Here is a 57,671-nt window from a genome sequence, read left to right as displayed (position 1 = left end):
AGAAATATTATTTCCTGCATACAGTATCTCTGGTCCGTTATCGTTTTGTAATGCTTTAATGACCGCTCTGGCAGCCTGATTGGATCCGCCCACTCCCACCAGTACAAATACATCTGCGTTACGTCGTACTCTTTCCGCTTTCTCCATAATGTTGGAAATGGCTGTTTCTCCTGCCCATTCAGATATATCTAACCATCCTAAGGAATCCTGGTATTGTATTGAATTTTCCATTATATTTTTTAAATATTTCTGGTTATCCAATAATGTTTTATCAAATTCATTCTTTTTAATATGCTCCATTTTATCTAAATAAACTAAATCTATATTTTCCATGACTATCATCCTTTCCTTAGTTTATTGCTTTTCCTGTATTTAAAGCTTAACACAGGCATAGTAAAATTTGTATACGTTTTTACGCAAACGATTGCATGACAATATGAACTATTCTCATTTATATCCTGTATAATGAAATATAGTTCACTGGATCATTAATTAATATTACCTATTGGAGGAATAGTTATGAAATATGAAGTACATACGATTGAAGAAAAATCCCAACTAAGTGATTGTCCCACTTTTTATATTGACAAATACAATTGGGGTGGAGATTATAGACCGGCAGCTTATGGAAAAATGGCCTATATCAAAGAGAAAGGATTTATCATTTACATGAAATGTGAAGAAAAAAATCCATTACGGACTTTTATTAATAATGAAGATCCTGTTTTTCAAGATAGTGCCATGGAAGCCTTCATTGACTTTGCACCTGAAGAAAAGAAAGGGACCTATGTAAATATTGAAATGAATGCTAACGGTGCCATGCTTAATCGATTTGGAGAAAAGCCACCTGGAAGAAAAGTTTATACCGAGTTTACCAATGCACGATGTGTATGTGCAGCACAAATTGATAAGGATTCCTGGAATGTTGAAGTAACCATTCCTTTGCAATATGTAAAAGATCTTTTTGGGAAAGATCTGTTTACACCCGGTGACATAATACGATGTAATTTTTATAAACTTTGTCATAATGATATCCCTATTGCTCATTATGGCAGCTATACAAAAATTGATATCCCGACCTGGAACTTTCACTTGCCGGAATGTTTTGCAGAAGCTGTAATTGTCTGATATGTGTCAAATCAATGCTAAGGGCTGCTTCATTATCAAAATGAGCAGCCCTTGTTTTAGATCTATGAATAATTTATTAAAATAATATATTTACATCTCAATAACCGGTATATTTAATAGTTTACAGACAGCTATCATAGAATCTGCAACATCTTCCCAAACAATACTGTAATGATGAGGAATTCCTTCTTCCATGATTCTCTCTACAATGTCTCTAACAGGAGCATCTACCTTTATATTAGCCATAGCTCCTTTTGTATAGCGGTCCATATCGATAGAGGTTCCTCTAAGTAAGAATAATTTATATGAATCATCAATATTACAGAATCTTGCTATCGTCACCTTACCTTCTTTTAATGCCCCATAGAAGGCAGTTCCTTGTCCAGCCAGTGGATGATTATTCATGGTAAAGTCATGTTTTGGATTTTTTAAAGAAGGAGCAGGATTTCCGCAATGCCAGAAAGTCATTATATTTTGTTCTTCATCAATATTGATCATATCCGTAATAAAGGTTGGAAGACCGGTAAGATAATGCTGGACGATCTGCGCCAGTTCCGCATCAATATCACCTTCACAGCCAATATTAATTCCCTCATCTGCCAGCCTGCCTAATACTGCGCAAGGAGTCGTATGGAGATTCCCCATTTCCGGCCAGCATTTAATCGTAGCAAAATCATAGGCTTGTTTCTTCATAAGTTCTTTTAGTGCAACATATAATTTGGAATGATTTTCAAGATGTCCTTCTGGGAGATGACTGACAGCATAATCTTCTCCTACTTTCTTCATATCTGCTTCGTATGCTTCTTCCGGTACATGATCCATTTCATCAAATACCACTTTCAGATCTGTTTCTTCCATTCTGATTCCAAAAGTCTTTCGAATCAGGCTCTCACTGAAGCTGGAATTATAAAAAGCAGTAGGTCGATAACCAAACAGCCCTAATACAGTGCCTTTTAATTTCTTTATTGTGTTATATGCTGAAATCAGATTAATTACTTTTAATGCAATAGCCTCTTCTTCCTTATCCCCATAGACAGGGTAACAAGTATGTCCAAGTTTCTTTAATGATGCTGTATTCATGGTAACAGCTACCAATGCGTTAGCATATAATCTGTCATTTTTATCAAAACTTGGTTCATGAGGTGCCCAAAGGACAATTGGTACTTCCAGATTTTCAGCAAGGCAGGTAGATGCATCATCTCCTGTAAATGCACCATAGACCATAATAATAATGTCTACGGCTTCTGCTTTAAATTGATTTGAGATTTTCTCTATTGCCTGGGGAGAATCTCCCAAAGATTTTGCCTTGATTAAATTTATTCCCTTGAGATTATTTTCAAGCCATTCCCCATATTCTTTCATCCTTTTTTCAGGAAGTTCTCTGGGCCATCTTCCTGAAAGGGTCGTAATAAACCCAACATTAAGTTGTTTTTTCATGGAGCATTCCTCTTTTCTTTTTTCTGTTCATAACTATTTTAAAACAATTGCCTGCGCTAAATGTCTTGGGTTATCTGCATCAATCCCTTTTTTCTCTGCTATATAATATCCAATAAATTGACCGATAAATCCAATGACTGGTGCATATTGGTCATCGTTATAACCATAATCTAAATCCAGGGTATAATCTGCATCAGACATAGATTTACTTACCCCTTCCCCAATGGCTGCCGTTGTTGCACCATAACTTTTCATCTCTTTTAAAATGCCTGCATCTGTTTCATTGGTTTTTGAATGACACAAAGATATGATCAGTGTATTCTCATCTACTAAGCTCATTGGCCCGTGTCTATATTCCATTCCATAATATGCTTCTGAATTCGTAAGACCCATTTCTTTCATCTTATTCATACATTCATTGGCGATTCCATAATAAACACCTTGCCCAAGAGTAACAAACAAATTAATATTATTATGTTCCTCTACGATAGATTTTGCAAGTCTATCCATCTTTTCCAATAATTCTTCCGCAACTGTCTTATAATTCATCATCATGTCAATTTTCGTTCTTTGCCCACCTGCGTACATTGCTAAGATTACAGATAAATATACCATACTGGTAAAGGAACCCGTCATAATAATACTTTTTTCATCAGCTTCGGGAGATAGCAGCATATGGTCATTATATAATCTACTGTCTCTGTCACAGGAAATTGCTAATGTTTTTACATTTTCAAAAGAACGAACCTTATCAATGGCCATGCGTACCTCTGTTGTATAGCTTTTTCTTGTAATTGGAAGAACCAATACCTTTCTATCTTCCAGAAAAGTTTCCGGGAAAAAGTACAATTCAGAACATGGAACAGCTTTTGCTGATATTTTATTATAACTTGAAAACACTTGTGCTGCAGCCTGAGCAAGGTAGAGGGAGGTTCCACATCCAGTAAAAATCAATTCATCGTACGTCTCATCGCTATGAAATACCTGGTCCAATACTTTATAAATTTCTTCTATTGAATTGTTGATTGCCTGAAAAGAATCTGGTTGTTTATATATTTCTTTGTATGTAATCTCACTATTTTTCTTCATCTTTTCCTCCCTTTTATTGATATTATTTATTCACTGGTGCTTTTCCTTCGGATCCTGCCAATCGTATAATTGCTTTCACATCTTCTGTCAGTTTATCATTGGCATATTGAGACAGTTTCCATGAATGTCCCTGATGATTTAGATTCTCCAGTCCTTCTGAGTAATGTTCTACATACTTATAACGGATTTCTGTACCAAAATTAATTTTAGCTACTCCCAGTCCAATGGCTTCCTTAATCACGCTCTCTGACATCCCTGTACAACCATGTAGTACTAGTGGAATATCTGAAAACTCTCTTACTGCTTTTAGGACTTCCAGTTTAATATCTGGTTCACCTTTATAATAACCGTGGGCATTTCCAATTCCAATGGCCAGGGAATCCGGGCTGCACAGAGCAAGGAATTTTCGAACATCTTCTGGATTTGCAATGTTTTTATTCTCTGTTGCTGCGCCATTCTCATCCAATCGCACAAGTTCTCCAATTTCTGCTTCAACCATTACATCGTATTTTTCTGCTTCAGCTAAAACTTTATTGGTTATTTCAGCATTTTCTTCAATTGGTCTTGTTGAACCATCAATCATAATTGATGTGAAGCCAAGTTCCAATGCTTCTTTGCATATTTCATAGCTGTCACCATGATCAAGATGAATGGATACGGGAACGGATACTTTATTGGCACACCATTTTGATACCTCTACGAACCAATCATTTCCTGAATATCCGCCTGTTGATACATAATGTGCCAGAATAATGGGGGACTTCATCTCTTCGGCGGCCCTGCAAATGGCCCATATGATATCATAATTGCCACCCTGTGTATTGATCGCTGGGATAGCATATCCATTACGGCTTGCATGCTCTATATTTTCTTTATTCGTTACTAACATTTTATGTCCTTCTTTCTTCATTCATATTTTAGTCAATTTTACTTATCCTTTTACTGCTCCCTGCACAAGTCCTTTCACAAGATGCTTCTGAAAGAAAAAGAATAGAAGTAACATTGGAATAACTCCAATTACTGAAATTGTATTAACAAGTGACCAATCATAAGATAATTCTCCTAAATACCTGACTGAAACACCTACCGAAAGTGTACGAAGGGAGTCTGTTTGAATTAGCGTGCTTGCATGAAGGTAATCATCCCATGTCATTAATAAAGAATAGATTCCAACTGCAACAATACCTGGTTTTACCAATGGCATAATTACAGAAAATAAAATTTTAAATCTACCTGCACCATCAATAAAGGCTGCCTCTTCCAGAACTTCTGGTATACTGTCAAAGAAGCTGGCCATGAGCATAGTGGAAAATGGAATCATTGCAGCAGTCAATGCCAAAACTAACCCTTGCTGTGTATTAATCAAATTCATCTTTCCCATAAGTCCATACAATGAAATCATACGACTTACAATTGGAAACATCTGTGCTGAAGTAAATGCTGCTACAACCCACTTATTCCACTTAAAATGAAATCTTGACAGGGCATATCCTGATATAATGGCCATAAAAGTAGTTAATATAGCACATGCTCCAGATACAATAAAATTATTTATATAATAACGAAAGAAATTCTGATCTTCTGTAAATAACTTAATATATGCTTTTGCTGTTGGTAATTGAGGAAAGAATGTAGGCGGGAATTTATATGCCTCCATATTTTCTTTAAAAGATGTTATTAAAACCCAATATAATGGGAATAAGAGAAATAATAAAATCAATGCAACCACCAGATAGCGAATGGTACCAAAAATAATCTGTTTCTTTTTCATATGTATTATCCCTCCTAATCTACATTTGTATCTTTAAAGACAAAATTGAACAGTACAACAACTACAATCATCAGCAGCATCCAGACAGTAGTCACTGCTGCTCCCGAACCAAGATTATTTGATACAAATGCTTCCCTGTAACTTAAAATTGCTAATGTACTTGTTGAATTGTTAGGGCCTCCGCCCGTCATCGTCCAAATAAGAGGGAATTGTTTAAAGTTCTCAATAATAGCCATTGATGCAGTAACTTTAATAACGCTTTTCATATATGGTATCGTAATATGAAAGAATCGATCCACTGCATTCGCACCATCTACAGTTGCAGCTTCCATGGTTTCTTCTGGCACATTTGCCAGTCCTGATACGAGTAAAAGTGCCGTAAGAGGAATCTGTTTCCAAAGGGCCGCAATTGCAATTCCTAAAAGAGCCGTAGCTGGATTATTTAACATTGCAAAATCTGATACATTACCAAAACTAAATATATTTACTACATATTTTAACAACCCATATTGTGGTTGATATATCCACATCCATATAAGACCAGATATAATTGTTGGCACAATCCAGGGAGCCATCATGACGCTTCGAATGAACCTTGCCCCTTTCAAGTTTGAGTTTAAAACTAAAGCCATTGCCATTCCAAGAATAAACTGGGATAAAACTACTCCTCCAACAAATATTAATGTCAGTTGAATTGAAGGTAAGAGTTTATTATTTGAAAATAACTTTACATAATTGTCAAAATTATTCCACTCGCCAGGTATTTTAGCGATAATATTTTTAATTTTATAATTTTGAAAACTTTTTATAACGGAATCAAATACCGGTACTAATATAAACATAACTGTAACTATGATACTTGGGGTAAGTAATGCCAGGGCAAATAATTTATCTTTCGTAGTTTTTTTGATTAATGGCCCACCTTTTGTCTTACGGGAATCCAGTGATCCTGACTTGATTTGCATTATAAGTTCCCCTTTCTATTCTCATTCTTATTCATATCTTTCTTCTCCATAAATCCTATGTGCAATCTAGATTAGTCTTTGTTTTAGTCTGGCAGAGGAATACTTCCCCTGCCAGTTTATTTTTTGTTAATTTCCCAAAATACTTCCTGCTGAAGTTTTAAAGTCATTTATTGCAGTATCTATATCTTTATTATCTACCGTAACAGCTTGAGCTAATGATGTAAGTTCAATATTAAAGTCATTTATTGCTGGAATATTAGCAATTCCTTTTGCAGTATTCAATGAACTTAATGCCCCTGAAAGTACTGGTGATTCTGTAATTGCAGGTATTTCACTTAATGCGCTCATAGAAGGATAACCTGGTGCAACATTTTGTAGATATGGAGCTAATACTTTTTCTGTAAGGATATATTTAATTAATAATTTTGTTGCTTCAACCTGAGCTTCACCATTGTTTGCCATCATAAATGTATGAGCTTGAATTAAACTTTCTCCTTTGCCTGCTCCGCCGGATAAAGGTGCAGCAGAAGCTATAAATTCTTTTGCAGTAGAATTAATAGAATTTACTCCATTAAATCCCCAGGATGTATCATAGTACATACCAAGTTGACCGAGTGCAAATAAATTTCTTAAATCTTTTAATTTACTAACCTGAGGATTATATCCTTTATCATCTAATTCTTTTATGAATTCAAATGTCTGTTTAAATCCGTCATTATCTACATCCAGATTGCCATCTGCATCAAGTACAGAGCCGCCAAAACCATATATTAAAGAAGTCAGGCAGGAACCGGATACGGATACTGAACCTGTTGTCATACCAAAAGGATAAACCGGATTTCCGTCTGCTGTTTTTAAAGCTGCAAGCTTTGGTGCAACTTCCATCATTTCTGCTACTGTTGTTGGTGGAGCATTGGGATCTAAGCCTGCTTGTTCAAATAAGTCCTTGTTATAAAACATTACAAATGGTGATGCATACATTGGTATTCCATAAGGAACTCCATCTACATTCGTAGCTTCCAACATAGAAGGATATATCTGTGATAAATAATCTTCTGAGAATGCATCTGTTACCGGAACTGCAAGACCTGCATCTGCAAGGGTTGGTATCCAGGGAATCTCACCAAGTACCAGATCAACAATTTCTCCGCCGCCGGCCCAGGTAACAACTTGTGTAAGCATTTGTCCATATTCTGCTGTCATATATTCAATTTTGATATTTGGATATTTTTCTTCAAAACCTTTTTTTACATCTTCCCAGAATTTATCATAACCTGCCTCTAAAACTGCATAATTAGCAAATTTTATAGTAACTGGTTCTGTAAATTCATATTCACCATCTGATTCTGATACTTCTTCACCTGCTGGCTCTCCATCCTCCGTTGTTACATCTGCTTTAGGTTCTTCTTTTTTAGAGCTTTTACAGGCCCCCAATGATACTGTTAATACAACGATTAACAATAATGCTAATACCTTTTTCATTTTACTCATTTTAATCCTCTCCTTTTTGTAAATTTATTAAGTTACTTATAAGGATAACAATCACATATTTATGCTTTCCCATGATGTCATATATTATCAGGCGAAACTTAATTCAGGAAATGTTACAGCTGGAAGCCATTCGATAAATATAAATAAATTGTTATTTCTTATAAGTATAACTTTCTCACTTAAATTTAAAAAATTCTCTAAAATCTTACTATATTTTGGAAGCATACACTCGTATGTACACTTCTCATTTAAAAAGATTTTATTATCTAATAAAATCTACCTTTTGAGTAACAGATTTGCCCCGATTCAGAACAAATCTGCCTCATCTAAAATAATGATTCCCATCAATTCGTTCATTAAACATTTAAATATCACAAGTACTTTCTCTACGGATTAGATTCGTTTTAAACGCGGCTTTCAGCTCACCGTCTTTTCCATCAATAATCATTTGGAGCATATCAATTGCTGCTTTACTAATTTCTTCCCGCTGCATTTCCATAGTGGTTAATTTAGGACTGCAGAACCTGCTTATGGACGAGTTATCAAATCCAATTACTGATATGTCTTCTGGTACTTTTAAATTTAACTTCTTTACAGCAGACATGGCGACACAGGCTAACATATCATTTCTTCCAAAAATGCCGTCTACTTTAAGCCCGTTTTGGATTCTTTTTATGATTTCTCTTTCTACCTGTTCTTCTGAGTAACAACCAGCAATAATCTGCTCTTTCGTAAAATCTAATTTACTCTCACCCATCTGATCTACAAATCCGCTCAATCTTAAATCATCCATTGTACTTATAGTTCCTTTAGAACTAATTCTATCTAAATACAGAATGTGCTTTCTGCCTTTCGCCACCAGATACTTAACACAATCTCTTGCCCCACTGTATAATCCTGAGTCAATAATTCCTACATTCTTGGGCAGGTTATGATATCTTCGATTCATAAAGAGCACCAATGGGATATTAGCATCCGCAAATTGCTTCACATATTCTTCTGGAAAGCTTATTGAGCTTATAATAATTCCATCATATTGACGGCTAATTACCTGTGACACAAACTCTTGGGTATTTCTATTGGCACATAAAGATATTAAATATCCTTTATTATATGCAAATTTGTCCATCTCACTAACAATACGGCTGAAATATTCGTTGGTAATTTGATCTGCTATAAATATAATCTGATTACTTTGCTTGCCTTTTAAGGCTCTGGCCACATTATTAGGTCGATAATTCAATACTCTTATTGCTTCTTCCACTCGTTCTCTTTTGTTCTTATCAACATACCGGTTGTTATTAATCACATAAGATACTATAGTTTCACTAACATCTGCATACTTCGCTACGTCGGCTCTTGTCACTCTTTTATTATTAGTCATTATGTACAATTCCCTCGCTTATAAACTCGTATGTATATAACAGTTTTTATTATATCATGCTATCCAGGTTTGTCAATACTTATATCATACAACTTAGCTTTGAATAGCAAAACTGTTTATATTTCACTAAATATTATATTTCTATTTGTTCATTTTTTATAATTGCATAATTTATGTTATATGGAGACAATAAATAAATTACGGTGTCAGAGACTCATTAAATATAATGTTTCTCTAACACCGTATGCCATATCATATCCTAAATTAAGTTTTATTTGATAATTCTTACCTTCAGCACTCCATCAATACTTGCGAGTTTATTCACAAGTTCCTCAGTAGAAGGTATTTCTATATCAAAGATGGAATATGCATATTCACCTTTACTTTTATTAATCATATTGGCAATATTAATATTCTCTCCTGAGAATACAGATGTAAACTGACTAAGCATATTGCGGATATTTCTGTGATTAATTGCAATTCTGCCAGCAGATTCACAGATTCCTGCATTACAGCTTGGATAGTTTACAGAATTTCTAATATTACCATTCTCAATATAATCCATGATTTGCTTTACAGCCATAACTGCACAATTATCTTCTGATTCTTCCGTGGATGCTCCAAGATGTGGAATCGCAATGACACCCTCCATATTTGCAGTCTTTGCATTCGGAAAATCTGTTACATATCTTGCCACTTTACCTGATTTAAGAGCTTCGCCCATATCATCTTCATTTACAAGTAAATCTCTTGCAAAGTTAAGAATTACCACTCCATCTTTCATCTTACTGATCGTTTCTGTATTAATCATATGTTTTGTTTCATCAAGTAAAGGTACGTGAACTGTTATATAATCACATTCTTTATAGATCTCATCGTTGGTTTTTACATGGATGATATCTCTGGATAAATTCCAGGCATGATCCACTGAAATATAAGGGTCACAGCCATATACTTTCATTCCCAGACGATTGGCGGCATTGGCAACCAATACCCCGATTGCACCTAACCCAATGACACCTAATTTTTTACCCATAATTTCTCTACCGGCAAATTTTGATTTTGCCTTTTCAACATTTTTAGCAATATTCTCATCTGCTTTATTCTCAGCAACCCAGTTAATACCACCCACAATATCTCTGGAAGCAAGCAAAAGTCCGGCAATTGCTAATTCTTTTACACCGTTGGCATTGGCACCTGGTGTATTAAATACAACAATACCTTTCCCTGCACATTTGTCTAATGGAATATTATTCACACCTGCACCAGCTCTTGCTATCGCTTTTAAATTCTCAGGTAATTCCAAATCATGCATTGCAGCACTTCGAACTAAAACAGCATCTGCCTCCTGCATATTTTCTGTCTTAGCATAATCAGCAGAGAATAAATCCATTCCTACCGCTGCTATAGGATTCAAGCAATTTACTTTTACCATAATAACACCTCTTCTATTTATTCTCTTCCTCAAATTTTTTCATAAACTCAACAAGTTTTACTACACCTTCATAAGGCATTGCATTATAAATACTTGCTCTCATACCGCCAACAGATCTATGGCCTTTCAGATTTTCAAAGCCTGCCGCCTTTGCTTCTTTTACAAATTTAGCGTCTAATTCAGCATCACCGGTTACAAATGGAACATTCATTAAGGAACGGTCTTCTTTCGCAACGGTACCTTTAAACATAGTACTTTGATCTAAGAAATCATAAAGAACTTTTGCCTTCTTTTCATTTCTTTCTTTCATCACTTCAAGTCCACCCATCTTCTTGATCCATTTAAATACCTTGCCGCAAACATAAATTCCATATGCTGGTGGTGTATTATAAAGTGATTTATTATCATCATGTATCTTATATTTTAACATGGTCGGCGTACCAGGAAGAGTATCTTCTGTGATCAGATCCTCACGGATTATTACAATAACAACTCCTGCCGGTCCAATATTCTTTTGAACACCACCATAGATTACTCCATATTTTGTTACATCTACTGGTTCAGAAAGAAAACAAGAAGACACATCAGCTACTAAAGTTTTGCCTTTTGTATTTGGTAATTTTTTAAATTTTGTACCGTAAATTGTATTATTCTCACATATGTATACATAATCTGCATCTTCACTGATCGGCAGATCCGAACAATCCGGAATATATGAAAAAGTTTTATCTGCAGAAGATGCGATTGCATTTGCTTTCCCATAGATAGCTGCTTCTTGATATGCTTTCTTAGCCCATTGACCTGTAATGATATAATCTGCTACTTTGTTCTTCATGAGATTCATAGGAATCATCGCAAATTGCTGGGAAGCACCACCTTGAAGGAATAATACTTTATAATTGTCGGGAATATTCATTAAATCTCTTAAGTCTTGTTCTGCTTCTCCAATAATGGTCTCATATGCTTTCGATCTGTGACTCATCTCCATTACTGACATTCCAGTTCCCTTATAGTCTAACATTTCTTCTGCTGCTTCTTTTAGTACTTCTTCAGGTAGCACAGCTGGACCTGCTGAAAAATTATAAATACGACCCACTTGAAAATCCTCCTTAATATTTTAACTCATGAATGTATTTTAACTCATGAACACTTTAATTGGTTAATATTATAAAGCAAAGTTAAATTTTAGTCAATACTCCTTCAAATTACAATATTTTCTATTATTTTACATTATGGATTAGTTTTCTTCTTTCTTTTCTAAATCTTCTGCTGTAAAGGTTTCACTGATTGCTGCACCCGGGGCAACCATTGGCCAAACTTTATCTTCTTCATCAATCTGGCAGTCGATTACTACTGGTGTTTTTAAATCAATTGCTTTACGGAATGCATCTTCAAATTCATCAATAGTAGTAACTCGTATTCCAACGGCTCCCATTGCTTCTGCTAATTTCACAAAATCTACTTTATCATTTAATACTGTATTAGAATAACGCTTTCCATAGAATAAAGTCTGCCACTGGCGAACCATACCTAATACATGATTATTAATTACCACCTGTATAATCGGTATATTATATCTGGTTGCTGTAGCTATCTCATTCATGTTCATTCGAAAACAACCATCACCAGCAATATTTACAACTAACTTGTCTTTCATACCCAGTTTAGCACCTATCGAAGCTCCAAGACCATATCCCATGGTACCAAGACCACCAGATGTTATTAATGTTCTAGGTTTTTTATATCTGAAAAATTGGGCGCTCCACATTTGATGCTGGCCAACTTCTGTAGATATAATGGCATCTCCCTCGGTTATTTCATATATCTTCTCTACAATTTCAGGTCCGCATAATTTAGATGGTTTATAGTGGAGTGGATATTTATTCTTAAGTTCCACAATTCTATCAATCCATTCTTTATGCTCTAATTGTTCTAATCTATCATTTAATCTTTGCAATACTTCCCTTATGTCTCCTATTATGCTTGAATAAGTTAAAATATTCTTATTAATTTCTGCCGGGTCCACATCAATTTGCAGAACTTTTGCCTTTCTTGCAAACATTTTAGGATTTCCTACAACCCGATCGCTAAATCTTGCACCAACGGTAATCAATAAATCACATTCTGTAACTCCAAGATTGGAAGTTTTTGTTCCATGCATACCAAGCATTCCTGTATAGAGCAGGTCTTCTCCATCAAAAGCACCTTTTCCCATAAGTGTGTCTGCTACGGGAGCATTGATTTTATAAACAAATTCTTTTAATTCTTTATCTGCTTCCGAAATAACAGCTCCACCACCAACAAAGATATAAGGTCTTCTTGCTGATTTAATTAATTCTACTGCTGTTTCAATGTCACTGTCTAAAATTTTACTGGTGGATCTTTTAGGAATACTAGGTTCTTTTTTTGTATATTCTGCTTTATTTGCTGTAACATCTTTTGTAATATCTACTAATACAGGACCAGGTCTTCCTGTCTTTGCTATCACAAATGCTCTGCGAATGGTATCCGCCAGCTTTTCAACATCTTTTACGATAAAATTATGTTTTGTAATAGGCATTGTTACCCCTGCGATATCAATTTCCTGAAAGCTGTCTCTCCCAAGCAGCGGTACCGCTACATTGGCAGTAATTGCTACTAATGGTACTGAATCCATATATGCGGTAGCAATACCAGTTACAAGGTTAGTTGCCCCTGGACCTGAGGTCGCAAAACAGACTCCCACCTTTCCAGTTGCTCTGGCATATCCATCTGCTGCGTGAGCCGCACCTTGTTCATGAGACGTTAAGATATGTGTTATTTCATGACTATGTTTATATAATTCATCATAAATGTTTAAGATCGTACCACCAGGATACCCAAATACTGTATCTATTCCATGCTCTTTTAAACATTCAATCACTATTTCTGATCCGGTTAATTGCATATTGCACCTCTTTCTAGTATTATGTTCCCCTGACATCATTACTTAAATTAATTTGAGTTTCTGACCTATTTTGCAGGTATTTCAAGAATTGCACCACGGCTGCTTGAAGTGACCATTGATGCATAACGGGCAAGATACCCGCTTGTAACTTTTGGCTTTCTTGGCTGCCATTTTGCCCTTCTTTTCTCTAATTCATCCTCAGAGATTACAAAATTAAGAGTATTTGCCATAATATCTATCTGAATAATATCTCCTTCTTCTACAAGTGCGATGTTGCCTCCAACTGCTGCTTCCGGCGCTACATGACCAATTGCTGCCCCTCTGGATGCACCGCTGAAACGTCCGTCCGTAATAAGTGCTACGCTGGAGCCAAGCCCCATTCCCATGATTGCTGAGGTTGGATTAAGCATCTCTCTCATACCCGGTCCACCTTTTGGTCCTTCATACCGGATTACAACTACATCACCAGAAATGATTTTTCCGCCTTTGATTGCCTTAATTGCGTCTTCTTCACAATCAAAGACTCTTGCAGGTCCTTCATGTTTCATCATTTCAGGATCTACTGCTGAGCGTTTTACAACAGATCCTTCAAGAGCAAGGTTTCCTTTTAATACGGCAATTCCACCTGTCTCACTATAAGGGTCGTCAATTGTTCTGATTGTATCAGGATCCAGATTAACACATCCTTCTATATTTTCACCAACTGTCTTTCCTGTAACTGTTAAACACTCTGTATATAACAACCCTTTTTTGTTAATTTCATTCATAACTGCATAAATCCCACCAGCTTCATTTAAATCTTCCATATACGTATGGCCGGCAGGTGCAAGATGACAAAGGTTAGGTGTTTTTTCACTAATTTCGTTTGCTATATCAACATTAAGTTCAACTCCTGCTTCATGAGCAATCGCAGGCAGGTGAAGCATACTGTTGGTACTGCATCCTAAAGCCATATCCATGGTAAGTGCATTTAAGAATGCTTTTTTTGTTAAAATATCTCTAGGTTTAATATCTTTTCTCACTAACTCCATTATCTGCATACCTGCATGTTTGGCAAGTTTTATTCTTTCAGAATACACTGCTGGTATTGTTCCATTGCCTTTAAGTCCCATACCAAGAACTTCCGTTAAGCAATTCATACTATTGGCTGTATACATACCAGAACATGAACCACAGGTTGGACAGGCTTTATTTTCATATTGTTCTACTTCTTCTAATGTCATATTACCTGCACTATAGGCGCCTACTGCTTCAAACATACTTGATAAACTAGTCTTGCAGCCATTCACTTTACCTGCAAGCATTGGACCCCCACTTACAAATATGGTTGGGATATTCACTCTGGCTGCGGCCATTAATAGCCCTGGTACATTTTTATCACAATTAGGTACCATAACTAATGCATCAAATTGATGAGCCATTGCCATAGCTTCGGTAGAATCTGCAATTAAATCTCTGGTCACCAGGGAATATTTCATTCCGATATGTCCCATGGCAATACCATCACATACTGCTATTGCTGGAAATACAAGTGGTGTCCCACCTGCCATTGCAACACCCATCTTAACTGCATTTACTATCTTATCCAGGTTCATATGTCCAGGAACGATTTCATTATAGGAACTAACAATTCCTATAAGTGGTCTTTCCATTTCTTCTTTTGTTAAACCAAGTGCATTAAATAAAGATCTATGGGGTGCTTGTTGCATCCCCTTTGTTACAGCATCACTTCTCATATAATTACCACCTTTTCCATCGTTAACATCATTGTACTATATTACTTTAAAGTTTTAAAGTTCTTTTATGATAAATTGTCCCATTTCCTTAGTTCCAACCATTGTTTTACCTTCTGACATAATATCAACAGTTCGATACCCTTTCTTAAGAACATTTTTAATACCATTTTCTATTGCATTAGCTTCTTCTTCAAGCTCAAAAGAATAACGAAGCATCATTGCAGCTGAAAGAATTGTTGCGATTGGATTCGCCTTATTCTCGCCTGCAATATCTGGTGCAGAGCCATGACTTGGTTCATATAATCCTAATTTAGTATCCCCAAGACTTGCAGATGCTAACATACCAATAGAACCTGTAACCATGCTGGCTTCATCTGATAATATATCACCAAACATATTCTCTGTCAGTATTACATCAAATTGTTTTGGATCCTTGACCAACTGCATTGCACAATTATCTACCAACATGTCTGTTAATTCTACTTCAGGGTAATCTTTTGCAACTTCCTTTACTACCTGCCTCCAAAGTCTTGAAGAATCAAGTACATTCGCCTTATCTACACTGCAGACTCGTTTATTTCTTTTCATTGCTATGTCAAATGCCCATCTTGCAATTCTTTTAATCTCATTCTCATTATAAACGAGAGAATCATATGCGGTTCGAATTCCATCTACTTCTTCAGTTTTTCGTTCACCAAAATATAAACCACCGGTTAATTCCCGCATAACTACAAAATCAAATCCATTTCCAATAATCTCATCTTTTAAAGGGCAGGCTCCTTTTAGTTCATCAAATAAAATAGCTGGTCTTATATTGGCAAAAAGATTCAATCCTTTGCGAAGTGCTAATAATCCGGCCTCCGGTCTTAGAGCAGGAGGTAATATGTACCATGGAGAGGTTGAAACATTTCCGCCAACAGCTCCAAGCAATATAGAGTCACTTTTTTTGGCAGCAGCTAAAGCTTCTTCAGTGAGAGGTACTCCAGTTTTATCAATGGATGCACCACCCATGAGGACCTCTGTATAATGAAACACATGATTGTATTTTCTACCAACTGCATCTAATACCTTCTTTGCTTCCTCCACAATTTCAGGTCCAATTCCATCTCCTGGAATGACGGCTATATTATAATTCATATTATCCCTTCCCTTCATTATTTTAATTCTATTCCTTGGGGTTATAATTGCTATAACCCAGTATTATCAAGGGTTTATCATGCTTTCTGTATATAATAAGGTATTTTAATTTATATTGCAACTGTAAATATTAATTTCCAAAAATTTTGTTACAGTTCAGCCATGCAGAAAGTAATAAACAAATTGTACGTGGGTGCTTGCACACTAAGAACAATTTGTTTATTACTTTCTATATGGCGCTCTGCCTAAGCGAGATGCAGCATAGCGAAATCGAGCTTATGGCTGAACTGTGATAAAAAAGTAGTGCAAATTGCACACTAAAGGTAGTTTGCACTCAATAAAAAACAGGGAATTCATTAATTTAAGTCTTTTCACGACAATTTAATAATGTTATAATAAAAAATAGTGTAACGGCCCCGTCGTACAATGAACAAAATTCCAAAACACCTGGAGGTAATAAAATGTCAAAAGTTACAATCATGGATCATCCATTAATACAGCACAAAATTGGTATTATGAGAGTGAAAACAACATCTACGAAAGAATTTAGAGATCTGGTTTCAGAAGTTGCAATGTTAATCTGTTATGAAGCTACCAGAGAACTTCCTCTTGCTGATATTGAAATAGAAACACCTCTTATGAAAACTACTGTAAAAGAAATTGCAGGAAAAAAATTGTGTATCGTCCCTATCCTTCGTGCCGGTCTTCACATGGCAGATGGAATCTTGAATTTAATCCCTAATGCGAAAGTTGGCCATGTTGGCTTATATAGAAACGAAGAAACCTTAGAACCAGTTGAATATTTTTGCAAATTACCGGCAGATTCGGGAGACCGTGAAATCTTTGTTGTGGATCCTATGCTTGCAACGGGTGGATCTGCTATTGCCGCAATTAATTTATTAAAAAAGCGTGGAATTTCAAAGATTCATTTCCTTTGCCTCATTGCTGCCCCGGAAGGTGTTAAGAAATTTACGGAAGCTCATCCTGATGTAGATATCTTTATCGGTGCTTTAGATGAGAGATTAAATGATAAAGGTTATATTCTTCCTGGCCTTGGTGATGCCGGGGATAGAATTTACGGTACAAAATAATAATCAAAACAGGGTACTTTGCTTATACGAGTATTAAAAACCCGTTGGAATAAAATCATTTGGCTGCCTTTCCGGCCTGCATCAAATCGATTTTTATTCCAACGGGCTTTTTATATTGTCAGGCGGGCTGATATATTATAATTATAAACCTAGTCATTCCCCTGTTATATTATTCATTGCATTATTAAACTAAAAATATGATTGCCACATGACAAATTTTGTATTATGATACCTTAAAGGCGGAGGTGAAAATATGAAAAATATTCCTAATATCATAACGTGTTCAAGAATCATACTATCCATCATTCTCTTTTTTACAGAGCCGTTTCATCTTCCATTTTATATAATGTATATTATAAGTGGGTTTAGTGACATGATAGACGGTTATATAGCAAGAAAAACAAAAGCAGCAAGCATATTAGGAGCAAAACTGGATTCTATCGCAGATCTTACCATGACTGTCGTAATATTTATTAAATTATATCCCATTGTAGATATTCCTAGGTTAATTTTCATCTGGATAGTTATAATTCTGATCCTTCGTCTTCTATCCATGTCCATTGTATTTATAAAATATCACACTTTTGGGATTATACATACTTTCGCCAATAAAGGATCAGGTATTATTTTGTTTTGCTTCCCTATATTCTATCCATTTATAAATACATCCATTTTAACTTATTCTATATGTGCTCTGGCAACTTTATCAGCTGTGGAAGAACTGTTGATTCATTTAACCTCAAAAGAACTAAATATAAATCAAAAGAGTATATTTCATATTTAAAGAATAAAACAACTAAGAACTATAACAGATAATGATTAATATAATAGAGACATTTGTTATACATATTATAATAAAGGAGAGTGATTTGATATGAAGTTTGGCCCGAAGATAATAAAACTAAAAGATGGCAGAGAATGTATTTTACGAAGTCCTGTCCCTCGTGATGCAAAAGCCCTTATTGAGCATATGAAGGGAACTTCTAATGAAACATTATATATGGCCCGTTACCCGGAGGAAATTACGATTACTATTGAAGAAGAGAAAAGATACTTAAAAGAGTTAGAATCTAATCCCAAAAATGTACTGATCTGTGCAACGATAGATGGAAAAATTATAGCATGCGGTGGATTAAACTGCGTAAAAAATCTGATGAAATATATCCATAGAGCAGAATTTGGTATCTCGATCCAAAAAGAATACTGGCACCTTGGAATTGGATCTTCCTTATTATCAGAACTGATCCTTTTGGCAAAAGACGCTGGTTATGAGCAAATTGAACTTGAAGTTATGTGTGATAATGAGCGTGGAATTGGATTATATAAAAAATGCGGCTTTGAGATGATTGGAACAAGAGAAAAAGCCTTTAAATTTAAAGATGGGACATATGGAGATGAATATTTGATGTTCCGCAAATTATAAATGGCTATGAAAATAATGATAAAATCAATAAGACTCAAATTAGGCTGTCCAATATCTAATATGACGCCTGATCTGAGTCCTGTTCTTTCCATATAATATTATATCTGCCTTATTTCTATTATGGATCCCTATATCAAATCCATATTTCTTTGCTAATTTTTTATCATTGGCAATAAATTTCTCATATTCATCTTTGCTGATATCTTTGGGATTGATTCTCTCATAAATTGTCATATTCCATGTGGATCTGCACTGGGAACATTGATAGATCAACCATATATCTATGTGATTACGATTTGCATTCACCCTGAATTTTTCTGTATTGATAAATTCAATCTTTTTGCCGCATTTAGGGCAGTTTCTTGTTACTGCTGGTAACGAATCCAGCTCTATCTCCCATTGAATTTTTTTTAAATAGCTCATCTTGCCTCTCCATATTTTATATTCTGGATATGCAAAAGCTATTTCACTATTTACTTATATTAATGAATAGCCTTTGCTACTCATTAAAAATATCTTCTCTCATAAAAAATCCTCCTTTTTTATTTTATATCCAACCCTATTCTATTGTAATTTATTGCTTAAGGAAACCTCATTCTTATTTAGAAACAAAAATGAGCCAATGGAGTTTATTAACCACACTGACTCATTTCTTTAAATTATTCTCTGTCATTTCTCTTTTCATTTAAAAGAATTCTTTGTATACTTTTTGATGATAAACAATATTTTACAGCCAAAGACTTCACACATATCCCTTTAAGATATTCCTTATATATATTAGAATTTCTTAAACTTAGTTCATATCTTGTATCCGTATTGGTTCCCCATGGCTTTTTATTTTCTTCTTTTCTTGGGATATAAATATATTCACCATCAATATATTTTTGTATTAATTCCACCAATTCTAATGGTAAAACCTGTTCTGCTTTCTGATAGCTCATTTTGCCCTCCTAAATGTTAATCTTCTTAGGAACAGCAAAGGCTATTTAAATATTATACATTTCTTATTTATGATATTATTTGCAATAGCCTTTGCTATGCAAAAATATTATTTCTTCTCATAAAATTCCTCCCACTTTAAAATATTCAGCAGAAAAACCTGGTTATTACTTAAATAGTTGTAAATCGATAAACTGTAGTGTAATCGTATTCTTCTCCTGCCTTAAACAGGCAAGGCTTAAATTCTTTTAGATTACAGGAATTAGGGAAAAATTGAGTTTCAAAGCATACACCATCATAAGGATGATATGCCGCACCTTCTTTGCAATTCTCATTCTCTCCTAAATTATTGCCTGTATAGACCTGCATACCCGGTAAGTCAGTATATACTTCCATTTTTCTTTGGCTGCCTTCGTCAATTAATTCAGCAACTTTGATTATTTCGTCTTTTGATGTCTTAAGGACATAATTATGGTCATAGCCTTTTCCTTGTTTTAATGGAAGATAATCTGCATGAATATCCTGACCAATTGTTTTTAACGTTCTAAAATCCATTGGTGTCCCAGTAACATCACGTATTTCACCTGTAGGGATCAAATCATCTGTTGTAGGTGTAAAATAATCAGAGTCTATCATCATTTTATGATTTAAAATAGTTCCTGACTTATGTCCAGCCAGATTAAAATAAGAATGATTTGTTAAATTAATAAGTGTATCCTGATCGGAAACAGCAAGATATTCAATAACCAATTCATTATCATTCGTTAATGTGTATGTTACACAAATATCCAGATTTCCAGGAAATCCTTGCTCCATATCCGGACTCAGTCTTGAAAACTCTATCGTATCAGAATCTTCCTCTTCAAAATATTCTGTTTCATAAACCATTTTATTATATCCAATAGAGCCACCATGGAGATTATTATTTCCATTATTTTTTTCAAGGTCATAAGTCTTTCCATTAATATCAAAACTGGCATTGCCGATTCTGTTTGCATGACGTCCAATAAAAGAGCCCAGTCCAGGACCATTTTTAAGATATCCTTCTAAGTTACCATATCCTAAAACTACATCATCCAGGTTGCCCTTTCCATCCGGAACCATTAAACTTACTAATACCGCCCCATAATTAGTAAATGCTGCTGACATTCCATTGCGGTTCGTTAATGTATAAAGTTTGATTTCCTCCTTATTTGAAGTTTGTCCAAACTTTTTTATAGTAATGCTCATATTCCCTTCTCCTTTCATACTATTCGGTATCTGTTGAAGTCTTATCCCTAAGCTCGAAAATACCTCCCTAAGTGTTTATATTATACCATAAACAAAAAACGTTTATGGTCCCCCGGGCAATTTTGCCCTTGCAAGCAAGCAAAATTCCCTTCGTGAGTATTATACCATATTATACTAGAAATTCAATTTATTATCATTGTATTAAATCTATCCGGAGCCATATCAACTGCCTCCCTCTGCCAAAAGGGGAATGTGACAGTTAGCAGCCATCCGGTGAATCATTTCCTGGAGAAGCATATTGTAATTGCTTTAATTCCATTATTTCCTGTTCTAATGAATGTCTATAAAAAACACTTTGAATCAGCAAAGTTACATCCTTTAAAAGATTTACTATATCCGGTGTCCATTTTCTCTCCTTCATATCCCCAAAACTTATGATTGCTTTATTATTTCCTCTAACATTCAAGCGGAATAGAAGTAATGCTCTAATATTACTATAATTTAATAATCTTTTAAATTTCTCTTCCTCCTCACCTGAATTTATTAATATATATTCGTTCTTTCTTAATTCCCGGGATATTACATTACGAAGATCACGAAAGGTATCACCTTTCAGTTTACCAACTTTCGTTTTCTTTTTTTGATTCCAGGCATAAAGATATTCCATTTCTTTTTCCTTTGTATAATATTTATATATATTGATATGATCTATATCCACCCGCCTTACAATAGCATCAAAAATCTCACCGAGAATTTGATTATATTCTTTTCCTGATTGGGTGATTCTAAGTAAATCAGCAAAAAATTGATTCAATTTTACCTGCTCTTCATACATATCATAATTTTCTTTTAAAGCAATATAATACTGTTTTTTAAATTCCTCCTTATCTAATACCAGATGGTACACTCCTAATAAGCCTAATACTGTTCCATTTTTATTAAAAAATGGTATTCTATTATTCACAATAAAAACATTATGTCCAGTATCTGTTTTTACCACCTGAAGCATATCATATAAGGGTTCCCTTGCCTTTATAACCCGCAGTTCCTCTACATTGACCATAACTTCAAATTCGAAATTCATAAAATCAATATTCCGAAAATTTGTCTTTTGTATCTCTTCATTGGATAAAGTAATAGAAAAGTCATTTTTAAAACTTTCATTCATACCAAGGTATGATTGTTCTCTATTCTTCCAGTAGATCCTTGGAATTTCATCCTTTAAATATTTACTAAAATTTTGTTTATAGGTATATTCAAAGAAAACAATGCACATATGCTTCTCATCGATATCCACAACATTTACTTCCATATCAATTAATATTGTCTCATATCTGGAATTCATCTCTTGCTTGTATAAAATGAGGCTTCCGTTTGATAATGTCTTTTTAGAAAGTTTAGGCCTTACATTAAATATATCTTTTACATTTCGAATATCATCACCAAGAATTTTTTTTGCAGAATCATTCATTCCAAGTATACGATTTGTCTCATAATAATAGATAAAAGAAGGAAAATGAATGTGATTAAGAAATTCTTTATAATATTGCTTTATGTTTATTTTCATATACTTCTCCTTAGTTAAAATCCAGCAGTGGAACTTGTCTGATGGCTAAAATTTATCCCATCAATATATCTTTTTTGAAATCCATCGTCATTGGCAAGTTCAATATGTTTTACCTTATTACTTATTATTGTTACTTCTTCAATGGTCTTTTCTCCTGATAGAATCGTTACCCCGCCATTTAATGCGCCGTTCCCGATTAGCCTGAATTTCCTTCTGTTAATATCTGGCAGCAGTCCTAATACAATTGCATTATCAATATTTATATTACTGCCAAATGCTCCCGCAATATATATATTGTTTATATCTTTGCTTTCTACCCCTGCTGCTTCAAGTAAAGATATCGTCCCTGCGTTGATTGCAGCTTTTGCCAATTGAACTTCTCTTATATCCTGCTGTGTTAATACTATGTTCCGCCCATCTTTCGAATGTCCCAGAATAAACTTCATTCCATTTTCATTGACAATCCGGGATGCCAAAGAAGAGTCTGTTTCTTCTGACGTTAAAATTCTGCCTGTTTCATCAATGATCCCCTCTTTTATCAGTTCAGCAATTGCGTCAATAATACCGGAGCCACAAATTCCTGACGGATTAATCTCTCCAATAACATCAAGTCTGATATCCTGCTTATCTATATAAACTCCTTTGATAGCACCATCCATTGCCCTCATTCCCTGATAGATAGATGCTCCTTCAAATGCCGGCCCGGCTGCAGTAGAACAGCATATCATAGTACCATCCTTAGAAATTACCATTTCACCATTGGTCCCAATATCTATTATAAGATTGATTCCTTTTTGTTTTTCAAAATCCGTAGCTAAGATACAGCCAAGAGTATCTGAGCCAACGTGTCCATATATTCCAGGAAGTACAATAATTTCACCTTCCAAGCTCATATGGAATTGTTTCTCATCATTAGATAAGTACTGAATATCATAATTGATCTCTTCAAATGGAACTTTGGCTAATCCTTTCAAACTTTTTCCAAGAAAAATATGACTCATTGTTGTATTCCCAAGAATCACACATTTTTTAATTTTATTATAAATCAAATTTCTAAGATTAACATCCTCAATTTTATTGGATTTTAAATTATCTTCATTCAATATTCCACAGCCTGCCAATAAGTCATGAATTAATTCATTACAGCACTCCCGGATCAATCTATGTAAATTATTAAGATGCTCCACAGATTGATTGCAATAACTTATCCTGGAAATAACATCTGCACCGTAAGCTCTTTGAGGATTATTTCTCGCAATTTGTATTAAGCTGTATTGCTTGTCCAGATCAAATAAACAGGCCTCAACACTTGTAGTTCCAATATCAATGGATACCCCATAATTACTTAATTTATCCAGTTCTATTTTCTTTTGTTTTGTAACAGTTGTTCTCTTTCTCGTCTCCTCCGGAACAATAACACAACAATTACTCTCTATCTTCATTCTGCATGATAAGCGCATACCCTTGTTTAATTCTTCATTGGTCAACGACTGCTTTTCTATTTCATCATAATCTTTTATGTTTCCTTTGGTAACTAACATCTTGCATTTTCCACAAGTACCGTTACCCCCACATACTGCATTAACATCAATAGCAGAATCTATGGCAGCTTGAAGTAAGCTGGTACCGGGCTCTACCTTGATTTTTTTATTTACAGGTAAGAATTGAACTTCCATCACGACACTCCCATCCATACAGAATTACTAATACCAAAAAAGGTTATCCTTTCGGATAACCTTTAATCAAGTTCGTTCTTAACAATATAGCTAATTCTGTATAAAAATTATAAAAATTTATATATTAGAAAAAGGCACACTGAATAACTTTATTTGATTAGCATTTTGTAACGTTAGTAGCTTGAGGTCCTTTAGCTCCGTTAACAACTTCAAATTCAACTTCTTGTCCTTCTTCAAGAGACTTGAAACCATCCATGTTAAGTCCTGAATAGTGAACGAAAACATCATTTCCTTGTTCATCAGAGATAAATCCGAAACCTTTTTGATTGTTAAACCATTTAACTGTACCTTTGTTCATGTGTAATTCCTCCAAAATAATAAATATTGTGTTGCAACTATTTACAACAAACTTATAATAACATTGTTTTTGATTTATGTCAATCATTTTTTCAATAATTTGTAAGTATTTGGATTTATATACTTACTATGGAATATTATTGCAATGATTAACAGTTGGAGAAAAAGAATAAACGGAATTCCATAAACAAATTTTTTATGTTTTGTTTTATGGCGGAATGTACTCATTCCCAGTAAGATTCCAAGACATCCGCCAAAATACCCTATGGCAAAAATGGTTCTCTCTTTTACTCTCCATTCATGTCTTTTTGCCCTCTGTTTATCATAACCCATAATTGCAAACCCTATACAATTAATAATAATGATATATGAGATTAAAATATAAAACATCCCGCCCATTTATATTTCTCCTTATGTTTCACTGTCAATCAGTTTTTTTGCTCTTATACGATAACATATATATAGCCATGGTGCAGCTGTAATCCACGACAAAGGACTGGCATAACATACTGCTGCATATCCGAAGATTCCTGAAAATACAAGTGCAATCACAGATCTGGAAACCAGTTCAATCACTCCGCCAAGCAGTGGAATCAGACCATCTCCCAGCCCTTGTAGTGTATTTCGAAAGATAAATAATATTCCTAATGGGAAGAAAAACAAAGCAATCGTATTAAGATATTTTGTCGCATAATTGATCACTTCTTCCTGAGGCTCTGATAAAAACAGGTTAACGAAATACCTGCCAAATAGAAATACCAGAGCACTTCCTATTAAACTTGCAATCAGGCTGATGATCATACATTTTTTAACCCCATCTTTAATACGCTCATATTTCCCTGCGCCAAGATTCTGACCGGTATATGTAGCCATAGTCACCCCTAAGCTTGCCAATGGCATAGTCGCTAAAGGTTCTACCTTGGATGCTGCTGTGAATGCTGCCACAACAGTGGAACCAAAGCTATTAATTGCACTTTGTAATATCATTACCCCTATTGCTGTAATTGAGAACTGAAAAGACATGGGTAATCCAATTTTAAGCAGATGTTTTGCTGTATTACTGTTAAACTTCCAATCTTTCTTTTGAAATTTTAATATAGGGAACTTCTTTTTTATGTATATGAAACATAACAGACCTGAAACTCCCTGGGATATTACTGTTGCATAAGCTGCTCCTGCAACTCCCATATTGAAATTTACAACAAAGGCAATATCTAAAATAACATTAAGTATGGATGCAATAATTAAAAAATATAACGGGGTCCTGCTATCCCCTAATGCACGTAAAATACCTGCAAGCATATTGTAAATGAAAGCTACAATACACCCCATATAGATTATGATAATATAAGTATTGGCATCATCTAAAATATCAGCAGGTGTCTTCATTAACAATAATAAAGATTTAGATGTAAGTACAGATAAAAGTGTAATTATTATTGTAAATGCAGCACATAAATAAATAGACATTGCAACACTGTGTCTTAGCCCATCCTCATCTTTTGCTCCAAACCGTTGAGCTGCCAAGACAGAGAATCCACTGGTTAATCCAATGATAAATCCTAATACTAAAAATGCCAGAGAACCTGTAGATCCCACTGCCGCTAAAGATTTAACGCCCACAAATCTTCCAACAATCAGAGCGTCCACCATATTATATAATTGTTGAAATATATTACCTACTAACAAAGGTAGTGAAAAAGATAATATTAATTTTGTTGGATTTCCAACTGTCATGTCCTTAACCATATCAACGCTTCTTTCAATTTTAAAAATTTTATTTATTTTATTGGAATCAAGTTCAGATAAAATAACCCCGAAATGGATCAACATTTCATTTCGAGGTTATATATGCCTGAATTAAGTTTTCCTTTATAAATTTAAATTATTATTAATACCAATTCCCAGCTCATCTAACTGTTTTGCATCAACCACATTTGGCGCCTCTGTCATAAGACAGGAAGCATCTTTTACTTTAGGGAATGCAATAACATCACGAATGCTATCTTCTTTTGCCATCAACATGATAAGTCTGTCTAAACCAAATGCAAGACCGCCATGTGGTGGAACTCCGTACTTAAATGCATTTAACAGGAAACCAAATCTTTCATAAGCATCTTCTTTTGTAAATCCAAGAACTTCAAACATTTTTTCCTGTATATCATTCTGATAGATTCTAAGACTTCCTCCACCAAGCTCAGTACCATTTAGAACAATATCATAAGCCTTTGCCCTTACTTTGCCAGGATCTGTTGATAATAGATGTAAGTCTTCCTCCATAGGCATTGTGAATGGGTGGTGCATAGCAGTAAATCTTTCTTCTTCCTCAGACCATTCAAGCAATGGGAATTCAGTTACCCATAAGAAATGATAATCATCTTTTTTAAGTAATTCCAATTTATCTGCTATCTCTATACGGAGAGCACCAAGAACATTATACACAATCTTATCTTTATCAGCCGCAAAGAATAATAAATCTCCTGGTTTACCTTCCATAGCTGACACAAGAGCCTTTAGCTCTTCTTCTGTCATGAATTTAGCAAAAGATGATTTATAAGTACCATCTTCATTAATTGCCAGATATGCTAATCCTTTTGCTCCATAACCTTTCGCAAAGTCCACAAGAGCATCTATCTTCTTTCTTGGCATATCGGCCTGTCCGGCAGCATTAATCCCCCGAATGCTTCCGCCATTTTCTAAAGCACCTTTAAATACAGCAAATTCAGTATCTTTAACAATTTCTGATACATTTTTTAATTCCATTCCAAAACGTAGATCCGGTTTATCAGAACCAAAACGATCCATTGCCTCTTTATAAGTCATTCTTTGAATTGGTGTCTGAATCTCTACTCCCAGCACTTCTTTAAATAATTTTTGAAGTAATCTTTCATTTACATCTAAAATATCTTCTATCTCTACAAATGATAATTCCATATCTATCTGAGTAAACTCTGGCTGTCTGTCAGCACGTAAATCTTCATCACGGAAACATTTTGCTATCTGGAAGTATCTATCATATCCAGAGCACATTAACAATTGCTTAAATATCTGTGGAGACTGTGGAAGTGCATAAAAGTTACCAGGGTGCACACGGCTTGGTACAAGATAATCTCTTGCTCCCTCTGGCGTACTCTTATTAAGCATTGGTGTTTCAATCTCAAGAAACCCTTCTTCTGATAAAAATTGCCTTGTTAATGTAGCGACCTTACTTCTCATAATTAAATTTTTCTGAAGGTCCGGTCTGCGCAGATCAAGATAACGATATTTTAATCTTAATTCTTCCTTCGTTTTACTGGCTTCCTCAATTGGAAACGGTGGAGTATCTGCCTCAGAAAGAACACGAAGTTCTTTGGCACGAATCTCTATATCACCAGTTACTAAGTTTTCATTGGTTGCCCCAGAACGAGACTCTACTTTACCAGTAACTGCAATTACAAACTCACTTCTAAGTCTTCCAGCTCTTTCAAAAACCTCTGAGCTAATACTTCCCTCTTCGAATATAATTTGAAGTAATCCAGAACGATCTCTTAAATCGGTAAATACAATACCGCCTTTATTTCTGCTTTTCTGAACCCAACCCATCACGGTTACGGTTTCACCTATATTTTTATTTGATACTTCTGTACATCTATGAGTACGATGCAATCCTTTCATTGACTCTGCCATAACTAATCTCCTTTATACTAAATTACATATTTAGATATTTGCGAAACTCTTAACTGTGTCTATGATTGTTCCAACGTGTACTTTGTCTGTCGTTACTGTTTACTGAAAATGTTTGTACGTTACATACAAATATTTTTTTGTATGTATAAGTCGAACATTTTCAGTAAACTGTAGTAGACAGCCTAAGAACACGGGACATCAATAGACACAGAACAAAGTTTCGCAATTACTTATTAAATTACATATTTCTTTAAATCTTCCTGAAAGTTCTTAATCATGGAATCAAATACAGAAATCTGATTTGTCAGTTCATTAATCTGATCCACATAAATTGCTACATTAGAACTTGCTTCTTCCGTAGATGCTGAATTTTCCTCTGCAATTGCAGCTAAATTCTGAATGCCGTCAAATAACGTCGTAATATTATCAGCCTCCGTTTTAAGATCTGCAGAATTTTGTATTAATAAATCTGCAACTGCTTTAAGATGCTTATTAGATCCACTTGAAGTTTCTACTGCTTTTTTAAGGATTGAATTTTCTGTTTCCAGAACTGTATACTGAGTATCAATACCCTCAACAACCTGACCGATACTTGACGTAAAAATGTTTAAACTAGTATTAATTTGGTCCACTGCGCTATTGGTCTCTTCCGAAAGTTTTCTGACTTCTTCTGCTACTACAGTAAATCCTTTTCCTGCTTCTCCTGCTCTTGCAGCTTCAATAGATGCATTTAAAGCTAACAGGTTAATCTGTTTTGCAATGGAGGATACGATAAGTACGATTTCCTCAATATTATCCGCATTTACTTTTAATTCATCACTATTTTGTTTGATTTCATTAAATTTAGTAAGCATCGTATTAATTTTTGAGGCAGTTTCTTCAACGTTGACAAAACTGCTTTCTATGCTCTCTATTGCTTCTTCTATCTTAACTTTATTCTTTTGTCCTTCATCGGAAAGACGTGTCACATTTTGTACGCTTTCATCAAGGACAGTAATTGCCTTTTCTGTATCTTCTGCCTGAGTAGTAGCAGCCATTGCTACCTGATCGATTACGTCTGTAATATCATCAGAAGCAGAATGCATCGTACTGGATATTTTTGATATGGATGCATTAAAGGTATTTAATTCATCTACGATTGCGTTAAATCCAATAAAATCTTTTTGTATATTCCCTTTGATTGAATTTAATTCATTCATCAGTTCTTCGTATTCATCATGAGAATGTAATATAACGGTTTCTGAAAAATTAGAATTGGTTAATTTCTTTAATTCCTTCATAATAAATTTTATTGGACGATTAAAACAACTTGCTGATATTAAAGATACGACAAATGTGGCAATCCCAATAATTAATGAATTTACCGGATTCATGCTAAGGGCAAAAGATGCAGCTGTCACAACAAGTGTATTCACGATTCCACTCTTAACGGCAGTATTGCGAATAACTCCAAAAGAAAATAAATTATTTATATGATAATTTTTCACAGATTGTATTTCCTTTGAAAAAGTCAAACGTAACTTAGTTTCTTCTTTTGTTTGAGATTCAACCAAAACCTTAATGTCTTCATTAAAATAATGTGCTACTCCACTAATTAAGCCGGTCAGATAATCTCCCATTTCCCGTTTCGAGCGATAAATAAAATGTATGTCATGAGATGAGATAGGAATCACATCCAGAATGGGAGGAACGGAGCCTTTAAATCTCTTCATTACAATTTTATGAACATCATTCATTGATTTTAAGAACTGGTATGCAGATTCATGTCGAAAGAATCCAGGATAAGCTTTACTAAATGTAGAAATATTTTCTTCACCCATAGTAAACCAAATTTCTTGATGGCTTTTTCCACAAGCATTTCCTACGTAATCAACAATACCTTTTGCAACTTTATCATCTACATCTTCCAATGGGTTAAAAAGATGTGTTTCAACTAAACCATTGGCTTTCATAGCTTCATCTACAAGTTTATTTCCATATAATTTTCTACAAGATTCGACCCATGTTGATACTACTGTTCCTTTCATAATCATCTCTCCTTTGTTGGTGACTTGTCTTTAGTAAAGTTCCTCTTGACTTTTAAAAATTAACACTGTCTTTTTTAGATAAATTATTTCTCTTGAAAATAGCGTACAATATCATGGATCTTAGTTTCTGTCTGTTCACCCGTCTCCATATTCTTTATCTGGACTATATTATTAGCCAGCTCGTCCGGACCTAAAATTGCAGTATTTTTAGCCCCAATTTTATTCGCATATTTCATTTGTGCTTTCACACTGCGATCCATATAATCTGTTTCTACTACATACCCTTCATTCCTAAGTGTATTCACCATCTTGTATGCCTCTGCTTTAGCTTCTTTTCCAAGTATACCTACGTACAAATCAATCTGTGGTTCCGGTTCTAACTCTACATTTTCTTTCTCCAGGAAATATAGGATTCTCTCAATTCCCATACCAAATCCAACAGACGGAATATCCTGTTTTTCATCAATTTCGTGTATAAGATTGTCATAACGGCCACCACCACATAGGGTAAAACCATCTTCATTTACAAATTCAAACACTGTTTTTGTATAATAATCAAGGCCTCTGACAATTCCAGTATCAATTTCATAAGGTATATTAAGTTCATCTAATAAACTTTGTAATTCTTCAAAGTGTTCCCTGCATTCCTCATCTAAATACTCTATGGTACGCGGCGCATCTTTCACTATCTCTTTGCAAGAAGGAACCTTACAGTCAAGCACCCTGAGAGGGTTCTTTATCATTCTTTCTTTGCAGGTAGGGCATAAGGTCTCTTTATGCTCATTTAAATATTTAAGAAGTGCTTCATTATAAGTTTTTCTGCAGTTTTTGCAACCAATACTATTAATGTGAAGTTTCGCACCTTTTAGTCCAATTTCTTTAATTAATGTAGTAATTAGCACAATTAATTCTACTTCTGCCAACGGACTTTTAGATCCTACAAATTCAACTCCAAATTGATGATGCTGTCTAAGTCTGCCACTTTGGGGCTGCTCATAACGAAATGCTGGTGTTACATAAAATAATTTCGTCGGACCACTCTCTGCATACATATTATTCTCCAGATAAGCACGAATGGCACCGGCTGTCCCTTCTGGTTTTAATGTAATGCTTCTATGTCCTTTATCTTCAAAAGTATACATCTCTTTTTGAACTACATCTGTTGTTTCGCCCACACCTCTTTGAAAGAGAACTGTATGCTCAAATACGGGTGTAATTACTTCTTTGATATTATAAACTTTACATAATTTTCTGGCAATTTCCTCAATTACTGTTCTTTTATGCATATTACTTCCATACCAATCCTGGGTTCCTTTTGGTCTTTGTGTAATCATCCTACTACCTCCTTTTAAATATAAAAACGTCCCTGACTAATGTCAGGGACGAGAATTTACCCGTGGTACCACCCTGTTTAATTATAAAGATGATGTCTTATAATCCAACTCTAATCCTTTAACGGAGATTCCCCGTATTATCCTACTACTTTCAGATAATAAGCTCCAAGGTGTCTTTCTTGATATATCCTATGAAAAGCTTTCAGTCTTGTCTTTTCTCCCTGTGATAGCAAATATAAAAATACTTTCCTCTTCTATGCATTTACATATAACTATAATTGATTGTAGTAATTAACGATACTTTTGTCAAGGGCTTTTTTATTTGCATTCATAGTAAAGTTCTTTACTTTTTCAAATGCTTCTGAATGGATCACTCTTTGAAAAGCAAGAAAAATCTCCATATCAAAATTCTTTACTTCATCGATCATTAATTCCATGGCCATATTAATATCAAATGCTCTTCTATAAGGTCTTGATGAAATAAGTGCTGCAAATACATCGCAAGTTCTTAATATTCTTGCGCCCCATGGAATAGAACTTCCCTTTAGATTATCCGGGTATCCGGAACCGTCGTAATTCTCATGATGATGATAGATAGCTTCCAGTATTTTTTCATTAAAATCTTTTTCCTTCAGGATATCATAACTATATGTAGAATGCATTCTGACATATTTCATCTCTTCTATCCTTAAGCTGTCTTTTCTGCGGCCATATAGGTATTTACTTAATTTTAGTTTCCCGATATCATGAAGCATTCCTGCAATTGCCATATCATAGCAGAACTCTTCATCCATACCTAACTCCTGGGATAACAAATATGCCAAATTACTAACTACAATACCATGATCTACCGCATCTGTTAAATCCTCTTTTATTATATCTTCAAATTCTTCAACATCTAATAATTGTGCTTCATTCTGAGAAATCATGAAAAATTCCTTTCTATTAATAAATGCTTTCTCTCCATCATCTCATTTACTCGTTCAATGTAATCTTTTACACTTTTCACATTCTCACTTCGCTCTATTAAATCACCATCCTGGGATACGAATTTAGAGGATGCACCGGCTCCTAATGCTATAATCGTGTGTTTTTCTTCCATTATCAGTATATTATAGATTCCTTCTTTCCCTTCCTTAGAGTAACCAATATTCTCTAAATTGTCTGCCATATTCTTCTGCCTATATAAATAATACGGTTTATATCCTGCATTCATTGCATACTCACTTGTAAGAGTGAACATTTTTATAGTATCTGTTGGTGTCATCTCCATATATTGTTCTTTATTCGTATTTAGCCTTGCTGCCCTCTTAATCGCCAAAGTATGCACTGTCAGGCTGTCTGGTTTTAGTTTATCAATTTCATTAAGTGTATATGATACATCTTCATAGTTCTCCCCTGGAAGTCCTATGATCAGGTCCATATTAATATTGTCATGGCCTGTTTGTCTTGCCATATGAAATGCCTCTATAATCTGATCCACCGTATGTTTTCTTCCAATGACGTCCAGCGTCTTTTGATTCATCGTTTGTGGATTAATTGAAATTCTTGTGACACCCTGCTCTTTTAAGACTTTTAGCTTATCTATTGTTATACTATCTGGTCTGCCTGCTTCTACTGTTAATTCTCTCACATGTTCCATAGGAAAGCTAGTCTTTATTTTAACCAATACTCTCTCTAATTGGTCTGCATTAAGAGTAGTCGGAGTTCCACCACCTAAATAGACAGTGATTAATTTTTTATTATGAACCCTTGAGCTTATGTCCTCAATTTCCATGAAGAGTGCTTTAAGATAATCTTCTACTTGATCCTCGTATTTGTCAATAGAATAAGATGTGAAAGAACAATAAAGACAGGTTGTTGGACAGAATGGGATTCCTATATAGATACTATAACCATTCTCATAATCTATTTTATTTAAAATATCATATTCTTTCTTTGCAATATTTACACAAAGATCTGCTTTCTCTTTGGAACACAGATATTCTTCTGACATATGTTTTTTAATATCAGATTCCTTACAATGTTCTTCTAACATCTTCATAGGTATCTTGGTAGGACGGATTCCTGTTAAGGTTCCCCAAGGGAGCAGTTGTCCTGTAACTTCAGATAACATATTGTAGAGAAGACGTTTCAATTCATTTTTATAAATCTTTCTTTGTTCCATTGTTAAATTAAGTTTACCCATAAATGAATTTGTATTTTTAATATCATAAACTACTTCTACGGAATTCTCTAATATAGGTACTCCATTTTTGAAAAATGAAAGACCTATGAAATGCTCCATATACTTTACAGAAATTTTTAATTCAATATCTTCCTTCAACATATTATTATTTAACATATAATCACTATCAATAAATACAAGCTTTTTATCGGGATAAAAAGCTTGTATTAAAGATCTCACGTCATATGCAAATTCATCAATTGATAATTCTACTTGTATCATACCTACTCCCAAAATCTATCTACATTCAGATATTCATTATTTTCTCTCTCATATCCGATGGTAGTAGATTCTCCATGCCCTGGATACACTAATACCTCATCTTCCAGCAACATTAATATTTCTTTCACTGATGAGATAATTGCTGAAAAATTACCAGTAGGTAAATCTGTTCTTCCCACTGTCTCACGAAATAAAGTGTCTCCTGAAAACAATACTTTTTCATTCTCCAGATAATAGCAGCTGCTTCCAATTGTATGCCCAGGGGTATGAATTACTTTTATTTTAAATCCTGCAAGATTTAAAACCTGCCCGTCTTTCAATACTTCATCCGGCTCCATACCATAGTCACAGCCAGCTGTCTTTGAAAAATTCATATGGCTGTCTGCTAACAGCTCTCGCTCATTCTCATTTGCATAAATTTTAACACCATATTCTCTGGCTATTGCAGCAGCCGCAAGAATATGATCAAAATGTCCATGAGTTAATAAAACTCCTTTTAATAATAAGTTCTGATTATTGATATAATCTATGATTACATTTGCCTGATCTGCCGGATCAATTACAATTGCTTCATTTGTCAGCTTATTACATAAAATATAACAATTTGTTCGTACCGAGCCTAAGATACATATATGAATATGCAGATTTCCTATTATGCTGTCTTCTTTCATCTTTTCGTCCTCTCCAAACATTTTTAGATATTGTAATGAAATCAGCCCGTAGTCCTTTCAATATCTATGACACTCTCAATATTTCTGAGCTTCGCAACTAAAACCTTTAATTGTTCTACTCCACGAACTTCAAAACCAATACTTATAGTTGCTGTTCCCTGTTTATTTGTCCTGACATTCATAGATGTAACATCAATAGCATTCTCTGTAAATGTTCTTGAGATATCAAGCAGAACACCACTGCGATTATGGGCATATATCTTAAGTTCTGCTGTGTACAATTCACTTTGGGCTCTTTCAGATGGCTGGGACCATTCTGCTTCTATAAGACGGGCTCTATCTTCTTCTGGAAGGTTAATCACATTGATACAATCTGTTCTGTGAATAGATACTCCTCTGCCCCTGGTTACAAATCCAATAATTTCATCCCCTGGCACCGGACTACAACATTTTGAAAAGCGTACCGCAACATCATGAATTCCTTCTACCACAATTCCGCCCTTTGACTTTGCTACAGTGGCAGGTTTATTCTCTTTTACTTCTGAGATTGCTTCTAATAGCTTTTCATCTGTAATCGCTTTCTTATGTTTCTTCTCATAGGATTCCACAAGTTTATTGACTATCTGTCCTTCTTTCAGTCCACCATGCCCTATTGCTGCATAGACAGAATCCCAATCCCTGAAACCATATTTTGTCATAGCCTTATTCATATATTCAGGCTTTAGTAAATCACTAAGGACTATATTCTTATTCTTACAATAACTCATCATGAGTTCTTTTCCACGTAAGATATTATCTTCTTTCAACTCTGTTTTAAACCATTGATTAATCTTATTTTTAGCCTGGGTACTTTTCACTAATGATAGCCAGTCCCTGCTCGGTCCTTTGGAATTTTGTGAAGTTACAATATCAATTCGATCCCCATTTTGAATCTTATAATCTATGGTAACTAATTTCCCATTCACCCTTGCTCCTACCATCTTATTTCCTACTGCACTATGAATGCTATAGGCAAAATCAATAGGAGTAGAACCATTTGGAAGATTCTTAACGTCTCCAGTCGGCGTAAAACAGTATACACTTTCAGAAAAAAGATCAAAATCACTTTTTAACAGGCTCAAAAATTCTTTATTATCAGACATATCCCGCTGCCATTCAAGAATCTGTCTAAGCCATGTGAGTTTTGCTTCCTCCTTATCATGGGCATTCTTACCGTCTTGATTCTCTTTATACTTCCAATGGGCAGCAATACCATATTCTGCTGTTCTATGCATATCAAAGGTACGAATCTGTATCTCAAATGGCTGCCCCATAGGACCAATTAAGGTAGTATGAAGAGACTGATACATATTAGGTTTTGGCATCGCGATATAATCTTTAAAACGTCCCGGAATCGGCTTATACATCTCATGGATTACTCCAAGAGCCGCATAACAATCTTTCACAGAATCTACAATAATACGAACTGCGAACAAGTCATAAATCTGGTCAAGGGTTTTATTCTGATTTACCATCTTTTTGTAAATACTAAAATAATGTTTTACCCTTCCATTTACAGTTGCCTCTATGGTCGCTACTTCAATATGATTTCTCACTTCATCCACGATATTATTGATAAAGGCTTCAATATCGCTTATTTTTGAAGTGATTTTTTCAGTTAATTCTTCATATACTTCTGGTTCCAGATATTTTAATGATAAATCATCAAGTTCTATCTTAATTTTAGAGATACCAAGCCTTTGTGCAATCGGAGCATAAATATCCATGGTTTCTCTTGCTTTTTCTTTCTGTTTCTGGGGTGACATAAACTGTAATGTCCGCATATTATGAAGTCTGTCTGCTAACTTAATTAAAATAACACGAATATCCTTGGCCATGGCAAGAAACATTTTTCTTAAATTCTCAGCCTGGATCTCTACTTTATCTTTTGAATAATTTAATTGTGTTAATTTTGTAACTCCATCTACAAGTAAAGCAATTTCATCACTGAACTCTTTCCCGATCTGCTCTGTTGTTAACACTGTATCCTCTACTACATCATGAAGAATACCTGCAACAATGGTCTCCTTGTCTAACTCTAATTTTGCCAGGATGATACCAACACAAAGTGGATGAATAATATACGGTTCTCCAGATTTTCTAAGTTGTTCCTTATGAGCATCTTTTGCGATGATATAGGCTTTTTCAATCATGGAAATATCTGCGGATGGGTGATAGCTTCTTACTGTATTAATTAAATCTTCATATAATTGCTCAGGAGTAACAGAATCTAAAGGAGGTGTAATTCCCAGATTTTCTTCCATCATTATGTCATTTTTCTCTATTTTTCTCTTTTTTTCCATGATCTCACCACCTAATTTTTGAGTTTATATCATTCAATTATAAATAATTTTCTAAGAAAAATCAATTCCTTTATGCGAATTCTGTCAAATGTATAAATATTTTCATTTACAAAAAGGACTGTTTTGCTTAACATTTGCAAAACAGCCCAATTTTATAAAAATTTTCCCATCAAATATATTAATTCAATATATATTATTTTCCAGGATAACTGATAATGGATCTAACGTCATATCCAGCTAGTTTTTCTCTTCCTTTGAGACCTTCTAATTCCATTAGGAAAACAATCTTAACAACTTCTCCACCAAGCTGTTTTACTAATTTGGTAATGGCTTCAATCGTACCTCCTGTAGCAATCAAGTCATCAATAATAACAACTTTTTGTCCTGGCTTAATGGCATCTTTATGGATTTCGATTGTAGCTGTACCATACTCAAGGTCGTATTCCATTTCAACTGTCTCACATGGAAGTTTACCTTTTTTACGAACTGGAACAAATGCTTTATTTAGATTATATGCAATAGGTACACCAAATATAAAGCCTCTTGATTCTGGTCCTAATACAATATCAAAGTCTACTCCGTTAAGAGTCTCTTGCATTTGATCAATTGCTAATCTAAGACCGTCTTTATCTTGTAATACACTTGTTATATCTCTAAATATAATTCCTTCTTCTGGAAAATCAGGTATACTTCTTACATATTCTTCTAATTTTTTCATTTGAACTGCTCCTTTAATTATATAATTCAAATCTCTCATTGTATTTATAGTTGCCCAAACTTTATGTTTCTCACAAACACATATTATAACATCATTTATTGTAAAAATCTATAATTTTGTATTACAAATTGAATATTTTGATATCCGTTATATTCGTTGATATCCGGATAATAAATCATATCCATACTGATATTATTATTATGCCCTTCATATAACTTATCCAATTGTTCCTGACCATAGATAAAAATTATATTTTCTTCAAAGGCAGCAGTATCTGAGAAAAGCATGGCAGTATATTGTCTTCCTGGATTTTCCTTGTGATATACCGATAATTTTATTACATTTTTATTCTGTCCTAATTTTATACCTTTTATTATTTTTATATCCTTAAGGGCAAATAAGGGCTTTCCATTCCCTTTTCCAAAAGGCTCTAACTTATTAAATTCTTCAATTAAAGGTATATTAACTTCATAAAAAGGTAACACCATATCAAATGATATTTTGCGAGCCAAGTCATTCTCAGTTAAAGTTGTGTTATGGTTTAATTGTCGCCTTAATAAATCAATATTCTCCTCATCCATGGATAATCCTGCTGCCATAGGATGTCCCCCGAATTTTGTTAATAATGACTTGCAGCGGTTTAATTCCTCGAACATATTATATTCTTCAATAGACCTGGCAGAACCTTTTGCTCCTTCTTCACCTTTCGTTAAAATAATCGTTGGTTTATTATATTTTTCTTTAATCCTGCCAGCAATAATCCCGGCGATACTTTCATGACAGTCTTCTAAATATACAACGAAAATCTTATCTTCTTTCATATTACTTTCTTCTATTATATTAATTGCATTAAGAACACCCTGATTTGTCATTTCTTTTCGCTCATCATTAAGTTTCTTTAACTGCCTTGCATATGCAGCTGCTTCTTCTTTTGATGAAGACAATAACATTCTGAGTCCAAGTTTAGCACTTTCCAAACGTCCGGAAGCATTTATGCAAGGTCCGATAATAAATCCCAGGTGGTATGTATTTATCTGATGTTCCTCTAATTGATTTTCCCGAATCAACGCCTTTAATCCCAGATTTTCAGACTTTTTCATCTTCTCAAGTCCAATCTTAACAATCACCCGGTTCTCATCAACCAGATCCATTACGTCACATACTGTGGCAATTGCCACAAATTCTAATAGATTTCTGGCTTCACCACTAGGTATATACATTTTATCGTATAATACCTCGATTAATTTATAGGCAACGGCAGCACCGCAAATGCATTTAAATGGATATTCACAATCCATTTGTTTTGGATTAATTACAGCATCTGCATCCGGAACATGATATACCTTTTTATCTGCTTCCATGGAAAAGGGGATATCGTGGTGATCCGTAATAATTACTGTGATTCCAAGGGACTTTGCATATTCAATTTGATCTATGGCAGCAATTCCATTATCACAGGTAATGATCGTATCCACCTGATCGTTATGTGCCTTTTCAATAATAGACTTGTTTATTCCGTACCCATCTTTTACACGATCCGGAATCTCATAATCCACATTTGCATCACACCTGTCTAATGCTGTTTTTAAGAGATAAGTAGATATTACACCGTCTACATCATAATCTCCAACGATACGTATTTTAGATCCGTTCTGAATCTTCTTTATTAATATATCCGCAGATAAATTCACATCCTTTAATAACAGCGGATTGTGCATCTTAGAATAATCCGGATTAAGATATGCTTCCAATTCTTCATTATTTTTAATCCCTCGATTAATAATTAATCTGGACAGCACTTCACTGATTCCAAATTGTTTTGCAATGAGAGAAAAATCTGCCTTTTTATTTTTAATAAACCATTTTTCCATAGCTTTCCTATCTAATCTTCTTTTTGATAAACCTTGTTTTTAACAGATACCATAAGGTTCCCGCAATGCAAATAGAAGAATATGCACCAAATACTATTCCTGTCATTAATGGAAAAGCAAAGTCTTTAATAGATTCTACTCCTAATACGTATAATAAAAATACAGTAATGAATGTAGTAAATGATGTATGAATACTTCTTCTTAAAGTTTGAGTTATACTTGTATCCACTATATCTTCTAATGATTGTTTATTCATTCCAGCTTTCATGTTCTCACGAATCCTATCAAAAATAACAATGGTAGAATCCTGCAGTCAGGCTTGTTGTCACTGCTTGTGAACCAAGTTTCGCTCCAACTACATTGGATCGTATCTCTTTTAATTCAAGGGGCAATGCACCTATACGTATGGATGATGCCAGTTTTTCTGCCTCTTCAAAAGACTCCTGTCCTGATATTTGTGCCTGTCCCATTGTAATTTCATCTTCTACTTTAGGGCTATATATTACTTCCCCATCATAAATGATCGAAATAGTCTTTCCTATATTTTCTTTTGTGGCTTTCCCGAATTTTATTTTCCCGGATTGATTTAATGTTAATTCTACAATATATTCGGTGCCAAAATTACTCTGTAAAATTTGTGGTTTTGCAGTTGCAATATCCGAACCATCAATGATCAAATTACCATTTTCATCTGTAAATTGTATAGAACCAGCATTTCCTAATCTGGACAAAATCTGATTTGCATTTGAAATTCCCGGGATATCAACATTAATACGATTAAGACCTTCTTTATATACCGCAGATTCCGTATTCAGATCCTGTACCCGCTTCTGAATCTTATATACAGTGTCATCCATCTGCTCTTTCGTTGCTCCAGCTTCAACCGCTTCATAGGTAACACTTACACCACCTGCTAAGTCAAGCCCCAGATGAATATTTCTCATGCTTCCCAGATGGTCTTCTCCAATTCCAATCATGACAATTATAATGAGACTAATCATTACAATAACCACACCGGCAAGAGAAAGAAAACCTCTTTTCCTATTCATCATTCTTCTCCATCTAGTTCTGCTGCCTTTAACATAATAGAACATTCGACACGTTTTCTTTGAAGTTCACATCCAATATCATATGTATCGTTAATATTATTATGGAATTTATAAGAGTTTGCAGCGCATCCACCACTGCAGTAATATCTTGCAAAGCAATCCTTACAATTATCCTTTGAATATACATTGCAATGTTTAAATCCCTCCACGAGATCGTCTCTTTTTATCCCATCATCAACATTTCCTAATAAATATTCTTCTTCTCCCACAAATTGATGGCATGGATAAATATCTCCCCAAGGAGTAACTGCAAGATATTCTGTTCCGGTTCCACAGCCTGATAATCTTTTTGCGACACATGGCCCCCCACTAAGGTCAAGCATAAAATGGAAGAAATTAAAGCTTCTTCCTTCCTTTTTGCTTTGAATCATATATTCTGCTAATTTATCATATTCTTCACAAATTACAGGAATATCTTCTTCTGTAATTGCGTAAGGTTCTTCTGGTAATGAAACTACTGGTTCCATAGAAATCTGTTTAAATCCAAGCTCTGCTAAATGAATTACATCTTCTGAGAAATCAAGATTATTACGGGTAAATGTTCCTCTCACATAATATCTTGACTGATTGCGGCTTTCAGCTAATTTAATAAACTTAGGTAGTATAATATCATAGCTGCCTTTTCCATTCCTTGATGGTCTCATATGGTCATGGATTTCTTTTCTTCCATCAATACTTAAAACCACATTGTCCATCTCTTCATTGGCAAATGCTATGATATCATCATTCAATAATAATCCATTCGTTGTTAATGTAAAGCGAAAATGTTTATCATGTATCTTTTCCTGTTCTCTGCCATACTTCACTAAATCCCTAACCACCTGAAAATTCATCAATGGTTCTCCACCAAAGAAATCAACTTCCAGGTTGCGTCTTTTCCCTGAATTAACAATTAAGAAATCAAGGGCTTTTTTGCCGACTTCATAGCTCATTATTGCACGTCTTCCATGATATTCCCCTTCTTCTGCAAAACAATATTTACATGCCAGATTACAATCATGGGCAATATGCAGACACAGTGCTTTAACAACTGTCTCTCGATTTTTAAATTCTGAGATATAGTTCTGGTAAATATCTTCGGTAAAAAGACTTCCATCCTCTTTTAACTGCCTTATTTCATCAATTCCTTCAAGAATAAGTTCTTTACTGATTGGGTCCTCAAGCAGACCAGCATTTTCTGGAATACTATACTTGTCCATCATCTTTTCTATAATGGTATCTACATCATGGCTTTCATATAATGAGATAATATCATATACTAATTCATCTACAATATGTATCATTCCACTGTTCACATCCAGAACAATATTATATCCGTTATTTTTATATTGGTGTATCACTGTAATACTCCTTTCAGTCTGATTATTGGGAAACTCCCAATATCTATTATTACAAGGAATAAGCAGCGACTGAATGTCGCTGCTTATGTATTAGTTATTGTTTTCACAGCTTTGATTTCCTACTGTACAGGATGTCTTACAAGCTGATTGGCAAGATGTTTGGCACTCACCGCAACCGCCTTTTTTCATAGATTCTTTTAAATTTCTAGTATTTAAAGTCTTAATATGTTTCATTTGATTGCCTCCTTTACTTCATAAGCTTAGGATAGTATACCATATCTTAGCATATATTTAAAGAGTTTTTTCATTAGTATAAGCCTAGCTTAACATACCTCCCAGGGTACCTCCCAGAGTACACATAATAAAAACGGTAATCATACTAGCACTTCCACTAAAATTACTCTTATTAAGAACGATTGAAACGATTAATATAAGTAAAAAATATAAAATTCCAACTCCCATTCCCCAAAGATATTTCTTTTCTCCAACACCTTTACCTATAATGAGGCCACCTAAGAATGTTGAGAGTATGTATGACAGAATAATTCCAATACGAATTGTTCCACTGGATATATCTGCCTTATAAACTAATAAAGACAATATAAGCAGAATAATTATCGTAAGTATATACGAGAATAATAGTGCTCTGATGATGTAGAAGACTTTAGACTTTTTAAGTGCCATTTTATTCATAACCCACCTCCATATTCTTTATGCTAAAATCAATACCTATTTGATTTTTTCTGAATTCATATTATAAGTATATTGTAAAAAACATGGATGTATTCCTAGTTTGAACAAAGATTCCACTTAACTGTCATAGGTCTGTAAGCATAAGATGTATGCCTGCTTAAAAACTATTGGTCCCAAATATAATAATTTATGTTATAATGAAGGCAACGAGCCAGGCGCGAAGCATTTGGCGAATACAAGAAGGTCATGGACTTGTTCATGATCTTCTAATCAGATAGGAGGTAGAATACAATGAAATATATTGATCTTCATGTTCATTCCAATGCATCTGACGGAACCGATACCCCATCTGAATTAGTAGCAAAAGCGATCTCGTTGGGATTATCCGCATTTGCATTAACAGATCACGATACTATTCAGGGAATTGAAGAAGCAATTTCTGCTGCAGAAAATTTTGAAAAACAAGGGAAAAAGGTTGTGGTTATTCCGGGAATTGAATTATCCGTAGCCTATAAAGGGAAAGACATTCATATGCTTGGTCTATTTATAGATTATAAGAATGATATATTCTCCAGAATCCTTAATGATATTAAAGAAGAACGTGAACAAAGAAATGAAAAAATGGCCAACAATCTTGCGAATGCCGGTATTGATATATCCATCGGGAAATTGAGACATTCAGATAAAAATGCGGTGATTACAAGAGCCCATTTTGCTAAGTATTTAGTTAAAATAGGAGTTGTTAAGACGAATCAGGAAGCTTTTCAAAAATACTTATCCTCAGATGGCCCTTATTATGTGCCTAGAGAATATCTTACCCCTAAAGAGGGAATTGACCTTATAAAGATGGCAGGAGGAATCCCTGTTCTCGCTCATCCACTATTATATAAATTCTCAGACGCAGAACTGGAAGAGCTGATTCAAACTTTAAAAGAAGACGGATTAGTTGGAATTGAAACCTTCTATTCTATGAATACAGGTTTTGATGAGGCCTATGTGAAAAAGTTTGCCAACAAATATAACTTATTAATGACTGGTGGATCTGATTATCATGGTACTGTAAAACCATTGATTGAATTGGGCATTGGTAAGGGAAATCTTAAAATACCATATTCTTTGCTTGAGAAATTAGAAGATCAAAGACGAGTTTCTGAATAAAATAACTAAACGAATGTTTCATCATCTGTAAAATAACGGTCATAGGTATAAAAATAATTTCTCTCCCACCAAAAAAGGTCAGAAAAACAGTTTTAATATTTCAACAGCAGGTAGTGTGATTCGCTATATTAACAAACCATATATTGAACTCAAGCAAAAGGCGATTGAATCTTCTAAAACCCTAAAAACAACAACTTATGGTTCCAAAGTATCAAAAATTGCTTCGAATTCAAGTGGTTGGTCTAAAATCAAGTATACAGATGGAAAAATAAAATTAGGTCACTTCGCGTAGTTGCTGTAATATAAGAAAATAAGGCAGCTACGCCTAAATGCTTGCTTAACTGCCTTTTAATCAAAACTTTTTTATAAACCAGATTTGTCTGTTGCCTTTAATTTGTATCCAACAAATGCAATAATGTATCCATTTTCATCAAGAAATGCTCCCACTTTTTTATTATCTTTATGCAAATCCTCAATTAATCCATCACACTCAGTATCTGCCTTGAATTTAAATGATTTATCTATTTCTCTATATAAATGAAGATTTACACCAGATAATTTGAAAATTGATTCATCACTCTTATAACTATTTTTGAATATATCTCCAATTAGTTTTAAATCAAATTCCGTACTATAGCAAAAAATATCGCAAATAGTTACTTCCATAATCCGTTCCTCACTAACATTATTAATAATTTCTTAACGCTATACAACTTGTGATGCTCCACCCAAATTAACTGAGTTTCCAGATACTGCTGAAATTTTAATGTTATTATATCCCACTCTGACACTAGAATCTCCATAAGTATTAATATCGTGTGCTATATCTCGACTTGTATTACTACTTCCATATAATAAGCTCTCGGAAAGATTATATCCTCTATATCATAATAAATCCGTTGTTAGAGAAATTAAAATGCCATATATCAGTTCTTTAATTAAAATAAAAATGTTATTTCTGCATACTCAGAAAAAAGAGTGTTTCTTTCTTTTTAGATTCAGTAGAAGCCCTTCATAAATTCCGTTATCTAATATTTTAGCATTTAAAAGAAGCTCTTTCCTTTATAGATTGAGCTCCTCTTAAGTTAATGTTATTTTTTTGATATTCTAACTAAAATAAACCTGATTAATATTAGAGATAGAAATATAATCATTAGATATCCCAATATTCTTATGTCATAACTTCCAGGACTTGTTAGCGATTTATTTATACCTATAAACCATACAAAGGATAATATAAATAAAGCTACAACTATCCCTATTAAATAATTAGTAATATCAATTAATTTTCTGATGACCATGCCCTATCATTCCCAACATGTAGTTTTAACCATTCTGTTCCACTTATACCTATCCCAAGCCAATTTACCTGTGTGATAAGTTTTGCTTCTGCTGGACCATTCATCTTTTGTTAGCAATATAGTAAAATGTTAATTTATAATTTTACTATTGATTCTTTTTCCTAAAACAACCATGAAACTTAAAACCATTAGAGCTACTCCAATACATAAGGCTATACTATTCAAATCGAACGCTAATAATATTGTAATAATACAGATATCACTAAGTAGTATAATTCTTGTCCTTTTTTTGTACATGGATAGCTCTAATTGGTCCAAAGGTTTATTACTGGTTTCTACTGGTGCAAGTAATAGTATAATTAGGCTTGCAATTACAGTCATTGCTATAATAATGGTACTCGCATCCGGAATACACTTATTAATCGAAAGAAAGATTACACTTAAGATTATTCCAACTACATAACATCTTAGAACTGTACTTGCATGATATCCTCCTGCAAAAGAGCGTAACGGCAAGTAAATTAGCATGAATATAATACTTTGCCAAAGCATACCAAAGCATAATCCTATTATTAATGTAGTCACAATATTCATTATAAGAATAAATAGCTGCTCAATACCATATACATATATTTCTTTATTCTCTACATCAACCGTTCCATTTTCAATAAGTTGTTCCGCAATATTACCTGAAAGCTTAGAAAACATTAGAATTTTCTAAGTTTTTTAGCTGTTTCTGGCAATTTTGGCTGATGAGCAAAACACATACAAGCACTATTTACATTCATAGTTGTAACTGCTTTTGCCATGTTAGCAATAATAGCACCACTTTTATTTTGTAATTTCTTCATAGCTAAATTCCTCCTCTCGTTTTTCTATCAGCATTCGATATTTGGTATAATATCACAGGAACGGAACTTGTGCGAGAATGTGTTGAAATTAACATATGTTTTTGTAGAAATTTAAACTTTTTTTGTAATAAAAAGATTTTTTTCTTGCTTCTTAACAATCGTATACTAGAATATCTGTACAAAATTCGTGCCCAGTATAACTGATCTCCATTTCCCCGTCATAAGCTTTAAGAACTTTTTGTATATTATTCAAGCCAATTCCGTGATTATCCTTATCCTTATGGGTAGTTAAAAGATTCGTTCCTTCTGTTGCCACATATCCGTTAAAAGTATTTCTTTCACTGATAAATAGAACATTCTTTTTATAAATCAATTCAATTTTAATTCTTTTGTCCTTTTGTAATTTACTTGTGGCATCAATGGCATTATCCAATAGGTTTCCCAATATAACAACCATATCAACAGATCTTATATTCAGATACATTGGAATCTCCAGTTTGAGAATCACCTCAATGCCTTTGTTCTTGGCCTCATTGATCTTGTAATTTAAGATACTGTCCACGTCCACATTCCCGGAACGTGCAATCTCTTTTTCAAAAGTGGTAGATTCCACCAATTGCCGGATATAATCTACCGCTTTCTTTATATTATCTTTTTCTAAATATCCCTGTAACGCCAGTAGATGATTCTTTAAATCATGCCTCTGTGCTCTCGTACCTTTCCAGGATTGGTCCATAAGCTCAAATTGTTTTATGTAATATTCATTTTGTTGCTTTAACAATAATCTCTCTATTCTATTTTCATATTCTTTTAATAATACATCATATAAATAAAAAACAAGTATATTTATGGTGAAAAGTATTATTATGCTAATTAGTAATTGCATATTCCTTTTTCCATAACTTAATTCAATAATTGCATAGGTGATATACAAAGAACCAATCGGTATGAAAAATATAGAAAGCCAGAATGTAATCGGTATATCAATGTTACGTTTTACATTTTTTAAATTACCCATTATTAATACTACTACATATGAAACCATCTTTATTGTAACTAATCCCACAATAGATGAATATCCACTATTTGAAGAGTAATCTACATCTTTAAATAAACCTGATAGAAAAACAAAGATACTTTCTACAGACATAAGAATCGTATACATTATTATGGTTGATAAGAGCCTTGTCTTAACAGAACCTTTATAATTAAAGGTCAGCCCTAAAAATAATAATACATTGCAAAGCATATTAGCAATTGGTATATTTAAATATAAATAAACTGTGCTTACTATTGAAAAATAGCCAATATATGAAACAAATTCAATCTTTTTATTGGTTTCTTTCTGTTCAAAAAATATTCCCATAAATTTATATATTGTATAGGTACCAAAAATATTGGATATTAAATACACAAAACTGTAAAGTTCTTGATGCTGCATACTATTTATTCCTCTCTATTCTTAATTGGAGTGATCGCACTGCCTTTCTATTCTGCTGGCTAATAGGCAATATCCTGTTATCAGACATAGTCACTTGCCTATATTCGAATTTTACGATATGATTGTAATTTACTAAAAACGATTTATGTATATAAATAAAATTATAAGCTTGCAAATTCTTATAAATATCATTCAAAATTCCATAAAATATATCTTTTCTCCTGGTAGTAATTATATTGATTTTTCGATTTACACTTTCAAAATATAATATATCTTTTAAAGGTGCTTTACATACTGTATGTCCCGTCTGATACTGGAAGACCTCATTATCCTTAAGGATTAACCTTAAAGCTGTTTCAAATACTTTTGATATTTTTTCATAATTAAGTGGTTTTATAATAAAATCCATTGGCCTTGCCTGAAACAATTGCATTGCATAATTTTCCATGCTGGAAATGTATATGATCAGAGTTATCTCATTTTCATATTCATTTCTAAGTTTCGTTCCAAACTCAACTCCATTCATATGTTCCATCTCGATATCCAGAAATATGAGATCATAAGATTCTCCATTCTGAATTGATTTATCTAACTCCATCCCCGAGTAAAATATATCAATATCAAGTTTTTCCAAATATGCTTCCCCTAAATTAAGTAATATTTCTTCTAATTGACTACATACAAAATTGTCGTCATCACAAATAGCAATCCTTAACATAATGCCCCTCCTACATTTTCTAACCAACATTTTACCATACATTTTTCCAATTTCCAACATTATTCCAAAAAATTACATGAATGTAAGAAAAAATTAAGATAATAATTAATATGGCGTATAACCCACACCAAGGCTGTACTATTACCCTCAGTCCATGGAAACCGCTGCCTTAACGTAAAAAAGACGATTCCTTCTAAAAGAAATCGCCTCTATAAATCTTACTTAATCATCATATCCATTTGGATTATTTTTTTGCCATCTCCAGGAATCACTGCACATATCAGAAAGATCTTTCGTTGCTTCCCAATGTAATTCTTCTTTGGCTTTTGTAGCATCTGCATAGCAGGTCGAAATATCGCCTGGTCTGCGGGGCTTAATTTGATAATTTATCTTTTTATCAGATGCTTCTTCAAATGCTTTAATTACCTCAAGGACGCTATATCCTACTCCTGTTCCCAGGTTATAAGTTAAAACACCTTTTTTCTCGTTTAATTTTTCAATTGCTTTTACATGACCAATTGCTAAATCAACTACATGAATATAATCACGAACTCCACTTCCATCCGGTGTGTCATAGTCATCGCCAAATACACCAAGGCAATCCAATTTACCAATAGCAACCTGAGTGATATAAGGTAATAAATTATTAGGGATACCTTTTGGATTTTCGCCAATTTTTCCACTTTCATGAGCACCAATTGGATTGAAATAGCGAAGTAATATAATATTCCACTCAGGATCAGCCACTGCCAGATCTCTTAAAATTTCTTCCAGCATTAATTTTGTACGTCCATATGGATTTGTGACAGATAGAGGAAAATCTTCCTTAATAGGCACCGTTTCAGGACTACCATAAACAGTTGCAGATGAGCTAAATACGATTTCCTTAACACCATGTCTTCTCATTACATCACATAGAATCAAGGTCCCGGTTACATTATTATGATAATATTCAAGTGGTTTTGCTACAGATTCCCCTACTGCTTTCAAGCCGGCAAAATGTATTACTGAATCAATTACTTCCGTATCAAAGATATACTCTATAGCATCTTTGTCTAATAAATCTGCTTCATAAAATGTTAAGCTTTTTCCTGTAATCTCTTGTACTCTTTGAAGTGATTTTTCACTGGAATTATATAAGTTATCTACTACAACTACGTCATAGCCTGCATTTAACAGTTCAACACAAGTGTGACTTCCTATGTATCCAGCTCCTCCAGTAACTAATATTGACATAATATTCCTCTCCTTCTTTATAAAAATTGGCTGCCGCAAAACACATATTCTATAATGAATGTTATAGATTAACATTTTACGACAGCCCATTCATTAATTTGCAGCTGTTTCAGGTTTTTCTATTTCAACAATTGCATCTTTTTTCATAGGAATTCTGCAATTCTTGTTGTTTCCAAATTCTACAATGACAACCTCTTCCATAACATCAATGATGACACCATAGAAACCACTGCTAGTTAATACACTATCTCCTGCAGAAATGGTAGTTAACATAATATCATGAGCTTTTTGTTTCTTTTTCTGAGGTCTGATTGCTAAGAAATAAAATAAACCAACCATAACTACTAGATAGCCAATTGTTAATGCAAGTCCACCACCTGATGTTGTTGTCTGCGCTAAAAATGGTAATGCGTTCATTGTTAAATCCTCCTAATAATATATTCATATATAGTATACCGATAGAATCGGACTACTTATCTTTTATAACTAACTCTTTGAATTGTATTCTTTAAATCCTTCTAATTTAACCTTCTTATATTCCTGATAGCAATTCTTTTCAATTGCATCCCGTATCTCTTCCATCATTGTATTATAAAAATATAAATTATGCATTACTAGTAGTCTTAATCCTAACATTTCTTTTGCTTTAAGTAAATGTCTTATATAAGCCCTGCTATAGTGTTTACATGCCGGGCAGCCACAATTCTCTTCGATTGGCCCAGAATCCAGTTCATATTTTGCATTTAATAGATTCATCTTTCCTTTGTTCGTATAAGCATGTCCATGACGTCCATTTCTTGCAGGATATACACAATCAAAGAAATCAACGCCTCTTTCCACAGCCTCTAAAATATTCTCAGGAGTTCCAACTCCCATTAAATAAGTAGGTTTTTCTAATGGCAGATAGGGAATCGTCTTCTCAATAATATGATACATCTCCTCATGAGATTCACCGACAGCCAACCCTCCGAGAGCATATCCGTCCAATTCTAAATCAGATATTTTTTTCGCATGTTCAATTCTTATATCTTCAAAAGTCCCACCCTGGTTAATACCAAATAGCATCTGATTCTTATTAATAGTATCATCTAATGAATTTAATCGATTCATTTCTATCTTACAACGTTTTAACCATCTGGTTGTCCGATCAACAGAATTTTGCATATATTCTCTTGTTGCAGGATGAGGTGGACATTCATCAAATGCCATAGCTATGGTAGAAGCAAGATGTGATTGAATCTGCATACTTTCTTCCGGTCCCATAAATATTTTACGACCATCTATATGAGAGTTGAAATAAACTCCCTCTTCTTTGATTTTTCTTAACTTAGCAAGGGAAAATACTTGAAATCCACCGGAATCTGTTAGTATTGGCTTATCCCATACCATGAACTTATGAAGACCGCCTAGTTGCTTAATTACCTTATCCCCTGGTCTTACATGTAAATGATACGTATTGGATAATTCCACTTGTGTTTTTATCTCATGTAAATCCATAGTTGAAACTGCGCCCTTAATTGCTGCTGCTGTTCCAACATTCATAAATACTGGTGTTTGAATTGTACCATGAACAGTTTTAAACTCACCACGTTTTGCATTACCGTCTTTGTTTATTAATTTATACATACTATCTCCATTTTCTGCTCACATGTGCCACTCATGTGTTATTTATCTGATGACAACCTTTCACTTGATCTTCAATGTTATAATTCACCATTTCATCAATAAATAAACTTAACATTACAAGTATACCGTGTTAAACATTGTTTTTCAATATTATTTTTTATAATCAATCTTAAATTATTCTAAAATAGCAATAAAAAATGGCTCCATTTAATATGAAGCCACTTCTGCTTAGATCTATCAACTGATATCTATTTAAACTGCGTATTTGTTTAATGTTTGCTCAAATTGACAATCATATCCCATGCAGGATACAGTTAATATCTTAGTTAAATCCATACTAAGAACTCCCAATAATGATTTAGCATCAATAATAAATCGATTATAGCTAATATCAACATCAAATGCGCATTTTGCTGCCGCACTTACAAAATCTCTTACTTCTTCAGGTGCACCTAGTTTAATGTCCTGTCTTAAATCCATGCTATCACTTCCTTCTAAATTAGCTATATTAATAACAATATACACTAATTTCAATATTTGTTACAATCGTGTATTATTTTGTCATTATGACAACATTGTAGTTATATCATGAATTTAAATATTCGTCAATATTTCAAAATATGGATTTATAGTCAAACATAATTTTGCCAACTTTCTCTTAGAAAATGTATAATTTCAATTAAGCTGTATATCCTAAACCATATATGTGACTGAAATTATTAGGAGGCATCTATATGATGGAAATTATTAAGATTATAATAACTTCATTTAGTTCAATTGTTGTTTTGTTTATCCTTTCTAAATTTATGGGTTATAGACAGATGTCTCAGCTTAGTATGTTTGATTATATTAATGGTATTACAATAGGCTCAATTGCTGCTGAGATGGCTACCTCATTAGAAGAATTTGCAAAACCTCTCACAGCAATGATTGTTTATACCATAGTAGTAATTTTAATTTCAGAAATTAATGAAAAATCAGCTTTTTTACGCAGATTTATCTCAGGCAAACCAATTATTCTTCTGAACAACGGAAAGCTATATTATAAGAATTTAAAGCATGCCAGGATAGATTTAGACGAATTTTTGACCAGATGCAGAAACAGTGGTTATTTTGATGTCTCAAAAATACAAACCGCTATTTTAGAATCCAATGGTAAAATTAGTTTTCTCCCAATATCAACTGATCGGCCTGTGACACCCCAGGACCTTAATTTATCCCCTATGCAGGATAATATGGTTGCAAATGTTATTATGGATGGTAAAATTCATAGAAAGAATTTGAAACATACGGGAAATGATGAAAAGTGGCTAAATAGCCAGCTTCATATTTATGGTGTTTCCAATCCTTCGGAAGTTTTCTTAGCAACCTGTGATGCTAACAATAAACTAAGTGTATATATAAAAATAAAAGAACCAATGAAAGATGATATTTTTGAATAAATTAAATGATATCATATGTATATAATGTTAAATTTTACTAATACTACAAAAAGAAAGACTAACTATTAAAAGTCAAGTCTAAAAAGAAAGTTTTTTGTATGAATTGCAGTGATGCATTTCAGATATAGTAGTACTTTGAAAACTGCATGATAAACAGAGCATCTTTACAGGTGCCCAAGAGGGAGATATTTGAACAGAAAGACTAAACTGCTTTGATGTAGAGTTGCCCTGATTTTTCAAGTTGGTAAATTACTCTGACCAGTTTCTTTGCGGCATGGGAAATGGCAACGTTATAATGCTTACCTTCTGCTCGTTTCTTGGCAAGATAAGAGGCAAAAGTCGAATCCCAGTGGCAGACAAATTTAGTGGCATTAAATAATGCATAGCGAAGATATCTAGAGCCACGTTTCTCCATGTGGGAATAACACCCATCAAGCTGTCCTGATTGATATGTGGATGGGGAAAGTCCTGCGTAGGCAAGTATCTTATCAGGGGAATCAAACCTGCCAAAATCACCGATTTCAGCAATAATCATAGCACCCATGCGGTAGTTGATACCGGGAATACCAAGGATTGGTGAGTTAATTTCATCCATTATGGCTTTGATTTCTGCTTCAATTTCATCAATCTCGGAGGTGAGTTCCTGAATCAGTTTGATGGTATGCTTTAGTTCCAAGGACTTTGCCGGCATATGAGAGCCGATAGAGGTTCTGGCAGCTTCCTTGAAGCGAATGGCAGTATCTTTGTCATAACGACCTTTTGAAGCGGTAGCCAAGAGATTTGTCAGCCGGGTCAAATGAACCGATGCGATATCAGCAGCACTTGGCAGCTCGGTTAGAAGCGCATAAACAGACGCCATGTGGAGTGTTGGAACGAGCTTCTCCAGTTCCGGAAAAAGGATGGTAATAAGACGAGAAACAGAGGATTTTAGTTTTGCCCGTTCTTTTACCTTATCAAAACGATAACGGGTTAGTGACTTCAATTCCTCATTGTGATAAGATGTGTCTGAGTAGGACTTTAAGTTCACGTCAGACATAAGCATGGTAGCAATCGTATGGGAATCAACTTTATCCGTTTTGGTCTTTCTAAGGCTTAGACTTTTTCTGAAAAGACTGGTATGTAACGGGTTGATAACAAAGGTGGTCAGACCTTTATCAAGAAGAAAACCCAAGATGTTATAACTGTAGTGTCCAGTGGCTTCAAGCCCTACTTTTACTTTAGCTAAATCATCGGTAACGGCTGTAATCTTCTGATAGAATGCATCAAAACCATCTCGGTTATTGGGAATGGTAAATGCTTTAAAAAGCACTTCACCATCTGAGTTAGTGATAAAGCAATCATGCTTATCCTTGGCAACATCAATTCCTGCATATATCATAGCAATACTCCTTTGAAAATGTATTTGATACTGTTTGGAACCACTGGTACTCTTTGCGATTGTAACCTCGTTCTAAATAAACCGTCATGCGGTATCTAACTGATTAACAAATATACAAAGAGACTGTGGTTGGAGCCTTTCTGTAACCATCTAGTGGTAGGAGAATTTAACCAATCCACAGTATCTCCAACAGTATAGCATACAGTCCTTGGAGAGGGACTATAAACACTACTACTTTATAATACGAGGAGAATTATATGAAGAACAATAACAAAAATAATGCTACAAGTAAATCTACAAATCAAAACCAGACAAATTCTAAGAGTTCCGGAAGTCAGATAAGTAACAAAACAAACCAAATGAAAGCCAATCCTGATAAGCGCGAACGTCGTGATGGTCCTGGAGGTGAATAATTAATACTATAATCTCAATACAATTATAACTAAATAATGAGCCTTTGTAAAAAATCCCCTGAATTTGTCGGGGATTTTTTATTAAATGGAAATTTAAAGGATGTAGCAACCTCAGGGATTGCTCCAACGTGTCTATTTATGGAATTTATATTATGCAGTATTTATTGAATAATAAGGATTCTGAAACATATAATAAAATGAAATAAAATAATGAATTGAGGCTGTCCATGACTATACATGTAGTTCAACCTGGAGAAACTATTTACACTATAGCTGAACAATACAATGTATCTGTAACAAGATTAGTTGAAGACAATGGATTAATTAATCCCGACAATTTAGTTATCGGCCAAACTATTGTGATTACATATCCCGAACAAGTTTATATCGTACGAGAAGGGGATTCATTACAAAGTATTGCTAATTCATACGGAGTACCTATAATGCAATTACTTAGAAATAATCCATTTCTTTCAGGCAGAGACGTTATTTATGAAGGAGAATTACTCGTTATTAGTTATGATACTCAGAATAGAGTCTCAATTAATGCATTTGCTTATCCCTTTATAAACAGAGATATCCTTAGGAAAACTTTACCCTATCTAACATATCTGACAATCTTTAATTACAGATCCTTGGAGGATGGAGAAATTGTAGGAAATGATGAAACCGAAGTGATACAAATTGCAAGGGCCTATGGAGTTGCTCCAATCATGTCACTATCTACCTTAACGTACCAGGGTACGAGCGATATAGGGGCATTAAACAGCATATTGTATAACGAAGATATCCTGACCAGGCATATTGAGAATATACTTACAATTCTAAGAACAAAAGAATATTATGGATTAAATTTCTCTGTGGTAAACTTAAATCAAGAGAATCAGCAGGCTTATGACAATTTTATTACCAGACTGTCCTATCGTTTAAAAGAGGAAGGATATCTATTATTCATTACAATATCTCCTAAAATTGTCATAAGTACAAATGAAGTAACATTTGAAAAATTGGATTATACTACATTTGGTCAGGTAGCAGATGGTATTTTACTTTTGTCATATGGATGGGGATACGCAGTAGGGCCTCCTTCTGCTTCAACTCCTGCATATCTGACCAGAGCAATTCTTGATTATGCTATTACTATGATTCCACGTTATAAAATAGAAACCGGAATATCAACCATAGGATACCAATGGCAGCGTCCGTATATAATAGGCGTTTCAAGAGCAAATTCTCTGAATACAGATGCTGCAATTGAATTAGCACTCCAGGCTGGTGTGCCTATTTTGTTTGATGAATATTCCCAAGCTCCATATTATGAATATACCAATTATGTCTCCGGCGAACCTGTCCATTATATGGTATGGTTTAAAGACGCAAGAAGCATTGATGCATTAATGAGTTTTATTCCAGAATACGGAATACAAGGAGCTGCGATTTGGAACATAATGAGTTATTTTACACAAATGTGGTTAGTTATAAATTCACAGTACGAAATTATAAAAATTTTTCCTGAATTTTAAGTAATTTGCATCAAAAGGCAGACTATAGATATATTCCATCACTCTTTTAATTCGCTCCCATAATGGATAAATTAAGAATGTAAAAAATCCAGTAATATCAAATATATTGACTTTACTGGACTTATAACAGGGGCAGTAGGACTTGAACCCACGACCTGCGGTTTTGGAGACCGTTATTCTACCAACTGAACTATACCCCTATGCATATTTAATTGATACTGCCTAACCATAGTACAATAAATTGTTTGAATTGTCAATACTATTTTAAAAATTATATTAGTTAAGTTTTTATCTATCTACCTTATCAATATGATTATTAAAAACAAAAATAAGGTGTCTAATTTATATCCGAATCTAGACACCTTATTATATCTATTAATTTTAAAATCTTTCTGTAAATGTCTGATAATAGGCTTGAGGATATCCACATATCGGACATATTTCAGGTGCGCAATCTCCTCCCATAATATTACCGCAAACTGTACACACCCATAAAGTAGTTTCTTCTTTACAAAAAACCTCATTATTTTGTACGTTCTCAGCCAATGTTCTAAAACGGAGATCATGATTCATATCAATATTGGCAATACCATATAATAAGGATGCTATGTCTTCAAATCCTTCTGTACTTGCAACATTAGCATATTCTTGCTGCAGTTCTACTAAGTTTATATCACTTTGGGAAGACTCCAATAAATTGGTGAGTGTATTTGGTAATACTCCATTATTTAATCTTCTTAGCCAAATAATAGCATGTTCTATCTCATTTCCGGCTGTAACATCAAATATATTGCCTATCTGTATATATCCATCATCTCTTGCTTTATCTGCATATATTTGATATTTTGCTCCTGTAATCAACTTCATTAGATATAAATTTTGCAAATTTTTATATGTTTGACTCTCCTGAAATTCCATGAAGCCTCCTCATTAATAGAAATACTGACTATAGTTAAATAATATGAAAACAGAATAATATTTATGTTATGATTAGGTATTCTATGTATGTAATAAAACATTTTGGTAAAACTATTATTGAGGTGATAATATGACATATGTGGCTCCAGCAATCAAAGATAAATTTGAGTCTCTTTCCATAGACTTAAAAAATGTAATATTGGAAAGAGATGTACAATTGAATTCAGTTCATGATTTAATCAGCGTTCTAGAAGAAATTGTAGAAGAAGGAGAAGCAGAGGAATAAATATTCTCTGCTTTATTCTTTCTTAAAATTGGATTGTAATTGAATATACATAGGTCAAGAATAACGTAATTAATTATAAATAACTTCAGTTATTGATTAATAATATCCTGGTAATCAGAAAAAAGGAAGGGCTACCACCTGCATTAAGCAAGTGATAGACCTTCCTTATTCTATATACCTTAAAAACTACACACTGTTTGAATTCCATCTATTCTTTCTATCCTGAACTTATCCTATTGGAAGTTCGATTTCACTACGTTCAATCGAACGACCTAAATACTAGACTCTTGCTTCGCTTACGCTCGCAACTCGTCAAGTATCTTAGGTCAAGCCCTCGACCTATTAGTATTAGTCAGCTCCATGTGTTACCACACTTCC

General features: G+C 34.0%; 55 protein-coding genes, 1 tRNA gene and 1 other annotated feature (1 of these 57 running past the window's edge). Of the genes, 9 read left to right on the top strand and 47 right to left on the bottom strand.

Translation table 11 applies throughout. The features are described 5' to 3' along the window. Positions 1 to 333, bottom strand: the beginning of a protein-coding gene (locus tag EDD66_RS15215; protein WP_123610438.1) for a glucose-6-phosphate isomerase. The gene continues 948 nt to the left of window position 1, outside the view; the window shows 333 of its 1,281 coding nt (coding positions 1–333); the start codon lies at positions 331 to 333; the stop codon falls past the left edge of the window. Positions 334 to 519: 186 nt separating this feature from the next. On the opposite strand from EDD66_RS15215, the gene EDD66_RS15210 reads away from it, so the two are divergent. Beyond that, entirely contained in the window at positions 520 to 1,128 is a 609-nt protein-coding gene (locus EDD66_RS15210) for a carbohydrate-binding family 9-like protein (protein WP_123610437.1), read from the top strand. Between the two features lie 90 nt (positions 1,129 to 1,218). Here the strand turns inward: EDD66_RS15210 and EDD66_RS15205 are convergent, their stop codons facing one another. The 12 genes from EDD66_RS15205 to leuB form a co-directional block, all read right to left on the bottom strand. Then, positions 1,219 to 2,565, bottom strand: a complete 1,347-nt coding sequence (locus EDD66_RS15205) for an L-fucose/L-arabinose isomerase family protein (RefSeq protein ID WP_123610436.1) — start codon at positions 2,563 to 2,565, stop codon at positions 1,219 to 1,221. A gap of 33 nt (positions 2,566 to 2,598) precedes the next feature. Next, positions 2,599 to 3,654, bottom strand: a complete 1,056-nt coding sequence (locus EDD66_RS15200) for an SIS domain-containing protein (RefSeq protein ID WP_123610435.1) — start codon at positions 3,652 to 3,654, stop codon at positions 2,599 to 2,601. Between the two features lie 22 nt (positions 3,655 to 3,676). Continuing rightward, positions 3,677 to 4,543, bottom strand: a complete 867-nt coding sequence (locus EDD66_RS15195) for a class II fructose-bisphosphate aldolase (RefSeq protein ID WP_123610434.1) — start codon at positions 4,541 to 4,543, stop codon at positions 3,677 to 3,679. Between the two features lie 42 nt (positions 4,544 to 4,585). Then, the gene (locus tag EDD66_RS15190; protein ID WP_123610433.1) at positions 4,586 to 5,425 is read right to left on the bottom strand and encodes a carbohydrate ABC transporter permease; all 840 of its coding nucleotides are present in this window, start codon (positions 5,423 to 5,425) and stop codon (positions 4,586 to 4,588) included. 14 nt (positions 5,426 to 5,439) lie between these two features. Then, positions 5,440 to 6,390 (bottom strand): carbohydrate ABC transporter permease, encoded by a 951-nt coding sequence (locus tag EDD66_RS15185; protein ID WP_123610432.1) that lies wholly within the window; start codon positions 6,388 to 6,390, stop codon positions 5,440 to 5,442. Positions 6,391 to 6,516: 126 nt separating this feature from the next. Then, positions 6,517 to 7,881, bottom strand: a complete 1,365-nt coding sequence (locus EDD66_RS15180; protein ID WP_243115385.1) for an ABC transporter substrate-binding protein — start codon at positions 7,879 to 7,881, stop codon at positions 6,517 to 6,519. 364 nt (positions 7,882 to 8,245) lie between these two features. Next, positions 8,246 to 9,265 (bottom strand): LacI family DNA-binding transcriptional regulator, encoded by a 1,020-nt coding sequence (locus tag EDD66_RS15175; RefSeq protein WP_243115384.1) that lies wholly within the window; start codon positions 9,263 to 9,265, stop codon positions 8,246 to 8,248. 271 nt (positions 9,266 to 9,536) lie between these two features. Beyond that, positions 9,537 to 10,700: a phosphoglycerate dehydrogenase gene (locus EDD66_RS15170; RefSeq protein WP_123610431.1), complete on the bottom strand. Its 1,164-nt coding sequence runs from the start codon at positions 10,698 to 10,700 to the stop codon at positions 9,537 to 9,539. Positions 10,701 to 10,713: 13 nt separating this feature from the next. Then, on the bottom strand, positions 10,714 to 11,796 hold the full coding sequence (gene serC / locus EDD66_RS15165) for a 3-phosphoserine/phosphohydroxythreonine transaminase (protein WP_123610430.1): 1,083 nt from the start codon (positions 11,794 to 11,796) through the stop codon (positions 10,714 to 10,716). A 141-nt stretch (positions 11,797 to 11,937) separates the two neighbouring features. Continuing rightward, positions 11,938 to 13,626, bottom strand: a complete 1,689-nt coding sequence (gene ilvB, locus EDD66_RS15160; RefSeq protein WP_123610429.1) for a biosynthetic-type acetolactate synthase large subunit — start codon at positions 13,624 to 13,626, stop codon at positions 11,938 to 11,940. A 65-nt stretch (positions 13,627 to 13,691) separates the two neighbouring features. After that, complete coding sequence (ilvD, locus tag EDD66_RS15155; protein ID WP_123610428.1) at positions 13,692 to 15,362, bottom strand: dihydroxy-acid dehydratase; 1,671 nt, start codon at positions 15,360 to 15,362, stop codon at positions 13,692 to 13,694. Positions 15,363 to 15,416: 54 nt separating this feature from the next. Then, positions 15,417 to 16,499, bottom strand: coding sequence for a 3-isopropylmalate dehydrogenase (leuB, locus tag EDD66_RS15150; RefSeq protein WP_123610427.1), 1,083 nt, complete (start codon positions 16,497 to 16,499; stop codon positions 15,417 to 15,419). Positions 16,500 to 16,960: 461 nt separating this feature from the next. On the opposite strand from leuB, the gene upp reads away from it, so the two are divergent. The 3 genes from upp (at position 16,961) to EDD66_RS15135 (ending at position 19,013) form a co-directional block, all read left to right on the top strand. Further along, the gene (upp, locus tag EDD66_RS15145; RefSeq protein WP_123610426.1) at positions 16,961 to 17,590 is read left to right on the top strand and encodes a uracil phosphoribosyltransferase; all 630 of its coding nucleotides are present in this window, start codon (positions 16,961 to 16,963) and stop codon (positions 17,588 to 17,590) included. A gap of 253 nt (positions 17,591 to 17,843) precedes the next feature. Then, positions 17,844 to 18,374: a CDP-alcohol phosphatidyltransferase family protein gene (locus EDD66_RS15140; protein ID WP_123610425.1), complete on the top strand. Its 531-nt coding sequence runs from the start codon at positions 17,844 to 17,846 to the stop codon at positions 18,372 to 18,374. Positions 18,375 to 18,464: 90 nt separating this feature from the next. Beyond that, complete coding sequence (locus EDD66_RS15135; RefSeq protein ID WP_123610424.1) at positions 18,465 to 19,013, top strand: GNAT family N-acetyltransferase; 549 nt, start codon at positions 18,465 to 18,467, stop codon at positions 19,011 to 19,013. 39 nt (positions 19,014 to 19,052) lie between these two features. Here EDD66_RS15135 and EDD66_RS15130 read toward each other — a convergent pair whose 3' ends face one another. The 22 genes from EDD66_RS15130 to EDD66_RS15025 form a co-directional block, all read right to left on the bottom strand. Then, on the bottom strand, positions 19,053 to 19,436 hold the full coding sequence (locus tag EDD66_RS15130) for a DUF1062 domain-containing protein (RefSeq protein ID WP_123610423.1): 384 nt from the start codon (positions 19,434 to 19,436) through the stop codon (positions 19,053 to 19,055). Positions 19,437 to 19,672: 236 nt separating this feature from the next. Further along, positions 19,673 to 19,954 (bottom strand): CD3324 family protein, encoded by a 282-nt coding sequence (locus EDD66_RS15125; protein ID WP_123610422.1) that lies wholly within the window; start codon positions 19,952 to 19,954, stop codon positions 19,673 to 19,675. A gap of 169 nt (positions 19,955 to 20,123) precedes the next feature. After that, positions 20,124 to 21,182, bottom strand: a complete 1,059-nt coding sequence (locus EDD66_RS15120; RefSeq protein WP_123610421.1) for an aldose epimerase family protein — start codon at positions 21,180 to 21,182, stop codon at positions 20,124 to 20,126. A gap of 259 nt (positions 21,183 to 21,441) precedes the next feature. After that, positions 21,442 to 22,749, bottom strand: coding sequence for a GAF domain-containing protein (locus tag EDD66_RS15115; RefSeq protein WP_123610420.1), 1,308 nt, complete (start codon positions 22,747 to 22,749; stop codon positions 21,442 to 21,444). A 14-nt stretch (positions 22,750 to 22,763) separates the two neighbouring features. Further along, the gene (locus tag EDD66_RS15110) at positions 22,764 to 24,425 is read right to left on the bottom strand and encodes an ASKHA domain-containing protein (RefSeq protein WP_170164384.1); all 1,662 of its coding nucleotides are present in this window, start codon (positions 24,423 to 24,425) and stop codon (positions 22,764 to 22,766) included. A 157-nt stretch (positions 24,426 to 24,582) separates the two neighbouring features. Next, entirely contained in the window at positions 24,583 to 24,783 is a 201-nt protein-coding gene (locus tag EDD66_RS15105; protein WP_123610418.1) for a cold-shock protein, read from the bottom strand. A gap of 83 nt (positions 24,784 to 24,866) precedes the next feature. Continuing rightward, positions 24,867 to 25,181 (bottom strand): DUF1294 domain-containing protein, encoded by a 315-nt coding sequence (locus EDD66_RS15100; RefSeq protein ID WP_330511332.1) that lies wholly within the window; start codon positions 25,179 to 25,181, stop codon positions 24,867 to 24,869. Between the two features lie 12 nt (positions 25,182 to 25,193). Beyond that, positions 25,194 to 26,531, bottom strand: a complete 1,338-nt coding sequence (locus EDD66_RS15095; protein ID WP_123610482.1) for an MATE family efflux transporter — start codon at positions 26,529 to 26,531, stop codon at positions 25,194 to 25,196. Positions 26,532 to 26,654: 123 nt separating this feature from the next. Next, on the bottom strand, positions 26,655 to 28,448 hold the full coding sequence (aspS, locus tag EDD66_RS15090; protein ID WP_123610417.1) for an aspartate--tRNA ligase: 1,794 nt from the start codon (positions 28,446 to 28,448) through the stop codon (positions 26,655 to 26,657). Between the two features lie 233 nt (positions 28,449 to 28,681). Continuing rightward, positions 28,682 to 30,475 (bottom strand): heme NO-binding domain-containing protein, encoded by a 1,794-nt coding sequence (locus EDD66_RS15085; RefSeq protein WP_170164383.1) that lies wholly within the window; start codon positions 30,473 to 30,475, stop codon positions 28,682 to 28,684. Positions 30,476 to 30,558: 83 nt separating this feature from the next. Beyond that, positions 30,559 to 31,809 carry a histidine--tRNA ligase gene (gene hisS / locus EDD66_RS15080; protein WP_123610415.1) on the bottom strand — a complete coding sequence of 417 codons (1,251 nt, stop codon included), beginning with the start codon at positions 31,807 to 31,809 and terminating at the stop codon, positions 30,559 to 30,561. Between the two features lie 41 nt (positions 31,810 to 31,850). Next, positions 31,851 to 32,075, bottom strand: a binding site (T-box leader). Between the two features lie 6 nt (positions 32,076 to 32,081). Then, positions 32,082 to 32,738, bottom strand: a complete 657-nt coding sequence (locus EDD66_RS15075; RefSeq protein ID WP_123610414.1) for an HD-GYP domain-containing protein — start codon at positions 32,736 to 32,738, stop codon at positions 32,082 to 32,084. Beyond that, a complete protein-coding gene (hemZ, locus tag EDD66_RS15070; RefSeq protein ID WP_123610413.1) occupies positions 32,735 to 34,258 on the bottom strand; it encodes a coproporphyrinogen dehydrogenase HemZ in 1,524 nt (507 codons plus the stop codon). The genes EDD66_RS15075 and hemZ overlap by 4 nt, the downstream gene beginning before the upstream one ends. Before the next feature lie 2 nt (positions 34,259 to 34,260). Next, complete coding sequence (locus EDD66_RS15065; RefSeq protein WP_123610412.1) at positions 34,261 to 34,929, bottom strand: MBL fold metallo-hydrolase; 669 nt, start codon at positions 34,927 to 34,929, stop codon at positions 34,261 to 34,263. 41 nt (positions 34,930 to 34,970) lie between these two features. Then, positions 34,971 to 37,235, bottom strand: a complete 2,265-nt coding sequence (locus EDD66_RS15060; protein ID WP_243115389.1) for a RelA/SpoT family protein — start codon at positions 37,233 to 37,235, stop codon at positions 34,971 to 34,973. Between the two features lie 229 nt (positions 37,236 to 37,464). Next, on the bottom strand, positions 37,465 to 37,989 hold the full coding sequence (locus EDD66_RS15055) for an adenine phosphoribosyltransferase (RefSeq protein WP_123610410.1): 525 nt from the start codon (positions 37,987 to 37,989) through the stop codon (positions 37,465 to 37,467). Between the two features lie 95 nt (positions 37,990 to 38,084). Beyond that, positions 38,085 to 39,860 (bottom strand): single-stranded-DNA-specific exonuclease RecJ, encoded by a 1,776-nt coding sequence (recJ, locus tag EDD66_RS15050; protein WP_123610409.1) that lies wholly within the window; start codon positions 39,858 to 39,860, stop codon positions 38,085 to 38,087. Positions 39,861 to 39,867: 7 nt separating this feature from the next. Beyond that, on the bottom strand, positions 39,868 to 40,128 hold the full coding sequence (locus tag EDD66_RS15045; protein WP_123610408.1) for a hypothetical protein: 261 nt from the start codon (positions 40,126 to 40,128) through the stop codon (positions 39,868 to 39,870). A gap of 16 nt (positions 40,129 to 40,144) precedes the next feature. Continuing rightward, entirely contained in the window at positions 40,145 to 40,909 is a 765-nt protein-coding gene (locus EDD66_RS15040) for a preprotein translocase subunit SecD (RefSeq protein WP_123610407.1), read from the bottom strand. Further along, complete coding sequence (scfB, locus tag EDD66_RS15035) at positions 40,909 to 42,309, bottom strand: thioether cross-link-forming SCIFF peptide maturase (protein WP_123610406.1); 1,401 nt, start codon at positions 42,307 to 42,309, stop codon at positions 40,909 to 40,911. Before scfB ends, EDD66_RS15040 begins: the two co-directional genes overlap by 1 nt. A 90-nt stretch (positions 42,310 to 42,399) precedes the next feature. Beyond that, a complete protein-coding gene (gene scfA / locus EDD66_RS15030) occupies positions 42,400 to 42,543 on the bottom strand; it encodes a six-cysteine ranthipeptide SCIFF (protein WP_123610405.1) in 144 nt (47 codons plus the stop codon). A gap of 84 nt (positions 42,544 to 42,627) precedes the next feature. Further along, positions 42,628 to 43,002 carry a TIGR04086 family membrane protein gene (locus EDD66_RS15025; protein ID WP_123610404.1) on the bottom strand — a complete coding sequence of 125 codons (375 nt, stop codon included), beginning with the start codon at positions 43,000 to 43,002 and terminating at the stop codon, positions 42,628 to 42,630. 291 nt (positions 43,003 to 43,293) lie between these two features. Here EDD66_RS15025 and EDD66_RS15020 point away from each other — a divergent pair, with 291 nt between their 5' ends. After that, positions 43,294 to 44,160: a PHP domain-containing protein gene (locus EDD66_RS15020; RefSeq protein ID WP_123610403.1), complete on the top strand. Its 867-nt coding sequence runs from the start codon at positions 43,294 to 43,296 to the stop codon at positions 44,158 to 44,160. 363 nt (positions 44,161 to 44,523) lie between these two features. Here EDD66_RS15020 and EDD66_RS15015 read toward each other — a convergent pair whose 3' ends face one another. From EDD66_RS15015 to EDD66_RS14975, 9 genes are all read right to left on the bottom strand, one after another. Beyond that, positions 44,524 to 44,826, bottom strand: coding sequence for a hypothetical protein (locus tag EDD66_RS15015; RefSeq protein WP_123610402.1), 303 nt, complete (start codon positions 44,824 to 44,826; stop codon positions 44,524 to 44,526). A gap of 764 nt (positions 44,827 to 45,590) precedes the next feature. Next, positions 45,591 to 46,169, bottom strand: coding sequence for an accessory gene regulator ArgB-like protein (locus tag EDD66_RS15010; RefSeq protein WP_123610401.1), 579 nt, complete (start codon positions 46,167 to 46,169; stop codon positions 45,591 to 45,593). After that, entirely contained in the window at positions 46,169 to 46,312 is a 144-nt protein-coding gene (locus EDD66_RS15005; protein ID WP_123610400.1) for a cyclic lactone autoinducer peptide, read from the bottom strand. The genes EDD66_RS15010 and EDD66_RS15005 overlap by 1 nt, the downstream gene beginning before the upstream one ends. A gap of 151 nt (positions 46,313 to 46,463) precedes the next feature. Next, the gene (locus EDD66_RS15000; RefSeq protein WP_123610399.1) at positions 46,464 to 47,753 is read right to left on the bottom strand and encodes a sensor histidine kinase; all 1,290 of its coding nucleotides are present in this window, start codon (positions 47,751 to 47,753) and stop codon (positions 46,464 to 46,466) included. Between the two features lies 1 nt (position 47,754). After that, a complete protein-coding gene (locus tag EDD66_RS14995) occupies positions 47,755 to 48,471 on the bottom strand; it encodes a LytR/AlgR family response regulator transcription factor (protein ID WP_170164382.1) in 717 nt (238 codons plus the stop codon). A gap of 222 nt (positions 48,472 to 48,693) precedes the next feature. Next, positions 48,694 to 49,707: a UDP-glucose 4-epimerase GalE gene (gene galE, locus EDD66_RS14990; RefSeq protein ID WP_123610397.1), complete on the bottom strand. Its 1,014-nt coding sequence runs from the start codon at positions 49,705 to 49,707 to the stop codon at positions 48,694 to 48,696. 93 nt (positions 49,708 to 49,800) lie between these two features. Then, positions 49,801 to 50,124: a preprotein translocase subunit YajC gene (yajC, locus tag EDD66_RS14985; protein ID WP_123610396.1), complete on the bottom strand. Its 324-nt coding sequence runs from the start codon at positions 50,122 to 50,124 to the stop codon at positions 49,801 to 49,803. 69 nt (positions 50,125 to 50,193) lie between these two features. After that, on the bottom strand, positions 50,194 to 51,333 hold the full coding sequence (tgt, locus tag EDD66_RS14980) for a tRNA guanosine(34) transglycosylase Tgt (protein WP_123610395.1): 1,140 nt from the start codon (positions 51,331 to 51,333) through the stop codon (positions 50,194 to 50,196). Between the two features lie 252 nt (positions 51,334 to 51,585). After that, entirely contained in the window at positions 51,586 to 51,813 is a 228-nt protein-coding gene (locus tag EDD66_RS14975; protein ID WP_123610394.1) for an HPr family phosphocarrier protein, read from the bottom strand. Positions 51,814 to 52,067: 254 nt separating this feature from the next. Between EDD66_RS14975 and EDD66_RS14970 the strand changes: the two genes are divergently transcribed. After that, on the top strand, positions 52,068 to 52,775 hold the full coding sequence (locus EDD66_RS14970) for a DUF421 domain-containing protein (RefSeq protein WP_330511319.1): 708 nt from the start codon (positions 52,068 to 52,070) through the stop codon (positions 52,773 to 52,775). A 202-nt stretch (positions 52,776 to 52,977) separates the two neighbouring features. Here the strand turns inward: EDD66_RS14970 and EDD66_RS14965 are convergent, their stop codons facing one another. Next, positions 52,978 to 54,153: an IS110 family RNA-guided transposase gene (locus EDD66_RS14965; RefSeq protein WP_123610393.1), complete on the bottom strand. Its 1,176-nt coding sequence runs from the start codon at positions 54,151 to 54,153 to the stop codon at positions 52,978 to 52,980. 257 nt (positions 54,154 to 54,410) lie between these two features. Between EDD66_RS14965 and EDD66_RS18515 the strand changes: the two genes are divergently transcribed. Both EDD66_RS18515 and EDD66_RS14960 read left to right on the top strand, forming a co-directional pair. Beyond that, entirely contained in the window at positions 54,411 to 54,566 is a 156-nt protein-coding gene (locus tag EDD66_RS18515) for a hypothetical protein (RefSeq protein WP_170164381.1), read from the top strand. Positions 54,567 to 54,793: 227 nt separating this feature from the next. Next, entirely contained in the window at positions 54,794 to 56,089 is a 1,296-nt protein-coding gene (locus EDD66_RS14960) for a LysM peptidoglycan-binding domain-containing protein (RefSeq protein WP_123610392.1), read from the top strand. 127 nt (positions 56,090 to 56,216) lie between these two features. Here the strand turns inward: EDD66_RS14960 and EDD66_RS14955 are convergent. Both EDD66_RS14955 and EDD66_RS14950 read right to left on the bottom strand, forming a co-directional pair. After that, positions 56,217 to 56,289: transfer RNA gene (locus EDD66_RS14955), tRNA-Trp, on the bottom strand. Positions 56,290 to 56,470: 181 nt separating this feature from the next. Continuing rightward, a complete protein-coding gene (locus EDD66_RS14950) occupies positions 56,471 to 57,007 on the bottom strand; it encodes a rubrerythrin family protein (protein ID WP_123610391.1) in 537 nt (178 codons plus the stop codon). Positions 57,008 to 57,137: 130 nt separating this feature from the next. On the opposite strand from EDD66_RS14950, the gene EDD66_RS18510 reads away from it, so the two are divergent. Continuing rightward, positions 57,138 to 57,293, top strand: coding sequence for a hypothetical protein (locus tag EDD66_RS18510; RefSeq protein WP_170164380.1), 156 nt, complete (start codon positions 57,138 to 57,140; stop codon positions 57,291 to 57,293). Positions 57,294 to 57,671: the final 378 nt, after the last annotated feature.

The organism is Mobilisporobacter senegalensis (assembly GCF_003752155.1).
In the GTDB taxonomy this organism is placed as follows: Bacteria; Bacillota; Clostridia; order Lachnospirales; family Lachnospiraceae; genus Mobilisporobacter; species Mobilisporobacter senegalensis.
This window is presented reverse-complemented; position numbering and strand designations above follow the sequence as displayed.

What these genes read in the sequence shown, in the direction of transcription:
- EDD66_RS15140 (WP_123610425.1), top strand. Translation starts at nt 17,844, where the DNA reads ATGAAAAATATTCCTAATATCATAACGTGTTCAAGAATCATACTATCC.
- ilvD (WP_123610428.1), bottom strand. Translation starts at nt 15,362, where the DNA reads ATGAGAAGTGATGCTGTAACAAAGGGGATGCAACAAGCACCCCATAGA.
- EDD66_RS14950 (WP_123610391.1), bottom strand. Translation starts at nt 57,007, where the DNA reads ATGGAATTTCAGGAGAGTCAAACATATAAAAATTTGCAAAATTTATAT.
- EDD66_RS15065 (WP_123610412.1), bottom strand. Translation starts at nt 34,929, where the DNA reads ATGAAAGAAGACAGCATAATAGGAAATCTGCATATTCATATATGTATC.
- EDD66_RS15190 (WP_123610433.1), bottom strand. Translation starts at nt 5,425, where the DNA reads ATGAAAAAGAAACAGATTATTTTTGGTACCATTCGCTATCTGGTGGTT.
- EDD66_RS15075 (WP_123610414.1), bottom strand. Translation starts at nt 32,738, where the DNA reads ATGATTTCTCAGAATGAAGCACAATTATTAGATGTTGAAGAATTTGAA.
- EDD66_RS14975 (WP_123610394.1), bottom strand. Translation starts at nt 51,813, where the DNA reads ATGGATTTAAGACAGGACATTAAACTAGGTGCACCTGAAGAAGTAAGA.
- EDD66_RS15120 (WP_123610421.1), bottom strand. Translation starts at nt 21,182, where the DNA reads ATGAGCATTACTATAAAAAAGTTTGGACAAACTTCAAATAAGGAGGAA.
- EDD66_RS15040 (WP_123610407.1), bottom strand. Translation starts at nt 40,909, where the DNA reads ATGAATAGGAAAAGAGGTTTTCTTTCTCTTGCCGGTGTGGTTATTGTA.
- EDD66_RS15170 (WP_123610431.1), bottom strand. Translation starts at nt 10,700, where the DNA reads ATGGTAAAAGTAAATTGCTTGAATCCTATAGCAGCGGTAGGAATGGAT.
- EDD66_RS18515 (WP_170164381.1), top strand. Translation starts at nt 54,411, where the DNA reads ATGAAGAACAATAACAAAAATAATGCTACAAGTAAATCTACAAATCAA.
- tgt (WP_123610395.1), bottom strand. Translation starts at nt 51,333, where the DNA reads ATGTATAAATTAATAAACAAAGACGGTAATGCAAAACGTGGTGAGTTT.
- ilvB (WP_123610429.1), bottom strand. Translation starts at nt 13,626, where the DNA reads ATGCAATTAACCGGATCAGAAATAGTGATTGAATGTTTAAAAGAGCAT.
- upp (WP_123610426.1), top strand. Translation starts at nt 16,961, where the DNA reads ATGTCAAAAGTTACAATCATGGATCATCCATTAATACAGCACAAAATT.
- EDD66_RS15055 (WP_123610410.1), bottom strand. Translation starts at nt 37,989, where the DNA reads ATGAAAAAATTAGAAGAATATGTAAGAAGTATACCTGATTTTCCAGAA.
- EDD66_RS15175 (WP_243115384.1), bottom strand. Translation starts at nt 9,265, where the DNA reads ATGACTAATAATAAAAGAGTGACAAGAGCCGACGTAGCGAAGTATGCA.
- EDD66_RS15010 (WP_123610401.1), bottom strand. Translation starts at nt 46,169, where the DNA reads ATGTTTTCTAAGCTTTCAGGTAATATTGCGGAACAACTTATTGAAAAT.
- EDD66_RS14995 (WP_170164382.1), bottom strand. Translation starts at nt 48,471, where the DNA reads ATGTTAAGGATTGCTATTTGTGATGACGACAATTTTGTATGTAGTCAA.
- EDD66_RS14970 (WP_330511319.1), top strand. Translation starts at nt 52,068, where the DNA reads ATGATGGAAATTATTAAGATTATAATAACTTCATTTAGTTCAATTGTT.
- recJ (WP_123610409.1), bottom strand. Translation starts at nt 39,860, where the DNA reads ATGGAAAAATGGTTTATTAAAAATAAAAAGGCAGATTTTTCTCTCATT.
- hemZ (WP_123610413.1), bottom strand. Translation starts at nt 34,258, where the DNA reads ATGATACAAGTAGAATTATCAATTGATGAATTTGCATATGACGTGAGA.
- EDD66_RS15180 (WP_243115385.1), bottom strand. Translation starts at nt 7,881, where the DNA reads ATGAGTAAAATGAAAAAGGTATTAGCATTATTGTTAATCGTTGTATTA.
- EDD66_RS15130 (WP_123610423.1), bottom strand. Translation starts at nt 19,436, where the DNA reads ATGAGCTATTTAAAAAAAATTCAATGGGAGATAGAGCTGGATTCGTTA.
- galE (WP_123610397.1), bottom strand. Translation starts at nt 49,707, where the DNA reads ATGTCAATATTAGTTACTGGAGGAGCTGGATACATAGGAAGTCACACT.
- EDD66_RS14960 (WP_123610392.1), top strand. Translation starts at nt 54,794, where the DNA reads ATGACTATACATGTAGTTCAACCTGGAGAAACTATTTACACTATAGCT.
- EDD66_RS15045 (WP_123610408.1), bottom strand. Translation starts at nt 40,128, where the DNA reads ATGAAAGCTGGAATGAATAAACAATCATTAGAAGATATAGTGGATACA.
- EDD66_RS15205 (WP_123610436.1), bottom strand. Translation starts at nt 2,565, where the DNA reads ATGAAAAAACAACTTAATGTTGGGTTTATTACGACCCTTTCAGGAAGA.
- EDD66_RS15115 (WP_123610420.1), bottom strand. Translation starts at nt 22,749, where the DNA reads ATGAAAATAAACATAAAGCAATATTATAAAGAATTTCTTAATCACATT.
- EDD66_RS14965 (WP_123610393.1), bottom strand. Translation starts at nt 54,153, where the DNA reads ATGATATATGCAGGAATTGATGTTGCCAAGGATAAGCATGATTGCTTT.
- yajC (WP_123610396.1), bottom strand. Translation starts at nt 50,124, where the DNA reads ATGAACGCATTACCATTTTTAGCGCAGACAACAACATCAGGTGGTGGA.
- EDD66_RS15095 (WP_123610482.1), bottom strand. Translation starts at nt 26,531, where the DNA reads ATGGTTAAGGACATGACAGTTGGAAATCCAACAAAATTAATATTATCT.
- leuB (WP_123610427.1), bottom strand. Translation starts at nt 16,499, where the DNA reads ATGAATTATAATATAGCCGTCATTCCAGGAGATGGAATTGGACCTGAA.
- EDD66_RS15015 (WP_123610402.1), bottom strand. Translation starts at nt 44,826, where the DNA reads ATGGAAGTAACTATTTGCGATATTTTTTGCTATAGTACGGAATTTGAT.
- EDD66_RS15135 (WP_123610424.1), top strand. Translation starts at nt 18,465, where the DNA reads ATGAAGTTTGGCCCGAAGATAATAAAACTAAAAGATGGCAGAGAATGT.
- aspS (WP_123610417.1), bottom strand. Translation starts at nt 28,448, where the DNA reads ATGGCAGAGTCAATGAAAGGATTGCATCGTACTCATAGATGTACAGAA.
- EDD66_RS15100 (WP_330511332.1), bottom strand. Translation starts at nt 25,181, where the DNA reads ATGGGCGGGATGTTTTATATTTTAATCTCATATATCATTATTATTAAT.
- EDD66_RS15185 (WP_123610432.1), bottom strand. Translation starts at nt 6,390, where the DNA reads ATGCAAATCAAGTCAGGATCACTGGATTCCCGTAAGACAAAAGGTGGG.
- scfA (WP_123610405.1), bottom strand. Translation starts at nt 42,543, where the DNA reads ATGAAACATATTAAGACTTTAAATACTAGAAATTTAAAAGAATCTATG.
- EDD66_RS15110 (WP_170164384.1), bottom strand. Translation starts at nt 24,425, where the DNA reads ATGGAAGTTCAATTCTTACCTGTAAATAAAAAAATCAAGGTAGAGCCC.
- EDD66_RS15195 (WP_123610434.1), bottom strand. Translation starts at nt 4,543, where the DNA reads ATGTTAGTAACGAATAAAGAAAATATAGAGCATGCAAGCCGTAATGGA.
- EDD66_RS15210 (WP_123610437.1), top strand. Translation starts at nt 520, where the DNA reads ATGAAATATGAAGTACATACGATTGAAGAAAAATCCCAACTAAGTGAT.
- EDD66_RS15105 (WP_123610418.1), bottom strand. Translation starts at nt 24,783, where the DNA reads ATGAACAAAGGTACAGTTAAATGGTTTAACAATCAAAAAGGTTTCGGA.
- EDD66_RS15000 (WP_123610399.1), bottom strand. Translation starts at nt 47,753, where the DNA reads ATGCAGCATCAAGAACTTTACAGTTTTGTGTATTTAATATCCAATATT.
- EDD66_RS15020 (WP_123610403.1), top strand. Translation starts at nt 43,294, where the DNA reads ATGAAATATATTGATCTTCATGTTCATTCCAATGCATCTGACGGAACC.
- EDD66_RS15085 (WP_170164383.1), bottom strand. Translation starts at nt 30,475, where the DNA reads ATGAAAGGAACAGTAGTATCAACATGGGTCGAATCTTGTAGAAAATTA.
- EDD66_RS15025 (WP_123610404.1), bottom strand. Translation starts at nt 43,002, where the DNA reads ATGAATAAAATGGCACTTAAAAAGTCTAAAGTCTTCTACATCATCAGA.
- EDD66_RS15005 (WP_123610400.1), bottom strand. Translation starts at nt 46,312, where the DNA reads ATGAAGAAATTACAAAATAAAAGTGGTGCTATTATTGCTAACATGGCA.
- hisS (WP_123610415.1), bottom strand. Translation starts at nt 31,809, where the DNA reads ATGATTACACAAAGACCAAAAGGAACCCAGGATTGGTATGGAAGTAAT.
- EDD66_RS15060 (WP_243115389.1), bottom strand. Translation starts at nt 37,235, where the DNA reads ATGATGGAAGAAAATCTGGGAATTACACCTCCTTTAGATTCTGTTACT.
- EDD66_RS15200 (WP_123610435.1), bottom strand. Translation starts at nt 3,654, where the DNA reads ATGAAGAAAAATAGTGAGATTACATACAAAGAAATATATAAACAACCA.
- EDD66_RS18510 (WP_170164380.1), top strand. Translation starts at nt 57,138, where the DNA reads ATGACATATGTGGCTCCAGCAATCAAAGATAAATTTGAGTCTCTTTCC.
- EDD66_RS15125 (WP_123610422.1), bottom strand. Translation starts at nt 19,954, where the DNA reads ATGAGCTATCAGAAAGCAGAACAGGTTTTACCATTAGAATTGGTGGAA.